The organism is Streptomyces sp. MMG1533 (assembly GCF_001279775.1).
Lineage (GTDB): Bacteria > Actinomycetota > Actinomycetes > Streptomycetales > Streptomycetaceae > Streptomyces.
Genome location: NZ_LGDG01000247.1, coordinates 1 through 57,671, shown reverse-complemented (window position 1 = coordinate 57,671; position 57,671 = coordinate 1). Strand labels below are relative to the sequence as shown.

46 protein-coding genes and 1 pseudogene (1 of these 47 running past the window's edge) are annotated in these 57,671 nt (G+C 71.0%); 21 read left to right on the top strand and 26 right to left on the bottom strand.

What is annotated here, in order from left to right; all coding sequences use genetic code 11:
• Window positions 1-257, top strand: partial view of a hypothetical protein gene (locus ADK57_RS51620; protein ID WP_053753601.1) — the 3' end only. 493 nt of this gene lie to the left of the window's left edge; the window shows 257 of its 750 coding nt (coding positions 494-750); its start codon lies off the left edge, out of view; its stop codon occupies window positions 255-257.
• A 262-nt stretch (window positions 258-519) separates the two neighbouring features.
• Here the strand turns inward: ADK57_RS51620 and ADK57_RS34480 are convergent, their stop codons facing one another.
• The 3 genes from ADK57_RS34480 to ADK57_RS34470 form a co-directional block, all read right to left on the bottom strand.
• Window positions 520-1,644 carry a hypothetical protein gene (locus ADK57_RS34480; RefSeq protein WP_053753600.1) on the bottom strand — a complete coding sequence of 375 codons (1,125 nt, stop codon included), beginning with the start codon at window positions 1,642-1,644 and terminating at the stop codon, window positions 520-522.
• Between the two features lies 1 nt (window position 1,645).
• Window positions 1,646-3,268 (bottom strand): M48 family metalloprotease, encoded by a 1,623-nt coding sequence (locus ADK57_RS34475; protein ID WP_053753599.1) that lies wholly within the window; start codon window positions 3,266-3,268, stop codon window positions 1,646-1,648.
• Window positions 3,269-3,503: 235 nt separating this feature from the next.
• Window positions 3,504-4,622, bottom strand: a complete 1,119-nt coding sequence (locus tag ADK57_RS34470) for a hypothetical protein (RefSeq protein ID WP_053753598.1) — start codon at window positions 4,620-4,622, stop codon at window positions 3,504-3,506.
• Between the two features lie 193 nt (window positions 4,623-4,815).
• On the opposite strand from ADK57_RS34470, the gene ADK57_RS34465 reads away from it, so the two are divergent.
• Window positions 4,816-5,970 carry a cystathionine gamma-synthase gene (locus ADK57_RS34465; protein ID WP_053753597.1) on the top strand — a complete coding sequence of 385 codons (1,155 nt, stop codon included), beginning with the start codon at window positions 4,816-4,818 and terminating at the stop codon, window positions 5,968-5,970.
• A gap of 171 nt (window positions 5,971-6,141) precedes the next feature.
• Here the strand turns inward: ADK57_RS34465 and ADK57_RS34460 are convergent, their stop codons facing one another.
• From ADK57_RS34460 to ADK57_RS34450, 3 genes are all read right to left on the bottom strand, one after another.
• Complete coding sequence (locus tag ADK57_RS34460; RefSeq protein WP_053753647.1) at window positions 6,142-6,390, bottom strand: hypothetical protein; 249 nt, start codon at window positions 6,388-6,390, stop codon at window positions 6,142-6,144.
• 67 nt (window positions 6,391-6,457) lie between these two features.
• Entirely contained in the window at window positions 6,458-6,961 is a 504-nt protein-coding gene (locus ADK57_RS34455) for a sigma factor-like helix-turn-helix DNA-binding protein (protein WP_053753596.1), read from the bottom strand.
• Between the two features lie 167 nt (window positions 6,962-7,128).
• Window positions 7,129-7,635, bottom strand: a complete 507-nt coding sequence (locus ADK57_RS34450; protein ID WP_199830745.1) for a MarR family winged helix-turn-helix transcriptional regulator — start codon at window positions 7,633-7,635, stop codon at window positions 7,129-7,131.
• 163 nt (window positions 7,636-7,798) lie between these two features.
• Between ADK57_RS34450 and ilvA the strand changes: the two genes are divergently transcribed.
• From ilvA to ADK57_RS34435, 3 genes are all read left to right on the top strand, one after another.
• Window positions 7,799-9,028: a threonine ammonia-lyase gene (gene ilvA, locus ADK57_RS34445; protein ID WP_053753595.1), complete on the top strand. Its 1,230-nt coding sequence runs from the start codon at window positions 7,799-7,801 to the stop codon at window positions 9,026-9,028.
• Window positions 9,029-9,216: 188 nt separating this feature from the next.
• A complete protein-coding gene (locus tag ADK57_RS34440; protein ID WP_053753594.1) occupies window positions 9,217-10,230 on the top strand; it encodes an ATP-binding cassette domain-containing protein in 1,014 nt (337 codons plus the stop codon).
• Window positions 10,227-11,072 (top strand): ABC transporter permease, encoded by an 846-nt coding sequence (locus ADK57_RS34435; protein WP_053753593.1) that lies wholly within the window; start codon window positions 10,227-10,229, stop codon window positions 11,070-11,072. Before ADK57_RS34440 ends, ADK57_RS34435 begins: the two co-directional genes overlap by 4 nt.
• An 82-nt stretch (window positions 11,073-11,154) precedes the next feature.
• On the opposite strand, the gene greA is transcribed toward ADK57_RS34435, so the two are convergent.
• Both greA and ADK57_RS34425 read right to left on the bottom strand, forming a co-directional pair.
• Entirely contained in the window at window positions 11,155-11,655 is a 501-nt protein-coding gene (greA, locus tag ADK57_RS34430; protein WP_053753592.1) for a transcription elongation factor GreA, read from the bottom strand.
• Window positions 11,656-11,832: 177 nt separating this feature from the next.
• Entirely contained in the window at window positions 11,833-12,231 is a 399-nt protein-coding gene (locus ADK57_RS34425; RefSeq protein WP_053753591.1) for a DUF4307 domain-containing protein, read from the bottom strand.
• A gap of 124 nt (window positions 12,232-12,355) precedes the next feature.
• Here ADK57_RS34425 and mca point away from each other — a divergent pair, with 124 nt between their 5' ends.
• Window positions 12,356-13,237, top strand: coding sequence for a mycothiol conjugate amidase Mca (gene mca / locus ADK57_RS34420; RefSeq protein ID WP_078973506.1), 882 nt, complete (start codon window positions 12,356-12,358; stop codon window positions 13,235-13,237).
• Window positions 13,230-13,478: a hypothetical protein gene (locus ADK57_RS34415; protein WP_078973505.1), complete on the top strand. Its 249-nt coding sequence runs from the start codon at window positions 13,230-13,232 to the stop codon at window positions 13,476-13,478. The genes mca and ADK57_RS34415 overlap by 8 nt, the downstream gene beginning before the upstream one ends.
• Before the next feature lie 24 nt (window positions 13,479-13,502).
• Here the strand turns inward: ADK57_RS34415 and ADK57_RS34410 are convergent, their stop codons facing one another.
• The 4 genes from ADK57_RS34410 to ADK57_RS34395 are packed head-to-tail and all read right to left on the bottom strand — an operon-like array spanning window position 13,503 to window position 21,590.
• Complete coding sequence (locus tag ADK57_RS34410) at window positions 13,503-14,483, bottom strand: alpha/beta hydrolase (RefSeq protein WP_053753588.1); 981 nt, start codon at window positions 14,481-14,483, stop codon at window positions 13,503-13,505.
• Entirely contained in the window at window positions 14,480-15,784 is a 1,305-nt protein-coding gene (locus ADK57_RS34405) for a CHAT domain-containing protein (protein WP_053753587.1), read from the bottom strand. The genes ADK57_RS34410 and ADK57_RS34405 overlap by 4 nt, the downstream gene beginning before the upstream one ends.
• A 4-nt stretch (window positions 15,785-15,788) precedes the next feature.
• A complete protein-coding gene (locus tag ADK57_RS34400) occupies window positions 15,789-18,344 on the bottom strand; it encodes an ATP-binding protein (protein ID WP_053753586.1) in 2,556 nt (851 codons plus the stop codon).
• Window positions 18,345-18,389: 45 nt separating this feature from the next.
• Window positions 18,390-21,590, bottom strand: a complete 3,201-nt coding sequence (locus tag ADK57_RS34395) for a tetratricopeptide repeat protein (protein ID WP_053753585.1) — start codon at window positions 21,588-21,590, stop codon at window positions 18,390-18,392.
• Window positions 21,591-21,981: 391 nt separating this feature from the next.
• Between ADK57_RS34395 and ADK57_RS34390 the strand changes: the two genes are divergently transcribed.
• From ADK57_RS34390 to ADK57_RS34370, 5 genes are all read left to right on the top strand, one after another.
• Complete coding sequence (locus ADK57_RS34390) at window positions 21,982-24,012, top strand: thioredoxin domain-containing protein (RefSeq protein ID WP_053753584.1); 2,031 nt, start codon at window positions 21,982-21,984, stop codon at window positions 24,010-24,012.
• A 201-nt stretch (window positions 24,013-24,213) separates the two neighbouring features.
• Window positions 24,214-25,482, top strand: a complete 1,269-nt coding sequence (locus tag ADK57_RS34385; RefSeq protein ID WP_053753583.1) for a glycosyltransferase — start codon at window positions 24,214-24,216, stop codon at window positions 25,480-25,482.
• A complete protein-coding gene (locus ADK57_RS34380) occupies window positions 25,479-27,137 on the top strand; it encodes an ArnT family glycosyltransferase (RefSeq protein ID WP_053753582.1) in 1,659 nt (552 codons plus the stop codon). Before ADK57_RS34385 ends, ADK57_RS34380 begins: the two co-directional genes overlap by 4 nt.
• Window positions 27,134-28,336 (top strand): glycosyltransferase, encoded by a 1,203-nt coding sequence (locus ADK57_RS34375; RefSeq protein ID WP_053753581.1) that lies wholly within the window; start codon window positions 27,134-27,136, stop codon window positions 28,334-28,336. The genes ADK57_RS34380 and ADK57_RS34375 overlap by 4 nt, the downstream gene beginning before the upstream one ends.
• Window positions 28,333-30,735 carry a galactose oxidase-like domain-containing protein gene (locus ADK57_RS34370; RefSeq protein ID WP_053753580.1) on the top strand — a complete coding sequence of 801 codons (2,403 nt, stop codon included), beginning with the start codon at window positions 28,333-28,335 and terminating at the stop codon, window positions 30,733-30,735. Before ADK57_RS34375 ends, ADK57_RS34370 begins: the two co-directional genes overlap by 4 nt.
• On the opposite strand, the gene ADK57_RS50190 is transcribed toward ADK57_RS34370, so the two are convergent.
• From ADK57_RS50190 to trhA, 5 genes and pseudogenes are all read right to left on the bottom strand, one after another.
• Window positions 30,722-31,042, bottom strand: a complete 321-nt coding sequence (locus ADK57_RS50190) for a hypothetical protein (RefSeq protein WP_053753579.1) — start codon at window positions 31,040-31,042, stop codon at window positions 30,722-30,724. The genes ADK57_RS34370 and ADK57_RS50190 overlap by 14 nt on opposite strands.
• Before the next feature lie 48 nt (window positions 31,043-31,090).
• Window positions 31,091-31,825 carry a Mut7-C RNAse domain-containing protein gene (locus ADK57_RS34360; RefSeq protein WP_053753578.1) on the bottom strand — a complete coding sequence of 245 codons (735 nt, stop codon included), beginning with the start codon at window positions 31,823-31,825 and terminating at the stop codon, window positions 31,091-31,093.
• A gap of 33 nt (window positions 31,826-31,858) precedes the next feature.
• Window positions 31,859-32,488: a TetR/AcrR family transcriptional regulator gene (locus ADK57_RS34355; RefSeq protein ID WP_063786056.1), complete on the bottom strand. Its 630-nt coding sequence runs from the start codon at window positions 32,486-32,488 to the stop codon at window positions 31,859-31,861.
• Between the two features lie 5 nt (window positions 32,489-32,493).
• Window positions 32,494-34,115, bottom strand: a pseudogene (locus ADK57_RS34350) (MFS transporter).
• A 107-nt stretch (window positions 34,116-34,222) separates the two neighbouring features.
• A complete protein-coding gene (trhA, locus tag ADK57_RS34345; RefSeq protein ID WP_053753576.1) occupies window positions 34,223-34,936 on the bottom strand; it encodes a PAQR family membrane homeostasis protein TrhA in 714 nt (237 codons plus the stop codon).
• Between the two features lie 342 nt (window positions 34,937-35,278).
• Here trhA and ADK57_RS34340 point away from each other — a divergent pair, with 342 nt between their 5' ends.
• Complete coding sequence (locus tag ADK57_RS34340) at window positions 35,279-37,138, top strand: phosphoenolpyruvate carboxykinase (GTP) (RefSeq protein WP_053753575.1); 1,860 nt, start codon at window positions 35,279-35,281, stop codon at window positions 37,136-37,138.
• A 195-nt stretch (window positions 37,139-37,333) separates the two neighbouring features.
• On the opposite strand, the gene ADK57_RS34335 is transcribed toward ADK57_RS34340, so the two are convergent.
• The 6 genes from ADK57_RS34335 to ADK57_RS34310 all read right to left on the bottom strand — a co-directional run bounded on the left by ADK57_RS34335 (window position 37,334) and on the right by ADK57_RS34310 (window position 43,698).
• Window positions 37,334-37,936 (bottom strand): hypothetical protein, encoded by a 603-nt coding sequence (locus tag ADK57_RS34335; RefSeq protein WP_053753574.1) that lies wholly within the window; start codon window positions 37,934-37,936, stop codon window positions 37,334-37,336.
• Entirely contained in the window at window positions 37,923-39,455 is a 1,533-nt protein-coding gene (locus tag ADK57_RS34330) for a substrate-binding and vWA domain-containing protein (protein WP_053753573.1), read from the bottom strand. Before ADK57_RS34330 ends, ADK57_RS34335 begins: the two co-directional genes overlap by 14 nt.
• Window positions 39,452-40,621, bottom strand: coding sequence for a toxic anion resistance protein (locus tag ADK57_RS34325; RefSeq protein WP_053753572.1), 1,170 nt, complete (start codon window positions 40,619-40,621; stop codon window positions 39,452-39,454). The genes ADK57_RS34330 and ADK57_RS34325 overlap by 4 nt, the downstream gene beginning before the upstream one ends.
• Window positions 40,622-40,633: 12 nt before the next feature.
• Window positions 40,634-41,707, bottom strand: coding sequence for a substrate-binding domain-containing protein (locus ADK57_RS34320; protein ID WP_053753571.1), 1,074 nt, complete (start codon window positions 41,705-41,707; stop codon window positions 40,634-40,636).
• A gap of 278 nt (window positions 41,708-41,985) precedes the next feature.
• The gene (locus tag ADK57_RS34315) at window positions 41,986-42,408 is read right to left on the bottom strand and encodes a hypothetical protein (RefSeq protein WP_053753570.1); all 423 of its coding nucleotides are present in this window, start codon (window positions 42,406-42,408) and stop codon (window positions 41,986-41,988) included.
• A gap of 78 nt (window positions 42,409-42,486) precedes the next feature.
• Window positions 42,487-43,698, bottom strand: coding sequence for a pyridoxal phosphate-dependent aminotransferase (locus tag ADK57_RS34310; RefSeq protein ID WP_053753569.1), 1,212 nt, complete (start codon window positions 43,696-43,698; stop codon window positions 42,487-42,489).
• Between the two features lie 126 nt (window positions 43,699-43,824).
• Between ADK57_RS34310 and ADK57_RS34305 the strand changes: the two genes are divergently transcribed.
• Together ADK57_RS34305 and ADK57_RS34300 are read left to right on the top strand one after the other, a co-directional pair.
• A complete protein-coding gene (locus ADK57_RS34305) occupies window positions 43,825-44,559 on the top strand; it encodes a hypothetical protein (RefSeq protein WP_053753568.1) in 735 nt (244 codons plus the stop codon).
• A 151-nt stretch (window positions 44,560-44,710) separates the two neighbouring features.
• Window positions 44,711-45,577: a trypsin-like serine peptidase gene (locus tag ADK57_RS34300; protein WP_053753567.1), complete on the top strand. Its 867-nt coding sequence runs from the start codon at window positions 44,711-44,713 to the stop codon at window positions 45,575-45,577.
• Window positions 45,578-45,581: 4 nt separating this feature from the next.
• Here the strand turns inward: ADK57_RS34300 and ADK57_RS34295 are convergent, their stop codons facing one another.
• Window positions 45,582-47,189 (bottom strand): N-acyl-D-amino-acid deacylase family protein, encoded by a 1,608-nt coding sequence (locus tag ADK57_RS34295; RefSeq protein ID WP_053753566.1) that lies wholly within the window; start codon window positions 47,187-47,189, stop codon window positions 45,582-45,584.
• A gap of 10 nt (window positions 47,190-47,199) precedes the next feature.
• Window positions 47,200-48,465, bottom strand: coding sequence for an amino acid deaminase (locus ADK57_RS34290; RefSeq protein WP_053753565.1), 1,266 nt, complete (start codon window positions 48,463-48,465; stop codon window positions 47,200-47,202).
• 199 nt (window positions 48,466-48,664) lie between these two features.
• On the opposite strand from ADK57_RS34290, the gene ADK57_RS34285 reads away from it, so the two are divergent.
• The 5 genes from ADK57_RS34285 to ADK57_RS34265 all read left to right on the top strand — a co-directional run bounded on the left by ADK57_RS34285 (window position 48,665) and on the right by ADK57_RS34265 (window position 53,373).
• Window positions 48,665-49,951 (top strand): sugar kinase, encoded by a 1,287-nt coding sequence (locus ADK57_RS34285; protein ID WP_234390499.1) that lies wholly within the window; start codon window positions 48,665-48,667, stop codon window positions 49,949-49,951.
• Complete coding sequence (locus ADK57_RS34280; RefSeq protein ID WP_053753563.1) at window positions 49,948-50,712, top strand: IclR family transcriptional regulator; 765 nt, start codon at window positions 49,948-49,950, stop codon at window positions 50,710-50,712. Before ADK57_RS34285 ends, ADK57_RS34280 begins: the two co-directional genes overlap by 4 nt.
• Window positions 50,709-51,119, top strand: coding sequence for a RidA family protein (locus ADK57_RS34275; protein ID WP_053753562.1), 411 nt, complete (start codon window positions 50,709-50,711; stop codon window positions 51,117-51,119). The genes ADK57_RS34280 and ADK57_RS34275 overlap by 4 nt, the downstream gene beginning before the upstream one ends.
• Window positions 51,120-51,225: 106 nt before the next feature.
• Window positions 51,226-52,704 carry a GntP family permease gene (locus ADK57_RS34270; RefSeq protein WP_053753561.1) on the top strand — a complete coding sequence of 493 codons (1,479 nt, stop codon included), beginning with the start codon at window positions 51,226-51,228 and terminating at the stop codon, window positions 52,702-52,704.
• Between the two features lie 75 nt (window positions 52,705-52,779).
• Window positions 52,780-53,373, top strand: coding sequence for a hypothetical protein (locus tag ADK57_RS34265; RefSeq protein WP_053753560.1), 594 nt, complete (start codon window positions 52,780-52,782; stop codon window positions 53,371-53,373).
• A gap of 63 nt (window positions 53,374-53,436) precedes the next feature.
• Here the strand turns inward: ADK57_RS34265 and ADK57_RS34260 are convergent, their stop codons facing one another.
• Window positions 53,437-54,786: a M14 family metallopeptidase gene (locus ADK57_RS34260; RefSeq protein ID WP_053753559.1), complete on the bottom strand. Its 1,350-nt coding sequence runs from the start codon at window positions 54,784-54,786 to the stop codon at window positions 53,437-53,439.
• 294 nt (window positions 54,787-55,080) lie between these two features.
• On the opposite strand from ADK57_RS34260, the gene ADK57_RS34255 reads away from it, so the two are divergent.
• Window positions 55,081-57,447, top strand: coding sequence for an ATP-binding protein (locus ADK57_RS34255; protein WP_053753558.1), 2,367 nt, complete (start codon window positions 55,081-55,083; stop codon window positions 57,445-57,447).
• Window positions 57,448-57,671: the final 224 nt, after the last annotated feature.

Below are 57,671 nucleotides of genomic sequence, written 5' to 3'. Positions count from 1 at the left end.
ACGTCACGGGTGGGGGGCCGACTGGCTCGACGGGCAGCGCGAGCGGATCGTCCGGTGGGTCGTCCGGCGGGTCGTCGTCGACCGGCGGCGAGGGGACGACGGCGACTGGCGGCGACGGGACGACGGCGACTGGCGGCGCCCTGGCAGACACCGGGTCCTCGGCGCTGCCGATCACGGGCATGGCTGCCGCGGCGGTGGTCACGGGTTCGGGCGTACTCGTCATCGTGCGCCGCCGCCGCGTTCAGAGCCTGAGTTGACGACCGTCCGACGCGAGCGGTGGCCCCCGCCCCGGGCCGCTGGTACGGGCCCCCGCGCTGCCTTGACCGGTCGCGCCTCCAGCGGTTCCCGGATCCGAACCGACCTGTTGAGCGGCGTCCACGAACCCCGTTGCCGGCGATGGGCCGGGGCGTACGGCCGAACAGCATGACGCGGGCTCCTTCAACCGTCGGTCATCCATCGGTTCGCGGGGCGGCAACGAGAACAACGTTTCCGTGCCGCCCCGAGTTCCGACCGGCACCGTCAGTCCGACGCCGCCCCGCCCGCGTTCGCCAGGCTGAGGTCCCGCATCCGGCAGAACTCGCCCGCCGGGTCGCCCCGGTAGCGCCACGGGAGGGCATCGACGTACCCGTCCACGAGGCGGAACTGCTCTACGGCCGCCTCGTCCCGGTCCTGGAGGCACAGGTAGTACGCCAGCAGGTGGCGGACCTCCGCCAGGCGCGGGTGGGCCGGATCGGCGGCGGCCACGTCCGCGAGGGCCGCGTCGACCAGGGCCCGCATCTCGGGCGTACGGTCGCCGTCGGCCGAGTCGGAGTCGTCGTGCTCGAAGTGCGCGATCAGGGGGAACGCCGTCATCAGGCTGCCCAGAGGGGCCCTCCCGGCGGCGCTCGCCGCGAACTCTCGGGCCAGCTTCTCCGAGCCACGCCACTTGGCGCACCAGTACTGGAGGGCGAAGTAGTGGGCCTCGTAGTGGTGCGGGGAGCGGTCGGTGAGCTCCTTCCACAGGCGGTCCATCTCGGCGTGCGGGTAGCCGAGCCCCAGGGCGGTCGGGATCTCGCCGATGTACGGGGTCGGGTCGCCCTCGACGGCCAGTGCGGCCGCACGGGCGTGCTCCTCGCGGGACCGGGCCATGACGCGGTGGAAGCCCTCGAACTGCTCGGCGGTGGTGTACTTGGCCCGCTTCGCGCCCCGGATCTTCGAGGCCAGGGCCACCGTGCTGCGGGCCCGCACCAGCGCGGCGCCGGGGTCGTCGGGGCGGGCGGTCTCCCATGCCAGCAGCCAGGTGTCGTCCTCGGCGGCGAGCGACGAGAGCCGTCCGCTGTGGAACGAGCGGTGCTCCCAGTCCCGCGCGTCGGCCGTGGCGTCGAGCAGGGCCGCGGCCGGCTGCCAGTCGCCGGCCCTGGCCGCGTCGAGCGCCGAGACGAGCGCGGCCGGGAGCGGTGCCGCGGCCTGCGTGTTCTGCCGCTCGGGCGGCAGCAGGCCGAGGGCGGCGGCAGCAGCGGGCAGTTCGTACTCGCCGCCCCCGTCCTCGTCGCCCTCCCCGCGCCAGCCTTCTACGGCGCCCTGGACGATGGCCTTCAGGAAGTACAGGCCGAGGGCGAGCAGGGGGAGTCCGATGACGGCCAGGACGATCCAGAGGATGATCACGTCAGACCTCGGTGCTTCGGTCGTGGTGGGTGAGCAGCGCCCGCAGCGGGGCGGTGTCGGGGGCGTCGGCGACCGCCGAGCCGACCACGGCGTCGAGGTCGGTCTCGGTGCCGTCGGAGGCGGGCGGCAGGTGCGGGATCGCCGACCGCTCCCAGGAGAACTCCCAGCGCAGCAGCGAGCGGGCGTTGAGCTCGGCCAGTGCCATGCTGATCAGCGACTTGTGCAGGGTGGGGCGTACGAACTCGCGGAAGACACGGCCCTCCGAGGCGGCCGCCTCTTCGGACAGTGGCAGCCGCTTCGCCAGCTGCCACAGGCGGCCGTCCTCGATCACGTCGAGCAGCGCGGGCAGCGTCGGCTGCTCCTGGGTGTACTGCCTGAGCGCCCCGTGCAACGGCGTACCGTCGGCGGCGAGCGCCTCGGCCATCGAACGGTCGAGCAGTTCCTGCCAGTCGCGGGTGCGCCCGAAGCGCCGTACCTCGTCCGTGAGGACCGCGTCCTCCAGGGCCGCCAGGGTCCGCTCGGGGGCGGACAGGAGGTCGAGGGCCGCGCCCCGGGCCTCGTCCGCGCGGCCGTCGTCGGGCAGTTCCTCGATACGGCGGACCCGGTCGGCGATGGGCGGGTGCGAGTCGTACGGCGACAAGGGCTCGGTGGGCAGGTCCGTGCGCAGTCCGGACAGTTCGAGCTGACGGGCGGTCAGCATCCGGGCGAAGCCGCCGAACACCTCGCCGTGCGGCGGCAGCAGCCCCTTGTCCGAGCCCAGGGTGGCGTAGCTGCCCATGTAGAACCCGAACGCGGCGTCCAGCACCGGGATCTCGCGCAGGGCCGACGCGGTGGCGTCGCGGCCGACGATGCGGGCGGCCGCGGCGTCGGCGGCGTACTCCTGGCGGCGGGAGACGGCGAGTGTGGCGCGGAAGTAGAGCTTGGCGTAGCCGATGTAGATCTTCGCCATCGCGCGGTACGTGACGCCCGCGTGGCCGGTGTCGACCTCCTTGGCCTGCTTGCCCTTCGCCTCGGCCTTGGCGTTCTTCTTCTCCTGCCGGGCCTGCTCGCGCGCCGCGGTCCTGTCGGCCCGCTGCTCGAAGTGCGTGATGGTGCGCAGGACCTGTGCGCGGCCGCGCACGGTGAGGGCGGCCAGGCGGGTGTCGGAGTTCGAGTAGTGGCCCAGTTCATGGGCGAGGACCGCCCGCAACTGGGCCTCGGACAGGCCCTGCAGCAGGGGTACGCCGAGGTAGAGGCGGCGTGGTCCGGGCAGCAGGCCGAGCAGACGGGCATCCTCGGACACGGCGGCGTTCACGTCGGCCGTGAGGACGATGCGGGACGGGGCGCGGGTGCCGACCTGTTCGGCCAGGTCCCGTACGGTGCGCCAGAGTTCGGGCTCGTCGGCCTCCGTGACGGGCAGGCCCGCGGTCTCCTCGTCGCGCGGTGTGCGCAGCATGAACAGGCCGCGCACCAGCGGGATCGCCAGGAGTACCGAGACGATGGTCAGCTTCACCGTGACGCTGCTGGGAGCGTGCAGGTACAGCAGGTAGTCGCCGCCGGCGAGCAGGGCCAGCAGCACAACGCCGAGCAGATAGAAGCCGGCGAGCAGCAGAAGAGCACGCAGCGCGCGCAGAGTCGTGCCCATCGGGCAGAGGTCCCCCCACAGGACGGATCCGAAGATCGGAAGAAATCGATCGTGAAACGGCCCGGTGGTCGGAGAAGCACGGGACGTGCTCATGACCAACACGGGTGTAACGGCGGAGTATGACCGACCGATCCGTCACGAGGCAAGACGAATTCGGGGCACCGCCCCATGCCTGCCTGGTGAGGGCTCCCCAGACGCACGACCTGCCCGGTGAGGGGCTACGCCGCGGACGCCCTCAGTGCGGCAGTGTCGCCGGGCTCCCGCCGTTGGCCTCGTAGCCCGCGACCGCCAGTGCCCGGTAGACCGCGAACTCCGCGGCGGGGTCGGGGGACAGGGTCCAGGGGAGGGCGCCGACATGGCCGTCGATGTGGACGAGCTGGCTCATCGCCTCCGCCCAGCGCTCGGCGCGCACCAGGAAGAAGACCAGCAGATGGCGGACGTGCGCCGACATCGGGTCGTCGGTGCGGGCCGAGTGGACGGCGTGCAGTGCGCCGTGGATCGCCTTCGTCACGACCTCGCTCTGGTAGAAGCCGCTGACCAGGTTCACCTCGGGGAGGTGCTCGAAGACCGCGAAGAGAGGCATGGCCGCCAGCAGGGACCCCCGGGGGGCTCTCGCGGCCGCCGCCTCCGCGAAGCCGTACGCCTGCTCGCGCGAGCCGTGCCACTTCTCGCACCAGTAGTGCAGGGCGGCCAGATGCGCCCCCAGGTGGTTCGGGGCACGGTCCAGGATCTTCAGCCAGAGCTGCTCGAACTCCGGCTGGGAGTACGCCAGTCCGCGGGCCACCGAGAGCTCGACGAGGTACGGGATCGGGTCGCCCGGGGCCAGCAGCGCCGCGTCGCCGACCGCCGCCTGCGCCTCCTCCATGATGATCCGGAACTCGTCCGTGCCCGGCGTCGACGTCCGCCACGCCTGCTGGACCAGGAACTCCGCGTGCACCGCCGCGCCGCCCGCGTCCTTGGGCGCCTCGGTCCGCCACACCCGCAGCCACTGCCCGCCCGGCGTCTCGCTCACCCCGCCGGGCCGCTGTCGCAGCTCCAGCGAGGCGGCGCCCGCGAAGGCCTGCACGCGCTGCCAGCGCAGCTCGCCCGCGGCCTCCGTGCCGGCGAGGAGCTGGGCCGCCGCCCGGTAGTCCTGGGTGCGCTGCACCAGATCCAGTACCTCCTCCAGGTCCTGGTCGGGACCGGGCATCCGGACGTCCAGCTCCTCCTGCTGCACGAAGCCGTAGTTCGCCGGGTCCGCGGCGTCCGGGTGGCCGGGCGGTACCTGCTCGATCATGCCGCGCCTGCGCCGCATGAAGGGGAGCAGCACGAAGCCGAGCATGACCAGTGCCATCAGGACCCAGAGAATTTCCATGTCTCAAGGGTTCCAGACGTCTCCGACAATTGGCCAACCCGGTCGGCGCCCTGTGGAAAACTCTCGACGACGGCCTGTGGAAAACATTCGGGGCCCTTGTGCCTGCGCCCTCAGGCGCCCGTGCGGCCCCGCCGTCACCCCGCCGACCTCGCCGTCCCTCATCACGCCCGCGAGCGCACTACGCTCGGTGCCCATGAGCGACAGGCACATCAGTCAGCACTTCGAGACTCTCGCGATCCACGCGGGCAACACCGCGGATCCCCTCACCGGCGCGGTCGTCCCGCCGATCTACCAGGTCTCGACCTACAAGCAGGACGGCGTCGGCGGCCTGCGCGGCGGCTACGAGTACAGCCGCAGCGCCAACCCGACCAGGACGGCCCTGGAGGAGAACCTCGCGGCCCTGGAGGGCGGCCGCCGCGGTCTCGCGTTCGCGTCCGGACTGGCGGCCGAGGACTGCCTGTTGCGTACGCTGCTCAGCCCCGGCGACCACGTGGTCATCCCCAACGACGCGTACGGCGGTACGTTCCGCCTCTTCGCGAAGGTCGTCTCGCGGTGGGGCGTGGAGTGGTCGGTCGCCGACACCAGCGACCCGGCCGCGGTACGCGCCGCCATCACCCCGAAGACCAAGGCGGTGTGGGTGGAGACCCCCTCCAACCCGCTGCTCGGCATCACCGACATCGCCACCGTCGCCCAGATCGCCCGGGACGCGGGCGCTCGGCTCGTCGTCGACAACACCTTCGCCACGCCGTACCTGCAGCAGCCGCTGTCGCTCGGTGCGGACGTCGTGGTGCACTCGCTGACCAAGTACATGGGCGGCCACTCGGACGTCGTCGGCGGCGCCCTGATCGTCAGTGACCCGGAGCTCGGCGAGGAGCTGGCGTACCACCAGAACGCGATGGGCGCGGTCGCCGGGCCCTTCGACTCGTGGCTGGTGCTGCGCGGCACGAAGACGCTGTCGGTGCGCATGGACCGGCACAGCGAGAACGCCACCAAGGTCGCCGACATGCTGACCCGGCACGCACGCGTGACGAACGTTCTGTACCCGGGTCTGCCCGAGCACCCCGGTCACGAGGTCGCCGCCAAGCAGATGCGGGCATTCGGCGGCATGGTCTCCTTCCAGGTCGCGGGCGGCGAGGAGGCGGCCGTCGAGGTCTGCAACCGCGCCAAGGTGTTCACGCTCGGCGAGTCCCTGGGCGGCGTCGAGTCCCTGATCGAGCACCCCGGACGCATGACGCACGCGTCCGCCGCCGGCTCGGCCCTGGAGGTGCCCGCCGACCTCGTACGCCTGTCCGTGGGCATCGAGAACGTCGAGGACCTCCTGGAGGACCTCAAGCAGGCGCTCGGGTAGGGCCTGTCCGGCGGATCATGCTCCTCGGTCCGCAGACTTGGGGCCCGGCATGCCGATCTGCGGCGTTGTCGTCGGTGGCCGGCTCCCCCACTCCCGACTTCGCTCGAGCCGCCGATTTCCTGCGACCCGGTCCGCCGGACAGGCCCTGGTCGCCGGACGTGCCTGGCGGGCTCACCAGTCAGTGAGCGGTGGAGTCGTCTCCGACGGCGGCTCCACCCAGGGCTGGACCATGAGCGCCCACACGACGAAGGCGACGACCACGGCGGCGAGCAGCAGCCACAGCAGACGCCGGGCGGCCCTCCTGCGCCGCAGCATGCGGCCGCCGCGCCGCACGACCTCCCCGTACAGCTCCGGCGGCACGGACGGCACGGACCGGTCCATGATCCGCCGCACGGTGGCCTCCCGCTCCGGCCGGTTCACACCCACCTCCGGCAGACGGGCCATCGTGCGCCGCCGATCCGCTCCACGGCTGCGTCATGCGGCCGCCTCATGACGGCGCCACCCTCGGCCCCGCCACCGACGGCGCAGGGCCACGCGGCGGATGCAGCAGGGTCGCCGTCGCCCGGTCGCAGAGGGTGCGGACGCGTTCCACGGGGAGGCCGAGAAGTGCCGCCGCCTGCTCCTCGGCGACGCCCTCGTACAACCTGAGGACGAGGATCAGGCGTTCCTGCGGGGTGAGCCGGGCCAGGACGCCGGCCGGGTGCCGACGGGTCCGGACCAGCCCCCCGTACTGGTGCCACGCCCCGCGCGCGAAGCGGGTGGCCAGGTATTGGCGGGCCCGGTCGTACGGGTCCTCGCCGCGCAGCCGGTCCCAGGACGCGTACGTGTGGGCGAGAGCCAGCGTCAGCAGGCGTCGCGCGCGCGGGTTGTCGTGCGGCTCCTCCGCCGTGAGGAGCGTGGCGGCGTGCAGCAGCCGCCCGGCCGCGCCCGCGACGAACGCCTCGAACTCCCGGGCCCGACGGGCGACCTGGGCCGCTTGCCGTTGCCTCACCGCGCCTCCCGCCTGAGGGCGATCCTGAGGGAACGGGTCCGGCCGCGTACGCGAGGCGAAAGGGCGCGTACGACTGGGACCCGGTCTCATATGAGGCCAGGCGCGGCCCGTTGGTCAAGAGCCGCGCACGGCCGAGGCGGCCTTGGAGGTGTGCGGGGAGCCGTCGTTCAGGAGGCCGACGGCGCGTCCGCCCCCGGAACGTCCTGGGTCGCCATCCGCGCGGAGAGGGCGGTGTTGAAGCGCGTGAGGAGCGTGCAGAACGCCTCGCGCTCCTCGGGCGCCCAGTCGTGTGTCAGCTCGGCCATCAACTGACGCCGGGACGAGCGCACTTCCTCCAGGCGCGACAGCCCGCGCGGGGACAACTGGAGCACCACCGCCCGCCCGTCCTCGGGGTGCGAGGTCCGCTTGACGAGCCCGGTGTCGACGAGCGGAGCCACCTGACGGGTGACCGTCGACGAGTCGATCCCCATGCTCGCGGCGAGCGCCTTGACGCCCATCGGGCCTTCCTTGTCGAGCCGGTTGAGCAGCAGGTACGCGGCGCGGTCCATGGAGTTGCGCACCTGCCCCACCCCGCCGAGCCGGGTCTGTTCGGCACGTCGGGCGAACACCGCCACCTCGTGCTGCAGCGTGTCGAGGAGACCGCTGTCACCGACGGTCGTCATGTCCATCGACATTTCAGGTGTTGTGGGCATGGCCGGGGGCTCACTTCGTGAAAGGGCTGCTGGATTGGGGGACAGGGTACGCGGCCCGGAGGCGGGCCGTACCGGGGCTGGGCAAACCAGTCTCGGAGGTTGGTCACACAGGAGGTCCGCGCGTGTGAACTGCGAGACTTGAGTCATGAACTACCGTGAGGCCCCCTCCGTGCCACCGGTGACGCTCGACGACGTGCGCGGTGCCCAGAAGATGCTCTCGGGCGTGTCGCGGGTGACCGCGATGGAGGGCAGCCGACACCTGACCCAGCTGGTCGGCGCGCCGGTCCACTTCAAGTGCGAGAACCTCCAGCGAACGGGATCGTTCAAGCTGCGCGGCGCCTATGTCCGGATCGCCGGACTGCTGCCCGAGGAGCGGGCCGCCGGTGTCGTCGCCGCGAGCGCGGGCAATCACGCCCAGGGCGTGGCGTTGGCGTCGTCTCTGCTCGGCGTGCGTTCCACGGTGTTCATGCCGAAGGGTGCCCCGCTGCCGAAGATCAGCGCCACGAAGGAGTACGGCGCCGAGGTGCGCCTGCACGGCCAGGTGGTCGACGAGACGCTGGCCGCCGCGCAGGAGTACGCGGAGGCGACCGGTGCGGTGTTCATCCACCCTTTCGACCACCCTGACATCATCGCAGGTCAGGGCACGGTCGGCCTGGAGATCCTGGAGCAGTGTCCCGAGGTGCGCACGATCGTCGTGGGCATCGGCGGGGGCGGGCTCGCGGCCGGCATCGCGATCGCGGTGAAGACCCTGCGGCCGGACGTGCGGATCGTGGGCGTGCAGGCGGCGGGCGCGGCGGCGTACCCGCCCTCGCTGGCGGCCGGGCGCCCGGTGTCGATCGAGAACCCGGCGACGATGGCCGACGGCATCAAGGTCGGGCGGCCCGGCGACGTGCCGTTCGGGATCATCGGCGACCTGGTGGACGAGGTGCGCACGGTGACGGAGGACGAGCTGTCCACCGGGCTGCTGCTGTGCCTGGAGCGGGCCAAGCTGGTCGTCGAGCCGGCCGGGGCGAGCCCGGTCGCCGCGCTGCTGAGCGACCCCGGTTCCTTCGAGGGGCCGGTCGTGGCGCTGTTGTCCGGCGGCAACGTCGACCCGCTGCTGATGCAGCGCGTCCTGACCCACGGCCTGGCCGCGCAGGGCCGCTACCTGGCCGTACGCCTCCGGCTGACGGACCGCCCCGGTGCCCTCGCGACGCTTCTCGGGGTGTTGTCAGTGGTGGACGCTAACGTCCTCGATGTGGGCCACGTACGGACCGATCCACGGCTCGGGCTCACGGAGGCGGAGGTCGAGCTGCACCTGGAGACGAAGGGGCCGGCGCACTGCGCCGAGGTCGGCCAGGCTCTGCGCGAAGCGGGCTACACGGTCATCGGCTGAGAGCGGACGACTCCTCGTCACCCGTTTCGTCACCCGTTCGGGAAAGTCCATTGAGAGACGCGATACATCGCGTTATGGTGTGTCGCATCCACTCGTCGATGTGTATCCATCGACGTGTCACCCGGCAAGCGGAACAAAATGCACATATCTAGGCTTTCTGAAGATTCCTCAACGACGTGGAGACTCATATGCCAGGCGCCATCTACGCCGAAGGCCTGGTCAAGACCTTCGGCGACGTAAGGGCTCTGGACGGCGTCGACCTCGATGTCCCCGAGGGCACCGTGCTGGGCCTGCTCGGGCCGAACGGCGCGGGCAAGACGACCACCGTCCGCTGTCTGACGACCCTGCTGCGCCCAGACAGCGGCAAGGCGGTCGTCGCCGGCATCGACGTACTGAAGCATCCCGACCAGGTGCGGCGCTCGATCGGCCTGTCCGGCCAGTTCGCCGCGGTCGACGAATACCTCACCGGCCGCGAGAACATCCAGATGGTCGGCCAGCTCTACCAGATGAAGGCCAAGGCCGCGAAGGCCCGGGCCGAGGAGCTGCTGGAGCAGTTCCACCTCGCGGACGCCGCGGACCGCCCCGCGAAGACCTACTCGGGCGGCATGCGCCGCCGCCTCGACCTCGCCGCGGCGCTCGTCGTGTCCCCGCCCGTGATGTTCATGGACGAGCCCACGACCGGCCTCGACCCGCGCAACCGCCAGCAGCTGTGGGAGGTCATCAAGCAGTTGGTCTCCGGGGGTACGACCCTGCTGCTGACCACCCAGTACCTCGAAGAGGCCGACCACCTCGCCCACGACATCGCCGTGGTCGACCAAGGCCGTGTCATCGCCCGCGGCACCTCCGACCAGCTCAAGGCCCGCACCGGCGGCGAGCGCGTCGAGGTCGTGGTGCACGACCGCGAGCACATCCCGACCGCCCGCGAGGTGCTGGCCGGCTTCGGCAAGGGCGACACCACCGTCGAGGAACACACCCGCAAGCTCACCGTGCCGGTCACCGGCGGCGCGAAGCTCCTCGCCGAGGTCATCCGCGAACTGGACGTCCGCGGCATCGAGATAGACGACATCGGCCTGCGCCGCCCGACCCTGGACGACGTCTTCCTCTCCCTGACGGGCCATGTGGCCGAGGCCAAGGTCGAGGAGAACGGCGCGGCCGCCAAGGAAGCCAAGGACCGCCGGCACAAGAAGGAGACCACCAAGTGAGCGCCGTCACCGACGCCGTACGGATCACGGCGCCCACCAACCCCGTCACCCAGTCGATCCGCGACTCGCTGGTCGTCGCCAAACGCAATCTGATCCGGATGTCCCGCATCCCGGAGATGGTCATCTTCGGGCTCATCCAGCCGATCATGTTCGTGGTGCTGTTCAGCTACGTCTTCGGCGGGTCGATGAACATCGGCGGCACCACCGACCCCGGCGTCTACCGCGAGTTCCTCATGGCGGGCATCTTCGCCCAGACGGTCACGTTCGCCACCGCGGGCGCCGGCGCGGGCATCGCCGACGACATGCACAAGGGGCTCATCGACCGGTTCCGCTCACTGCCCATGGCGCGGGGCGCGGTGCTGACCGGACGGACGCTCGCCGACCTGGTGCAGACCGCGCTCACCCTGTTCGTGCTGGCGATCGTCGCCCTGCTGGTCGGCTGGCGGACCCACACCAGCGTGGGCGAGGTGCTCGGTGCCTTCGGGCTGCTGCTCCTGGCGGGATACGCGTTCACCTGGATCGGCGCGGTGATCGGCCTGTCCGTGCGCACGCCCGAGGCGGCCACCTCCGGCGGACTGATCTGGCTGTTCCCGGTCACGTTCATCTCGAACGCGTTCGTGGACTCCAGCCGGATGACGCCCTGGCTGCGCCATGTCGCCGACTGGAACCCGTTCAGCGCCACGGTCCAGGCCTGCCGCGTGCTCTTCGGCAATCCCGGGGTCTCGACCTCGGAGGCCTGGCCGATGGAGCACCCGGTGTGGGCCTCGCTGCTCTACTCGATCCTGATCATCGCCATATTCAGGACCCTGGCGGTGCGGAAGTACCGGTCCGCGACGGCCTGAGCCGGCCGCCGCGTACGGCATGACGGCGCCCCCGGCGTCAGCAGGACGCCGGGGGCTCGCCAAGGACGTGCGGGGGGTCGGGTCAGCCGCTGTAGGGCTCGGCCTTGAGGATCGTCACCGAGGCCTTCTTGCCGTTCGGCAGTTCGTACTCGGCGTCCTCGCCGACCTTGTGGCCGATCACGCCGGAGCCCAGCGGGGACTGCGGGGAGTACGTCTCCACGTCGGCGCTCGCGTATTCGCGCGAGGCCAGCAGGAAGGTCATCGTGTCGTCCTCGTCACCGTCGAAGGCGATCGTCACCACCATGCCGGGCGCCACCGCACCGTCGGCGGAGGCCGGGGCCTCCCCGACCTTGGCGTTGTCCAGGAGCTGGGTCAGCTGGCGCACACGGAGCTCCTGCTTGCCCTGCTCTTCCTTGGCCGCGTGGTACCCGCCGTTCTCGCGCAGGTCGCCCTCCTCGCGCGCGGCCGCGATCTTGGCGGCGATCTCCGTGCGCGCAGGACCAGACAGGTACTCCAGCTCGGCCTTGAGCTGGTTGTACGCCTCCTGGGTCAGCCAGGTGACGTTCTCGCTGGTCTGGGTCACAGGTGCTCCTCGTAGGTACTGGGAATACAAAGCATCGCCCTACCCAGAAGAATGTTCCTTCTCGGATGGGCGAAACCACGAGCCTAACAATTCAGCGGGCCAAGGGGGAGGACATAAGCCTCAGAATCCCGTCGCCGCAGGTCAGCGCAGGTCAGCGTCTACGCATTACGGAGGACCTCAGTCGGCGTGGCAGCCGAGCAGCTCGGCCGTCGTGCCCGGCGACGTCGTGCGCAGTGTGACGACCTTGTCGATGCGGCTGGCGTCCCCGTCGAAGCGGAAGTCGGCCCGGCCCACCTCGGCGCCGTTCTCCGCCTGGGAGCGCAGGGTGCAGTAGCCGCTCGCACCGGAGTCCTTGCGGACCTCCAGATGCACCTGCACCGTGTCCTTCCCGGGCTCGAACGTGATCACCTCGGCGCTGATCTCGTTCTGGCCGACGTAGTGGTAAGCGAAGTAGCCGACGAGGGCGAGGAGCAGAGCGGCGAGGACGGCACCGGCGATCTTGAGCTTGTGGTCGGCGCGCTCGTCCGAGGAGCGACCGTAGCGGCCCTCGGGCAGTCGCGTGCTCGCCGTACTCATGATCGTCCTCCCGGCAAGGCTCCCGAAGTGTGGGCCCCGGAATTATTGGCCCCTCGATTCGGTCACTATAGAAGCGCCGATCGCACCCGCTCACACCGGGCGCCGACATTACGAGGATTGAGTCTTGACTGACCAGCTGCGACTGATGGCCGTGCACGCCCACCCCGACGACGAGTCGAGCAAGGGCGCGGCCACCATGGCGAAGTACGTGTCCGAGGGGGTGGACGTGCTGGTCGTGACCTGCACGGGCGGGGAGCGCGGCTCCATCCTCAATCCGAAGCTCCAGGGCGACAAGTACATCGAGGAGCACATCCACGAGGTACGCAAGAAGGAGATGGACGAGGCCCGCGAGATCCTCGGTGTGGGGCAGGAGTGGCTCGGTTTCGTCGACTCCGGCCTGCCCGAGGGCGACCCGCTGCCTCCGCTCCCCGAGGGCTGCTTCGCCCTGGAGGACGTCGACGAGGCAGCCGGCGAGCTGGTGAAGAAGATCCGCTCGTTCCGTCCGCAGGTCGTCACGACGTACGACGAGAACGGCGGCTACCCGCACCCCGACCACATCATGACCCACAAGATCTCGATGGTGGCGTTCGAGGGCGCGGCGGACACCGAGAAGTACCCGGAGGAGGAGTTCGGACCGGCGTACCAGCCGCTGAAGCTCTACTACAACCAGGGCTTCAACCGCCCGCGCACCGAGGCGCTGCACCACGCGCTGCTGGAGCGGGGCCTGGAGTCGCCGTACGGGGACTGGCTCAAGCGCTGGGACGAGTTCGAGCGCACCGAGCGCACGCTGACCACGCACGTCCCGTGCGCCGACTTCTTCGAGATCCGCGACAAGGCCCTGATCGCGCACGCCACGCAGATCGACCCCGACGGCGGCTGGTTCCGCGTCCCGATGGAGATCCAGAGGGAGGTCTGGCCGACGGAGGAGTACGAGCTGGCGAAGTCCCTCGTCGACACCTCCCTCCCCGAGGACGACCTCTTTGCGGGCGTCCGCGACAATGCCTGACATGAGCGCAAGCGCAAGCCTGGCAATGACGCACCTCGTGACCCTCGCCAAGGAGGTCGACGAGGACAAGGTCACCCCCGGCGTCCTCGGCTTCATCGTCTTCGCGGCGATGGCCCTGGCCGTGTGGGCCCTGATGAAGTCGATGAGCCGCCACATGGGCAAGGTCGACTTCAAGGAGAGCCCGGACCCGAAGACGGGGTCCGTGGACGCCCCCGCCGAGCCCGGGGCGAAGCAGGGCTGACGTCCGCCCACCGGGTTGCGGCCCTCACCGGCAGTGGTCGGCCAGGGACAGCAGCAGGTGGGCGGACTCCGGCCGCAGATGGTCGGAGTGGGCGCCCGCCGGACCGTTCCCGCGCACGAACACGTCGCTCGCGTCGACACTGACGAAGCGGTGGTCGAGGGCGGCGAGCGGGTACGGCTCGTCCGGCGGCAGCATCCGGATCGCGGAGACCGGGGCGGGTGCGGTGCCGATACCGGCGTACCCGATGCCCGCCCGTTTCTCCGCCCGCAGATGCCAGAAGCCGGTGGCCCGGTCGTGCTGCGAGTACGTCGCGACGACCGGTCCGTGCAGGGGCGCCTCGGCGAGTGCGGTGAAGGTTGCCGCGAAGGCGTCGCGGGGCGCCGCCATCTGCAGCAGCAGCATCGAGTCGACGCTGAAGGGCCGCCCGGCCGGCGCCGGCGTACTCCACCCCAGGGTGAGCGCCTCCTGGTCCGCCGCCCACTGCACGGCCTCGCACAGGAGCCTGCAGCCGAAGGAGTGCCCGACCAGGTGCAGATACTGGCCCTCCCGGTTGGCGAGCACGGGCGGGGCCGCCGGATCGGCACGGCGGGCGTCCAGGTAGCCGAGCAGACGGCCGATGACGCGGGCCGCGTGGCCTTCCGTACCCATGGCGTGCGCACGGTCCCGGATGCGGCGGTAGCCGCCGAGGGAGGGGAGCGAGCGGGAAGGCCAGCGGATGAGGACGGTCCAGGGGCGCCAGGGTTCGAGCCGGGGGTACCGGGTGTCGTCGTACTGGGCCGCGGTCAGCGCCAGCAGCCGCTGTACCGCCGTGAGCGCGGACTCCGGTGTGGTCTGCCAGCCGTGGACGTAGACGAGCAGGTCCGTGGCCCAGGGCGGCGGGGCGAGTTCCTCGGCGAAGCGGGTGTCGAGGCGGTGGGCCGGGACGGGGCGAGGGCCGGTGGGCGTGTCCTCGAGGAGCCATCCGTCCGGGGCGAGGTCCACGACGCGGACGTCGGTCCGGCTCATGAGGTCGCCTCTGCGGGCTCGGCCCGTTCCAGACGCGCGTCCATGCCGCAGTGCAGGGCGTAGGCGAAGCCGAGGGGGTTGTGCAGCTCGTCGGCGAAGTGCCGGGCGACGGCGTGGGCGATCGCTCCGGCGGTCTCCTCGCCGGTGAGGTAGCGGGTGAGGAACTCCAGGGCGTACTCGGCGGCGAAGACCTGCGGCATCTCTATCTGCGGGCCCAGGATGCCGCGGGCGCCGGTCTCGATGAGGGCGTGGCCGAGGTAGGCGAGGTCGGCGTCTCCGGGGAGGCCCGCGTAGCAGGCGTTGAGGAGGACGAACGGATGGAAGGGGGCGCACTCGTGGCGGGGCGGCCGGTGGGCGCGCACGGTGTAGGCGTCGACGGGCTTCTGGTCGGTCAGCTTCACCACGAGATACGGCGGCTCGGGTTCGGCCGGCTTGAAGTGACCATGGCACCAGAAGTACATCAGCTGCTCGTCGAGGGTGGCGTCCTGCAGTGCCTGTTCCAACTGCGGACGGGTCGTTCGCTCGATCAGGGCCCCGCCCCGGGCGAGCGCGGCCGCGACCTCGGTGGCCCTTGTGCCGCCTCGTCGGTCGATGCCGGTGTCGTGGTTGAGGCTCAGGGCCGGTATCGGCTTGGGCGGGTGGCCGATTCCGTCCGAGACCGCCGTGTAGAAGCCGCCGCCGGTCTGCTCGATCCGGTGGCGGTGGCCGAGGAAGCGCCGGAACACTCCCGCGAATCCGGGCTCGTCCGTCGCGTCGGGGGGAAGGCACAGCATCGGCCACGGCACGAAGAGGTCGGAGTCGAAGCGGACCCGGAGCGGTTTCTCCGCGCGCAGCGCCTCGGTGAGGAAACCGCGGAACAGCTTCACCGGCTCACTGTCCCCGCCGAGCAGGACGTCGAACAGCAACTGGGATCCGTATGCGGCGAGTTGCGATATCGCGGCCAGCAGTTCGCCCTCCGGCTCGGCCGTCAGGTCCACGAGCGTCGCGTAAGGGAAGGCCGGGCGGTCGGGCGCGGGACGCCCCGACTCGTCGAGGGACTGTACGTCGACGAACTCCTCCTTCCACATGCGCCGCAGCCGCGCCGTCACGGAGCGGACCTCCCGGGGTTTCGCCTCCAGGAAGGTCTTGTGCTCGGTGCCGCTCAGCGCGGGAACCGCGGTGCCGTGCATCCGGGCCAGGATGCGGTCCCGGCCGTACAGGTCGAAGCCCACGACCAGGTCGGGCGGCTGGACGCGGGCCGGGAGGCGAGTGAAGCCGTCGCTCGGGTCCTGGACGATGCGGACGGGCAGATCGCGGGCCACCTGGTCAGGCCCTCCGTTCGGGAGCGGGCGGCGCGGCGGCCGGGGGCACGGCTGCGGAGCGGCTGGTGACGTCGAACTCCGTCTCCACCTGCTGAAGCACCGTTCTGGACTGCGTGTGCTCGATGGTGAACCGGATGCGGTGGCGGCCCGTGCAGTGCGGGACGAAGCTGAACAGCGCGCCCATGACGAGCGGTACGGAGTACGCCGGTTCGATGTCGGAGTCGGTCAAGGGGGTTGCCCGTGCGGTCAGCTGCGACTGGAAGTCGACCGGGTCGGACCACCACGGATGCTCGGGGCCGGGCATGACGTGCAGGCTGATGTGGGCCGGCCTCCCGACGACCGGAGGCCGCCTGTTCAGGAGCGTGAGGCGGACGCGCGATGCCGTGAGCGGCAGGTCGTCGGGAAGAGAGTCATCGCTGAAGGCACCTGGTTCGGGCATGAGGTGGCGGATGGCATGGGGGAGCTTGACCCACTCGCCGTCCCAGTTGATGCCGTCGAGGACACGACGCGGATAGCACCCCGCGAGCGTCCGTATCGCCAGTTCGGGCCGGCTGCCCGGGGGCAGCCCGTCGCGCTGGAGAGCCACCCATCGCGCGCCCGCGATGTCGTCGATCGCCTCGAAGTCGAGCTGAGCCCTGTCCAGCCACGTCGAAGCGTCGGAGTGGGGCCGGCGCACATTCGCGTGGATGGCCAGTTGGAGCTCTGTCCAGGCCTGGCCGCCCCTGCATCCGGCTTCGACGAAGACGTCCAGAGCCTGGTGCAGGTGCACCGAGTCACTGCGGTACGCCGTCAGTGCGAGGTGATGCAGGGCCCAGGCCCGCCCCAGCCGGTCCGGCAGGGACTCGAAGGATTTCAGCGCCCGGTTCAGGGTCCTCGACGCCATCGCCGGCTGTCGGGCATCGGCGTACGCCACCCCCAACGCCAGCGTCGCCCAGGCCTCGCCGCGCACGTCGCTGCACCGTTGGTGCGCCCAGGGCGATTCCCTCAGCTCTCGTACCACCTCGGGTTGCGGACCCTGCAGCAGCAGTGTGACCCGACGCAGCTCGGTGGCCGCCCAGGTGGCCCCCAGCACGTCGCCCACGTCGCGGAACGTGTGCCACGCCGTTTCGAGTCGCTTGCGGGCCTCCTCCAGGTCCCAGCGCATCAGTCGCAGGCGTCCGTAGTGGAGGACGGCCCAGGCCTCGCCACGCCGGTCGCCGCGTACCTGGTGGGTCTCGATCGCCCGACGCAGCAGCGGGCCGACAGCGTGTGGCTCGCCCCGGTCGGCGTGGATCGCCCCGCGGATGTGCAGGGCCCAGCCGTCCGGCCTGTCGGCGGGGAGGGTGTCGAGCGTGGCCTCGGCCTCCCGCAGGAGGCCCATGTGGTGCTGGGTGACGGCGAGTTCACGGACGGCGTCCGCGGTGTCGACACCTGCCAGCGTGCGGGCCGCGGCCTCCGGCTGTCCGGCGTGCCGGACGGCCATGGCCAGCGGGACGGTGAGCACACTCCGGTCGCCGCCCGCACGCTCCAGCCCCGCCTTCAGCATCAGCAGGGGGAGCAGGGCCCCTTCGACGGCCAGCTGCCGCGCCAACCAGCCGGTGAATCCGCGAGGGCCCCGGGCACCGGCGCGGACAAGGCGCAGTGCGAGGTCGACCGCGGACTCGGCCGCCTCGCCCAGTTCGCAGGGCTCGTCGATCCAGGAGCGGGCCAGGTGTCTGTCCAGCTCCTGCGCGATGCGGTGGCGAGTGTGGCGAGCGTGGTTCCGGGTGAGCTGTTCGCGCACCGAGGGACGCACTTCGTACCAGCCGGGGCGGGACTGCTGCAGCAGCTGATGCTCGTGCAGCCGTTCGATCGAGCGGCGTCTCTCCGAGGGAGTGGTCCTGCGGCGGGACAAGGGCATGTCCGGCGAGAACTCGCCTCCCTGCCAGGCGACGAGGGCGTCGAGCAGGGTGGCGTCCTGGTCTGTCAGCAGCCCGTATCGCCCCGTGACCCACTGCTGCGGGGAGGACTCGTCCAGCGGGGCCACCTCGTGGCGCAGGATGCCCGGATCGTCGTCCGTAGGCACCCGGCTCGTCCTGGACGTGACGATCAGGATGTGGCGCGTGCCCCTGAGCAGTTCGGCGAGCCCCCTCAGAAGTTTGCCTTCGGGGGCGCCGAGGGCGTCGAGCACGATCAGCGACGGTATGGCCTTGGACCAGTTCCGGCTGGTGGCCCTGGCCAGCGAGGTCAGGTCTCTGGGCTTCCCCAGGAGCGCGGTGCACAGTTCGCCGGGCGGAACCTCTCCCGCACGCTGGAGCACACGCAGCAGTGGCTGCTCGGGATTGCCTTCGCGGTAGCTCATCGCGAGCCACTGGACGGGCAGATCATGTGACGCCCCGAGCTCGGCGGCCAGCCTGCGTGCCAGCGTCGACTTTCCTGCGCCCGCAGGGCCGTGGAGCACGAGGATGCGCCGCCGACCCGGGGCCGGGAAGTCCTCCAGGGCAGCCCGCAGCCGTCGCATCTCGGCGTCCGTGTGCCGTTCCGCGGCGTCCATCTGCCGTCTCTCGGCGTCACGCGCCGTACCCGGCAGCCACTCGCTCACCCGCGCCCCCTCCGTCCGACCGCCGGCTCCTCGTTCCGCACGGCCTCAAGAAGCCGCAGCCACCGCCACCCCCATGACTTCCCGGGAATGCCGGCCCGGCACCATCCCCAACCGCCAAGCCTGCCACCCCGTTTCGAGGTCCACCCCCCGTTCCAGCAGGAGCTGGTACGCCTCCACGTAGTCGTCCAGCTTCTCGTCCCGAGCCGGATGCCCGGCCCGCCCCAGCTGGGCCAGCTCCTCCTGGGCCACGGCCGTACCGATCTCCACGCCGCCCGGGGCGGCGAACGGCAGCAGCGTGCAGCGCAGGAAACGCGCCCAGTCCTCGCCGCGCCGGTCCCCGTACGACGTGAAGAGCCCCACCGCCTCGTCGCACAGCGCCAGCGCCTGCGGAGTACGGGCGTTGCCCGCGTCCACCACGGCCAGCTCCAGGCAGGTCCATGCCTCCCCGTGGGCGACGCCGATCCGCTGGAAGTCGGCGCGGGCGTCCACCAGCAGCTGACGGGCGAAGCCCGAGTTCCGCAACGACCCCGTCTGCGCGGCCCGTTGGTCGCGGGTCACCCGTGCCGAGTGGTGCCGGGCGCAGGCCAGGCCGTAGACGTCCCGCATCCGCGAGAACATCGTGCGTGAGCGTTCCAGCTCGCGGACCGCCAGGGTCAGGTTGCCGGTCTCCTCCAGGGCCTGGCCGAGGTAGTACACCGTCCACGCCTCGCCGCGCGCGTCCTCGTTGTCGCGGTGCCGGGACGCCGCCTGGCGCAGACCGTCGACCGCCGCCGACGCGTCGCCGGCGACCAGGCGGGCGCGGGCCAGCTGGGTCAGGGCCCAGGCCTCGCCGCGGGCGTCGCGGGTGCGGCCGTACAGGTCGAGGGCCGTGCGCAACTCCTGCTCCGCGCGCGGTACGTCGCCCATGCGCAACCCCAGTTGGCCGAGCTGGAAGTGGGCCCAGGCCTCGCCGTGCACCGACTCGCCCGCGCGGTGCAGCAGGAGGGACTGGGTCAGCAGTTCCCTCGCCTCGGACAAGTGGGCCCGGTCGCGTTCCACCGCTGCCAGCGCGTGCATGGTCCACGCGCGGTCCGTGGCCAGCTCGGGGGCCGCCTGGAGGTCCAGGGCCTCGCGAAGCTTCGACGCGGCCTCCGTCAGGTTCCCCTGGTGGTGGAGCGTGATGCCCAGCGAACACAGGGCGCGGGCCGCGCCCGCGTCGTGATGCGCCTCCATGTAGAGGTCCACCACCGACGTCAGCGTCGTGCGCGCCTTGTCCAGCTCGCCCAGCTGCCGCGCCGCGATGCCCGTGCGCCACTGCACCGAGCGGACGAGCAGGCCCTGGTCGACCGCCTGTGCCAACTCGCTGATCTCGCCCAGGCGGTAGAGGTCGCCGCGCAGCAGGCAGTAGTCGCACAGGGCGCCGAGGAGGTTCAGTACGGCCGCCTGGTTCACGCCCTCCGCGTGCCTGAGCGCCGCCGTGATGAAGCTCGACTCGTCGTCGAGCCAGCGCAGTGCCTCGTCGAGGGAGTGGAAGCCGTGCGGGCTGAAGCGGTCCGAGCGGGTCGACATGTTGCCGTCGACCAGGCGCAGTACCGAGTCCGCGAGGTCGGCGTAGTTCACGATCAATCGTTCCTGCGCGGCCGTACGCTCTGCCGGCTCCTCCTCGTCGAGGAGGCGGGCGTGGGCGAAGGCGCGGACCACGTCGTGCAGTCGGTAGCGGCTGCCGCGGACGTGGTCGATGAGGCCCGCCCGGGCCAGGGCGACCAGGTGGCGGGTCGCCTCGGTCTCGTCGGTGGCCAGCAGGGCGGCGGCAGCGGCGGCGCCGAGGGAGGCGCGGCCGGCCAGGGCGAGACGGCGCAGCAGCCGGCGGGCCGTGTCCGTCTGGTCGGTGTAGCGCAGCCACAGGACTCTCTCGGCGGGTTCGACCGGGCCGTACGCGGCGAGGTCCGTGGCGAGCCGGCGGGGTGAGCGGGGGCCGAGCGACGAGCCGGCGATGCTCAGGGCGAGCGGCAGGCCGCCGCACAACCGGCTGATCCGGTCGGTGGATTCGGCGTCGTAGGGACCGGTGCTGTCCTGGGCGGCCGCGCCCAGCAGTTCCTCCGCGCCGGCCGGGTCCAGCCTCTCGACGGGCAGCTCGTGCACCCGGGCGGCCACGTCGGCGGGCAGGTCGAGCGGGCCGCGAGCGGTGATCAGGACCAGGCTGTCGGAGCGCTCGGGGACGAGGGTGCGGACCTGCTCGGGGTCCGAGGCGTCGTCCAGGACGATCGTGACGGGCAGGCCGGTCAGATGCTGGTGGTACAGCTCGCTCAGCCGCTTGACCTGCTGGTCCGCGGAGGAACGCTCACGGAACAGGAGCTGTTCGCGGGGGGCGCCGAGACGATTCAGCAGATGCAGCAGCGCGTCGCGGGTGGACAGCGGCTGCTCCTCCGGGCTGTCGCCGCGCAGGTCGACCACGCACGCGCCGCGGAAGTAGTCCTTCAGATCGTGGGCGGCGCGCACCGCGAGTGTCGTGCGACCGCTGCCCGGCGCCCCGTGCAGGACGACCACCGTCGGCCGGGTCTCGGTGCTCGCGCGGGCCGCCTGCACCCACTGCCGGATGCGCGCCATCTCCTGACGGCGGCCCGCGAACGGGCCCACCGGCTCCGGCAGTTGGCCGAACGACTGCTCCAGCACGTTCCGCCCGCGGGCCGCCGCGCTCTTGTCCGTGCCCTTCAGCCGCGGACCCGTCTGCTTCGGCCCGGTGGAGGCGTTCCGTACCCGCTGCTGGTCGAGGTAGGGGCGGATGCCGCGTACTTCGAGGGCCGTCAGCCACTGCAACCGCAGCTGCTCGGGCCCGCCGGGCTGGCCGAGCGCGCCCGCGCGGTGGTGCGCGGCGGGCAGATGCGAACCGGCCACCTTCACCACCGTCGCCGCGGCGCCCACCACTCCCACGGTCACCCCGGCGCCGAACGCCGTACTCGCGCCGGTGCCCAGAGTCAGGTCGGCGACGGTGGCCGCGACCGCCGCGACGCCCGCCACCAGCAACGGAGTACCGCCGCCCTCGCGCGCGTACCTCTGGCCGAAGGTGAGCTGACCGGCCTCCGACTCCTCCAGGGCGCGTGTGTACGCCTCGTACTCCTCGGCGGCGGTCTGCGCCATCGAGTCCAACGCCCCGCGCGCCCGCGACAGCAGCACGGCCCCGTCGGTACGTCCGCCCGATCGCCGTACCTCTTCTTCCACGGCCCGTACCAGCAACCGCTCGGCCTCCGCGCGATGACTGTCCCGCATGTCACGTCCCCCTCCGGCGGCAACGGCTCTTTCTCGGTGGTTCCTTGGTCAAGTGTGCTGCGGACGGCGCATTGGTGCGAGGGGGCGACGGGCTCCGATCGCCTTGCCGGACGTGCCAGTTGATGCGGCGGGGATCGTCATCCCCCTGGTGGGAGCGCTGGTCACGGTCCTGGTGAGCCAGTCGGACGCGTCTTGCTCGTCCGAGGTGTCGGACGACAGTGCGGACGTACTCCACGGAAGTGAAGCCGGGCGACCGCTTCTGCCTGCGGACCGGCGAGGGCGGGTGTCGCCTGCCTCGACGTCCTCGCCGCACCGGTCCAGGGCACGGGAAGACTCGACGTCACGGTCTGGCAGACGCGTGACGTGCGGGGTACTGCGGCAGGATGGACCCATGCCGAACCGACTGGCCCATGAGACGTCCCCCTACCTCCTCCAGCACGCCGACAACCCCGTCGACTGGTGGCCCTGGTCGGCCGAGGCCTTCGAGGAGGCCCGGAAACGGAGCGTGCCGGTCCTGCTGAGTGTCGGCTACAGCAGCTGTCACTGGTGCCACGTCATGGCGCACGAGTCCTTCGAGGACCAGGAGACCGCCGAGTACCTCAACGCCCACTTCGTCAACATCAAGGTCGACCGCGAGGAGCGTCCCGATGTGGACGCCGTCTACATGGAGGCCGTCCAGGCCGCCACCGGGCAGGGCGGCTGGCCCATGACCGTGTTCCTGACGCCGGACGCCGAGCCCTTCTACTTCGGCACCTACTTCCCGCCCGCCCCGCGCCAGGGCATGCCTTCCTTCCAGCAGGTCCTGCAAGGCGTGCGCAGCGCCTGGGCCGACCGGCGGGACGAGGTCGCCGAGGTCGCCGGGAAGATCGTGCGGGACCTGGCGGGGCGCGAGATCTCCTACGGCGACAGCCTGGCACCCGGCGAGGAGCAGCTGGCCGCGGCCCTGCTCGGGCTCACCCGGGAGTACGACCCGCAGCGCGGCGGGTTCGGCGGGGCGCCCAAGTTCCCGCCGTCCATGGTGGTCGAGTTCCTGCTCCGGCACCACGCGCGGACCGGGGCCGAGGCTGCCCTGCAGATGGCGCAGGACACCTGTGAGCGCATGGCCCGCGGCGGCATCTACGACCAGCTCGGCGGCGGGTTCGCCCGGTACTCCGTCGACCGCGACTGGGTCGTGCCGCACTTCGAGAAGATGCTGTACGACAACGCCCTGCTGTGCCGCGTCTACGCCCACCTGTGGCGCTCCACCGGCTCCGAACTCGCCCGCCGGGTCGCCCTGGAGACCGCCGACTTCATGGTGCGGGAACTGCGCACCGACCAAGGCGGGTTCGCCTCCGCTCTCGACGCGGACAGCGACGACGGGACCGGCAGGCACGTCGAGGGCGCGTACTACGTGTGGTCGCCCGAGCAGCTGCGCGAGGTGCTCGGCGACGAGGATGCCGAGCTCGCCGTCCAGTACTTCGGCGTCACCGAGGAGGGGACCTTCGAGGAGGGCTCCTCCGTCCTCCAGCTCCCGCAGCAGGACGTGTTCTTCGACGCCGAGCGCATCGCCTCCATCCGCGAGCGCCTGCTTCACAAGCGGAATGGGCGTTCCGCGCCCGGCCGTGACGACAAGGTCGTCGCCGCCTGGAACGGGCTCGCGATCGCCGCGCTGGCCGAGACCGGCGCCTACTTCGACCGTCCTGACCTGGTGGAGGCCGCGCTCGGCGCCGCCGACCTCCTCGTACGGCTGCACCTGGACGACCACGCCCGCCTCGCCCGCACCAGCAAGGACGGGCAGGTCGGAGCGAACGCCGGGGTGTTGGAGGACTACGCCGATGTGGCGGAGGGCTTCCTGGCGCTGGCCTCCGTGACCGGCGAGGGCGTGTGGCTGGAGTTCGCCGGGTTCCTGCTCGACCACGTGCTCACGCGGTTCGCCGACGACTCCGGCAGCCTCTACGACACCGCCGCCGACGCCGAGAAGCTGATCCGCCGGCCGCAGGACCCCACCGACAACGCCTCCCCGTCCGGCTGGACCGCCGCCGCCGGCGCCCTGCTCGGCTATGCCGCCCACACCGGCGCCGAACCCCACCGCACCGCCGCCGAGAAGGCACTCGGCGTCGTCAAGGCCCTCGGCCCGCGGGTCCCCCGCTTCATCGGCTGGGGGCTCGCCGTCGCCGAGGCGCTGCTCGACGGGCCGCGCGAGGTGGCGATCGTGGGGCCGAGCCTGGATGACGAAGGGACAAAAACCTTGCATCGCACGGCACTTCTCGGCACCGCCCCCGGTGCGGTCGTCGCCGTCGGCACTCCCGGCAGCGACGAACTGCCCCTGCTCGCGGACCGGTCCCTGAGCAACGGTGAACCGACCGCGTATGTCTGCCGTAACTTCACTTGTGACACTCCGACGATCGATCCGGAACGGTTGCGCACGACGCTGAGCGGCTGAAACGGAAGGGGAGTACATCCTTCCGTTGCTCAGATGTGAGCACGTGTTCGGATAAGTCCCGGAAGTCACAACACCGTTCCGAAACACGCTATTTATCGGAACAGCTCCCAGGCTTCACAGTTCCCACCTAATCTCTGCACAGTTACGCGACGGAGGGGGCATTCCGTCGCGACAGGGGGTTGTGGGATCTGGGGGGATCTGTTGTTGACGTCCGTATTCATCGCTGCCGTCTCGCTGGCCTTGTTCTGGATGGCGGCGTTCACCTTGTGGTGGCAGATGCACGCCTGGCGTACGCCGGAAGTGCTCGCCTCCACCCGCTTCCACAGACCGGACGGCGGGGAGAGCCTGTCCTTCTCGCTGCTGCTTCCGGCACGCCATGAACAGGCCGTGCTCGACCACACCATCCAGCGACTGCTGGAGTCCAGCCACACCGACTTCGAGATCATCGTGATCGTCGGGCACGACGACCCGGAGACCACGGCGGTCGCCTGCGACGCCGCGGAGCGCGATCCGCGCGTGCGGGTCGTCGTCGACACCCACGAGAAGAAGAACAAGCCGAAGGCCATGAACACGGCGCTGCCGCACTGCCGCGGCGACGTCGTCGGGGTCTTCGACGCCGAGGACCAGGTCCACCCGGAGCTGCTCGCGCACGTCGACCACGCGTTCCGGACGACCGGCGCGGACGTCGTCCAGGGCGGTGTCCAGCTGATCAACTTCCACTCCAGCTGGTACAGCCTGCGCAACTGCCTGGAGTACTTCTTCTGGTTCCGCTCCCGGCTGCACCTGCACGCGCAGAAAGGGTTCATCCCGCTCGGTGGCAACACCGTCTTCGTCCGGACCGACGTCCTGCGGGAAGCCGACGGCTGGGACCCCGACTGCCTCGCCGAGGACTGCGACCTGGGCGTGCGCCTGTCCAGCGTCGGCAAGAAGGTCGTCGTCGCCTACGACTCCGACATGGTGACCAAGGAGGAGACGCCCGGTTCGCTGATGTCGCTGCTGAAGCAGCGCACCCGCTGGAACCAGGGCTTCCTCCAGGTGTACCGGAAGAAGGACTGGAAGCAACTGCCGGGATTCGGGCAGCGGTTGCTGGCCCGCTACACCCTGATGACGCCGTTCATGCAGGCCTTCACCGGTGTGATCATCCCGCTCAACGTGGCCATCGCGCTCTTCCTCGACGTGCCCGTGAGCATCGCGTTCATCACGTTCCTCCCGGCCGTGACCGCCCTGGTCACCTTCGTCTTCGAGCTTGTCGGACTGCACGACTTCGGCAAGCAGTACGGGCTCCGCGTCCGCTTCGTCCACTACGTCAAGCTCGTCGTGGGCGGCCCCTTCTACCAGGTGCTCCTCGCCGGGGCCGCCGTCCGCGCCGTCTGGCGTGAGCAGCGCGGCCGCAACGACTGGGAGTTGACCACTCATGTCGGCGCGCATCTCACACCGTCCGAAGTGACCCGAGAGGACGTCCCTGCGTGACCTCCACCCTTCCCGCGGTGACCACTCCTACGGTCCCCGCGCAGAGGCGACCTGCGCCTGAAGCCGGTTCGACCGGTCGAACGGCCCCGCCGAGCCGACTGCGTTCCTCCCGCCCCGACCTCCTGCTGTGCGGACTGCTCCTCGTGGCCATCCTGGTCGTGCAGGGCTGGAACATCGCCGACTACCCGACGCTCAGCGACGACGAGGGCACCTACCTCGCCCAGGCCTGGGCGGTCCAGGAGGGCAGGGGCCTCGCCCACTACACCTACTGGTACGACCACCCGCCGCTCGGCTGGATCCAGATGGCACTGCTGACCTGGATCCCCTCGATGATCAGCCCCGGGTCGATGACCGTCGGTTCGATGCGCGCGACGATGCTGGTGATCAGCGGCATCAGCGCGGTGCTGGTCTACGTCCTGGGCCGCCGGCTCTCCCTGCCCCGCTGGGCCGCCGGGCTCGGCATGGTCCTCTTCGGGCTCTCGCCGCTCTCCGTCGTCCTCCAGCGGGAGATCTTCCTCGACAACCTCGCGGTGATGTGGACGCTCGTGGCGTTCACCCTCGCCGCCTCCCCGAGCCGTCACCTCTGGCACCACTTCGGGGCGGGGATCGCCGCCGCCACGGCCGTCCTCACCAAGGAGACGATGCTCGTCATCCTGCCCGCGCTGCTGGTCACCATGTGGCGCCACAGCCATCGCGACACCCGGAAGTTCGCGGTCACCGGCGCCATCACCGCCTGCACGCTGATCGGCTTCTCGTACCCCCTCTTCGCCCTCCTCAAGGGCGAGCTGCTGCCCGGCGGCGGGCACGTCTCCCTCTGGGACGGCGTCAAGTACCAGATGACCAGGCCGGGTTCGGGCTTCATCCTGGACCAGGGCTCCGGCTCCTGGGGTGTCTTCCAGTCGTGGCTCTACTACGACCGGGTCCTGCCCCTCGGCGGCCTGGCCGGCGCCCTCCTGCTGCTGGCCACCTGGCGCTGGTCGGTCACCGCCCGCGCGCTGGCCGGACCGGCGCTGACGGTGGCGATCCTCGCCGCGCTGGCCCTGCGCCCCAACGGCTACCTGCCCGCGATGTACGTCATCCAGGCGCTGCCCTTCCTCGCCCTGGTCCTCGCCGGGGGCACCGCCTCCGTCGCCCACGGCGTGCTGCGCAGATGGCGTGCCGAGGGGGAGAAACGGTTGCTCACCGGCGGGCGGTACGCCCTCGCGGCAGTCCTCGCCGTCGCCGCCGGCGCCTACGTCGTACCCCGCTGGTACGACGGCGACCGCACCGCCGTCACCGTCGACGCCAACGCCCCCTACCAGGCCGCCTCGAAGTGGCTGAGCAGCGAGGTGGAGGATCCGCAGGACACGCGGGTACTCGTGGACGACGCGATGTGGCTGGACCTGGTGCACGCCGGGTACCGGCCCGGGCTCGGTGTCATCTGGTTCTACAAGGCCGACCTCGACCCGGCGGTGACCAAGACGATGCCGCGCGGCTGGAAGGACCTCGACTACGTCGTGGCCTCCCCGACGGTTCGGCGTGACGCGGTGGACCTGCCCAACGTCAAGGCGGCCATCCAGCACTCGACGCCGGTCGCCGTCTTCGGCACCGGTGCGGACCGGATCGAGATCCGGCAGATCCAGACCACCGGCACCGCCGCGGGAGGCGTCCGATGACCCAGGAATCCATCGTCCCCGGAGAACTCGACGATCCGGCCGTACGCGTGACGGAGGTCCCGGAACCGGGCGCCGTCACCATCGTCGTCCCGACGTTCAACGAGTCCGCCAACATCCGCGAACTGCTGCACCAGATCACCGAGTCGGTGCCGTCCCGGCTGCCCTGCGAGGTCGTCTTCGTGGACGACTCCACCGACGACACCCCCGAGGTCATCTACGAGGCCGCGAAGGACTGCCCCTTCCCGGTGACCGTCCTGCACCGGGACGAGCCGGCCGGCGGGCTCGGTGGCGCGGTCGTCGAGGGAATGAAGGCGGCCGGGTCGGACTGGATCGTCGTCATGGACGGCGACTGCCAGCATCCGCCCTCGCTGGTACCGGAGCTGGTGGCCACCGGCGAACGGGCGAACGCCGGCCTGGTCGTCGCGTCCCGCTACATCAAGGGCGGCAGCCGCGCCGGACTGGCGGGCAGCTATCGCGTCGCCGTCTCGCGCGCGGCGACCTGGCTGACCAAGTCCCTCTTCCCGCGCAGGCTGCACGGCATCAGCGACCCGATGAGCGGCTTCTTCGCCATCCGGCGCAGCGCGGTCACCGCCGACGTGCTCCAGCCGCTCGGCTACAAGATCCTCCTCGAACTCGCCGTGCGCAGTCGTCCACGCGGGGTGACCGAGGTCCCGTTCGTCTTCCAGGACCGTTTCGCCGGGGAGTCCAAGTCCAGTGCCCAGGAGGGCTTCCGCTTCCTGCGTCACCTGGTCGGCCTCCGGACCGCCTCGCCGGTCGCCCGCATGGTCGGCTTCGGTCTGATCGGCGCGACGGGATTCGTGCCGAACCTGTTCGGCCTGTGGGCGCTGACCGCGCTCGGCATGCACTACGTACCGGCGGAGATCCTCGCCAACCAGCTCGGCGTCGCCTGGAACTTCGTGCTCATCGAGCACCTGCTGTTCCGCGACCGCCGCCGGCACCGGCAGTGGTGGGACCGCGTCGGACGGTTCGCGCTGCTCGCCAACGCCGACCTGGTGCTGCGGATCCCGCTGATCGCGCTGTTCGTCCACCGGTTCGACATGAGCGCGCTTTCAGCGACCGCGCTCGCCCTGGTGACGACCTTCGTCCTGCGCTTCGTGGGGACCGAAGCGCTGGTCTATCTGCCGCGCGGGGGCCGTGGGGGCCTCGAGAGCGGTCGTACCGCAAGGAGAGCCGTGTGAACAGACACCGCAGGAGATCCGCCCTCCTGGCCGTGGCAGGCCTGACGGGGGGTCTTCTTCTCGCCTCGCCCCAGCCCGCCTCCGCCGCCAACCTCGTCAAGAACCCAGGCTTCGAGACCGCCGGCACCGACGGCATGCCGTACTGCTGGGAGAAGTCCGGCTGGGGCGACAACGACTTCACCTTCACCACGACGTCCGACGCCCACTCGGGCGGCAAGGCCATGAAGGTCGAGCTGACCCGCCGGGTCGACGGCGACCGCAAGGCGCTGATCACCGAGTCGACGGAGTGCGCGCCGGTCGTGACGGCGGGCAAGCAGTACGACCTGGGGCTCTGGTACAAGTCGACCACCCCGGACACGTCCGTCACCCTCTTCCGGCACGACGCGACGGCGGGCTGGCAGTACTGGACCGACCTCAAGACGCTGGAGATGTCCGGCAGTTGGACCCAGGCGTCGGTACGCACCCCCGAGGTCCCGGCCGGCACCGACCGCATCACCTGGGGCGTCTCCGTCTACGGCACCGGCTCGGCCACCACCGACGACTACACGATGGACCAGGTCGCCGCCCCGGTCCCGGACCCGGTGTGCACGGGCACCGCCGAGCAGTGCGCCAACGGCCGCTGGGACGTGCTGCCCACGCAGAACCCGGTGCGCTCCATGCACTCCGTCGTCCTCAACAACGGCAAGGTGCTGCTGATCGCGGGCTCCGGCAACAGCGAGGAGCAGTTCAACGCGGGCACCTTCACCTCAGCCGTGTACGACCCGGTCACCGGCACCTACAAGGTCATCCCCACGCCGAAGGACATGTTCTGCGCCGGGCACGTCCAGCTCCAGGACGGCCGGGTGCTGGTGATGAGCGGCAACAAGGCCTATCCGGTGGCGGGCGGGCATGGCTACGAGGGCTTCAAGGACTCGTACGTCTTCGACCCGGTCACCGAGACGTACACCAAGACCAACGACATGAACGACGGCCACTGGTACCCGTCGGCGACCGTCCTCGGCAACGGTGACGTCATCTCCTTCGGCGGCCTGCGCGAGGACTCCACCGGCTCGGTGACGGCCGAGCTGTGGTCGGACGCCGAGCAGCAGTGGCTGCCACTGTGGAAGGTCAACCAGACCTGGTCGTACTGGGGCCTGTACCCGTCGATGATCCTGATGCAGGACGGCCGCCTCTTCTACTCGGGCAGCCATGTCTTCGGCAACAACATCCCCGGCACGGGATCGGCGATCTACGACTACGACGCCAACACGATCACGCAGATACCGGGCCTGCAGAACAAGGACGAGCGCGACCAGTCGGCGAGCGTGCTGCTGCCCCCGGCGCAGGACCAGAAGGTCCTCACCATCGGCGGCGGCAACATCGACTCCAACCCGGACGCGGGCCGGCTGACCGACGTCATCGACCTCAAGTCCGCCAACCCGTCCTACGTCGCCGGTCCGCCGCTGCCGCAGGGCACGGTCGACCTCGGCAACGGCAAGGTGGCCGAGACGGGCAACCAGGGCAAGATGTACGTCTCCGCGGTCCTGCTGCCCGACGGCAAGGTGCTGGAGACCGGCGGCGCGCTGCACAACCGGGCCGACCCGGTCTACGAGTCGTCGATCTACGACCCGGCGTCGAACACCTTCGACCCGGTGGCGGCCGACCCCCAGGCGCGCGGCTATCACTCGTCCTCGTTCCTGCTGCCCGACGGCCGGGTGATGTCGACCGGCGACAACCCGGGCAACGGCACCTGGAACCACAACGTGTCGATCTACACGCCGCCCTATCTGCTCAAGGGCACGCGTCCGTCGATCACTTCGGTGATCGACACCGAGTGGAACTACGGCGACACCCAGCGGATCACCGTCGACCGTCCCATCGCCAAGGCCGAGCTGATCCGCCCGGCCGCGGTCACCCACTCCTCGGACCCGAACCAGCGGTTCGTGGACCTGCCGCTGTCGGTGGACGGCAACAACGTCGACCTGAACGTGACGAGCAACCCCGACATGGCCCCGCCCGGCTGGTACATGCTCTTCGCGGTCGATGCGAACGGCGTGCCGTCGGTGGCCAAGTGGGTACACCTCCAGGGCCCGTCGGCCCTGAGCGCCACCGACGCCTCGGCGCACGTGCACTCCTTCGCCGAATCCCCGGAGGGCACGGTCCAGGAGCCCGGCAAGAAGAGGACCTCTCAGAAGGTCAGCCCGACCGTCTCCGGCTGCGACCGGCACTACGGCTCGATCAACGTCTGCGTGCCGACCGTCTTCCCGGACGAGGTCAAGCAGACGACGGCCGCCCGCTGTGCCTGGCTGAAGCAGAACGACTACGGCCGCCTCAAGGTCAACGGCAAGGACGACCCGCTGAAGCTCGACCGCAACAAGGACGGCATCGCCTGCGGAAAGGCGGACCTCAGGCGCCGCTGAGGATCATGGCGCCCAGCGTGAGCTGAGCGCCCCACTGCACCACCACGGCCCCGGCCCTGGCGTACACCGCCAGGGTCCGGGGCCACGCCAGTGCCGCCACGCCGGCCGCGAGGGCCGCGCAGAACATGCCGTAGAGAAGCCCGCCCGGGATCGTCGAGCACTGCTCGCCGTAGGTCAGGCAGCGGCTGCCCCGCTCGCCGGCGAGTACGGCGAGCCACGCGAGGACGACGGTCGGCAGGAGCAGGACGAGTCCGGCGACGGACCAGCCGGTGAGGAGACGGGAGGCGGGCGGCTGCGCTGTGGTCATGCCGCCATCCCATCGCGCCGGCCCGGGCGCGGTGATCGGCCCCGGTACTCAACCCTCCTGAGTACGCATGCTCAACGCGCGCTCCACGATGGCCTCCAGCTGCTCGTGGTGCGCGCCCTTCCAGTACGCCCGTCCGCACTCCCGGCACTGCGCGAAGACGTCGTACGACCGCTGCGTACCGCCCTCCAACCGGTCCGCCACCTCCTCCTTGGTGGCCGCCTTCAGCAGGCCGTTGCAGGCGGTGCACCGGGTCCACGGCCGCAGGTCGGGGCGGAACCGGTCCAGGACGTCCGGGAGTTGCTCCTCGGGGCGGGTGCTGTAGACGTACGCGCCCGCCCACAGCTCGCGGCGGCGCAGCAGGCCCCGGTCGCGGCTGAGCATGACGCGCCGCTCGGCGGCCGAGCGGGCGGCGAGGGCCGGGTCCCCGATGTCGGTCGACTCGTACGCCGTGTCGACGCCGAGCAGCCGCAGCCGGCGCGCGAGGGTGCCGAGGTGGACGTCGAGGAGGAAGCGGAGCGGGGCACCGGGAACCTGCTGGGGGCGCTCGACGGGGCGTACGCGCACCGACTCGCCCGCCGCCGGGACGTGCGACACGGGCACCTCGCGGCCGTCCACGACCAGGGAGCCGACCTCGGTCAGCGGGACGCCGAGGGACTCCACGACATGGCCGAGGGTGGAGACGCCGTCGGTGGCGACCGGGGTGGCGCCGGACCGTCGTCCGTGGGGCACGAACAGGGTGAGTTCGGGGGCGAATTCGACGTGGATCTCCGGTGGTGCGCTCACCGGGTCAGGATGTCACGGCCGCGGGCGCCGGCCTCAGGACTTTTCCCGGGGGAGGCCGTGTTCGATGACGTCCAGGGCGCGGTCGAGGAGGTCGCGCAGGTCGTCCCGGAAGTCGTTCTCGGCCCAGTACAGGGAGATCTCCGCGAGTCCGCCGATCAGGGACATCGTGTAGACCCGCACCTCCAGGCTGTCCTCCGCGCGGCCGGTGCGGGCCGCGACGGCCGAGGCGAGCATCCTGCCGGTGACCGACATGCTCTCCATCATCCGGGAGCGCACCGCGGGCACCTCGACCATCAGCCGCGACCGCAGCCGGGTGACCTCGGGTTCCTCGTTCGCTCCGAGGCCGATGGCCTTGTGCATGACGTACCGCAGGGAGACCGGCCACGGCTCGTCCGCCGGCCGGGCCCGCAGTTCCTCCAGGAGGATCGGGTCGTACTCGTCCGTGAGGACGATGTCCTCCTTCGTGGGGAAGTAGCGGAAGACCGTGGACGGCGACACCTCGGCGCGCTCGGCGATCTGCTCGATCGTCGTGGCGTCGTACCCCTGCTCCTCGATCAGCGCGTACGTCGCGTCGCGGATCGCCGTCCGGGTCTTGATCTTCTTCCGCTCACGAAGTCCCAGCTGGGGACGGTCGGTGGGGGGAGAGGTGCGTGCGGGCGTCATGGGGGTCATTGTCGGGCATCGACCTCGGCGGCAGCCATGTCCGGGGCCTCGGAGCTCTTGGTCACGGGGGTGTTCGGCAGGAACGCCGCCGCCAGCAGCGCGGACCCGAGGGCCGCGATCCCGCACACCAGGAGCACGATGCCCATGCCGTGGACGTACGCGCTGTTCGCGGAGGTCACCAGATCGGCCGACCCGCTCTGCCGGGCGACCAGGTGCGCCGCGACCACGGAGTCCCCGGCGGTGTCCGCCGCCCGCGCGGACAGCCCCGTGACGTCGAGCCGGTCGCGGTAGGTGCCGGCGAGCAGGCTGCCGAGCAGGGCGATGCCGATCGCGGCGCCGACCTGGCGGAGCGTCATCAGCAGCCCGGAGCCTCCCCCACTGCCTCAACGGCGTGGGGGGACCCCCAGCCGGCCCGGTCGCGGGGCAGGGCGCCCAGGGCGCCGTTCATCGCCGGGATCAGCGAGCAGCCGAAGCCGAGCCCGGCGATCGAGAGCCACAGCGCGGTGAAGCCGTAGCCGGAGTCGACCGTGGTACGGCTGCCGAGGAGCCCGGCGAAGGCCAGCACCACCAGGCCGGCGCTGACCGCCGCGCGGGCGCCGAACCGGGCCACGACCGGCTGGGCGGTGCGGGAGGCGACCAGCAGGCCGCCCATCATCGGGAGCAGCCGGAGACCGGTGCCGAGGGCGTCGTGGCCGAGGACCGCCTGGAGGTAGGGCGGCAGCACGAAGAGCAGGCCGGACAGGACGAACATCACCAGGGTCGCGGCGACGGTGTTGAAGAGGAAGCCGCGCTGGGCGAGCAGCGTCATGTCGAGCATGGGCCGCTCCGTCCGCCGCTCCCGCAGCACCAGCCCGGCGAGCAGGACCACGGCCGCGCCGAACATCCCCAGCACCAGCGGGTCGCCCCAGCCGCGGGTGGGCGCCTCGATGATCGCGTAGATCAGGGCGCCGAGCCCTCCCGCGGTGAGCGCGGTGGAGACGGTGTCGACCTTGGGGGAGGCCGGGTCGCGGGTCTCGGGCAGCAGGAAGACGCAGGCGGTGATGCCGATCGCTGCCATCGGGACGTTGACGAGGAAGACCGAGCCCCACCAGAAGTGGTTGAGCAGCCAGCCGCCGATGATCGGGCCGAGCGGCAGGCCGAGCGCGGAGGCGGCGGAGATGATGCCGACGGCCTTGGTGCGCTCGTCGGGCCCGAAGAGCGAGGGCAGGACGGAGAGGGCGAGCGGCGTGACCAGCGCGCCGCCGACGCCCATCACCGCGCGGGCGACGATCACCGCGTTCACGTCCCCGGCGAGGGCGCCCACGACCGAGCCGGCCAGGAAGATCCCCAGCCCGGCGATCAGCATCAGCCGCCCTCCGAACCGGTCGCCCAGCAGACCCGCCGGGAGCATCAGCGCCGCGAAGACGACGACGTACGCGTCCGCCAACCTCCCCCAGTGCTAAACGCCTGGGGGGACCCCCAGCTGTTCGCCGGTGGTGGCGCCGAGGTCGCCGGCCATCGTCGGCAGCGCCACGTTCAGGATCGTCATGTCGAAGCCGAGGGTCAGCATGCTCGCGACGAGGGCGGCGAGGGCCCACCAGCGGCGGGGGTCGGGCTGCACCTCGGAAGGTTGAGTGACAGTAGCCATGAAATGAGAGTAACTCTCAAAATCCAGTGACTATCAATCGGTGGTGCCTTTCGGGCATGCAAAAAAGGGCCACGACTCGAAGTCGTGGCCCTCGGGGAAGGGGGGTGCTACGTGTGCTGGTACGCCACCAGCGAGATCCCGATGTAGTGCGCGATGAACGCCGCCAGGGTCAGGGAGTGGAACACCTCGTGGAAGCCGAACCAGCGCGGTGACGGGTTCGGGCGCTTGAGGCCGTAGATCACTCCGCCCGCGCTGTAGAGCAGGCCGCCCACGATCACCAGCACGAGGACGGCGATGCCGCCGGAGCGCATGAAGTCGGGCAGGAAGAAGACGGCCGCCCAGCCCATCGCGATGTAGCAGGGCGTGTAGAGCCAGCGCGGGGCGCCGACCCAGAAGACGCGGAAGATGATGCCCGCCGCGGCCGCCGCCCAGATGCTCCACAGCAGCCACTGCCCCTTGGCGCCCGGCAGGAGCAGCATTGTCAGCGGGGTGTAGGTGCCGGCGATGATCAGGAAGATGTTGGCATGATCCAGTCGCCGTAGGACCCCGTCCATGCGGGGGCTCCAGTTGCCCCGGTGGTACAGCGCGCTGACGCCGAAGAGCAGGCAGGCCGTCAGGGCGAAGATCCCGCAGGCGAGGCGGCCTCTGGGGGAGTCGGCGAGGGCGGTGAGCACCAGGCCCGCGATGAGTGCGGCCGGAAACATGCCCAGGTGCAGCCAGCCGCGGAGCCTGGGCTTGACCGGATGTGGCAGAGAGGTCGCGACGGGACCGCGGCCTGCGGCCGAGGTGTCCTTGGTCGCGTCGGGGACGGACGCAGTCATACGCGACATCGTACCTACGGAACCGTAAGTTGCGGGTCAGGGCGACCCGTTGGCCGGCGAAGAGTGGCCATCGTCTCACGGGGGTTCGGCGGGAGTGCCGTGGATGCCGTTTCAAAGAACCTTCAGCTGAAACCCATGTGGACGCAAAGTGGCGTTTTTACACGTGGCGATCCTCACTCCGCTCATCTGTACGTCCCTATGGACAGATGGGCGTACTCGTCGGATGATCAAATGAGTGCGGTCGGCACCGGATGAGCGCCAGAGGGAACAGACGCTGCGAAGCATCCGGGTCGCGGCCCCCACGGGGCAAACAAGGACAAAATCCCTCACTTAGGAGCAATCGTGGCGCGCGACATCGCGGCTCCCCCCGTCATTCCCACCACCCACAAGGAACTGCTCTCGTGGGTGAACGAGATCGCAGAACTGACGCAGCCGGACAACGTGGTCTGGTGTGACGGATCAGAGGCCGAGTACGAGCGCCTGTGCGAGGAGCTCGTGGCGAAGGGCACCTTCAAGAAACTCGACCCGATCAAGCGCCCCAATTCGTACTACGCGGCCTCCGACCCGACCGATGTCGCCCGGGTCGAGGACCGGACCTTCATCTGCTCCGAGAAGGAAGAGGACGCGGGCCCGACCAACCACTGGAAGGCTCCCGCCGAGATGCGGGCCATCTTTACCGGAGAAGGAGACAGTTTCGCCGGTGAGAAGGGCGTCTTCCGCGGCTCGATGAAGGGCCGGACGATGTACGTCGTCCCGTTCTGCATGGGCCCCCTCGGCTCGGACCTCTCCGCGATCGGCGTGGAGATCACCGACTCCGCCTACGTCGCCGTGTCCATGCGCACCATGACCCGCATGGGGCAGCCGGTCTTGGACGAGCTCGGCTCCGACGGTTTCTTCGTGCGTGCCGTGCACACGCTCGGGGCGCCGCTGGCCGAGGGCGAGGCGGACGTGCCGTGGCCGTGCAACTCCACGAAGTACATCTCGCACTTCCCGGAGACCCGCGAGATCTGGTCCTACGGCTCCGGCTACGGCGGCAACGCGCTGCTCGGCAAGAAGTGCTACGCCCTGCGCATCGCCTCCGTCATGGCCCGCGACGAGGGCTGGCTGGCCGAGCACATGCTGATCCTCAAGCTGACCCCGCCCCCCTCTGCTTCCAGCCGGGTCGAGTCCAAGTACGTCGCCGCCGCCTTCCCGAGCGCCTGCGGCAAGACCAACCTCGCCATGCTGGAGCCGACCACCCGCGGCTGGACGGTCGAGACCATCGGCGACGACATCGCCTGGATGCGCTTCGGCGAGGACGGCCGCCTGTACGCCATCAACCCCGAGGCCGGCTTCTTCGGCGTCGCGCCCGGCACCGGTGAGCACACCAACGCCAACGCGATGAAGACGCTGTGGGGCAACTCCGTCTTCACCAACGTGGCGTTGACCGACGACAACGACATCTGGTGGGAGGGCATGACGCAGGAGACTCCGGCCCACCTGACGGACTGGAAGGGCAACGACTGGACGCCGGCGTCCGAGACCCCGGCCGCCCACCCCAACGCCCGCTTCACCGTGCCCGCCTCGCAGTGCCCGATCATCGCGCCCGAGTGGGAGGACCCCAAGGGCGTGCCGATCTCGGCGATCCTCTTCGGCGGGCGCCGCGCCACCGCCGTACCGCTGGTGACGGAGTCCTTCGACTGGAACCACGGCGTCTTCCTCGGCGCCAACGTGGCCTCCGAGAAGACCGCCGCCGCCGAGGGCAAGGTCGGCGAGCTGCGCCGCGACCCCTTCGCCATGCTGCCGTTCTGCGGCTACAACATGGGCGACTACATGGGCCACTGGGTCGACGTCGCCAAGGGCAAGGACCAGGCGAAGCTCCCGAAGATCTACTACGTCAACTGGTTCCGCAAGAACGACGAGGGCAAGTTCGTCTGGCCCGGCTTCGGCGAGAACAGCCGCGTCCTGAAGTGGATCGTGGAGCGCCTGGAGGGCAAGGCCGAGGGCGTCGAGACCCCGATCGGCATCCTGCCGGCCAAGGGGGCGCTGGACACGAACGGTCTGGAGCTTTCGGAGTCCGACCTCGACTTCCTCCTCACGGTCGACAAGGAGGTCTGGCGCGAGGAGGCCGCCCTGGTCCCCGAGCACCTCAACACCTTCGGCGAGCACACGCCCAAGGAACTGTGGGACGAGTACCGCGCCCTGGTGCAGCGCCTGGGCTGATGGGCCCTCCCAAGACGCCGCGGCCGGCTCCGATCGTGCCCTGACCAGCAGTATCGTCACGGCCGGCCGCGGTGACAGCACCCTGCTCGACCCCCGTACCGGCGAGGTTCCGCACAACGGCGTGCAGAGCCCTGGGCCTGTCGTCGTCCTCCCCGTCCGCCTCGACTGGGAGGATGGCGACAGGCCTTCGCCCTTTCACCGGGAACGGTCCTCCAGATACCGCGTGTGCGACTCCTGCCGCCGCGCCTCCGTCTCCCGCACACTCGCGGCCAGCCGCTCCGCCTCCTCGTGCAGCAGCGTGAGCTGCCGCTCCAGATGGCGTTCCGGCGGCTCCTGGCCCGGCGCGAGCCGCGTCCACCACCGGGTCCGTACGAACGTGTCGACGGCCTCGGGAACGTCCTGCCGTACGGCCCGCGACAGCGTGTGCACGCCCTCCGGGTCCTGGGCCAGCACCTCGGTGACCCAGCCGGGATCCAGCAACGCGGCCAGCAGCCCGGTCAGTTCGGTGAGCCGGCCCGCGGCGGCGGGCGGCAGTTCGACGCCCGCGAGATAGGCCTGGAGCCGGTCGAAGTCGGCCCGGATCTCGTCGAGCTGGGCCGACGGGTCCGGGAAGTCCGGCAGCGCCGGCCGCTCCGGCGGTGCGACGAGCGCGCCCGCGCCGTACAGCCCCGCCACGACCACGGGCCAGTACGGTCCCGCGACCCCCACGAACGTCAACGCCAGTCCGGCCAGCCCGCACGCGCTCCCGGCGATGTTCTTGCGGGACTCGAGATAACCGAGCAGGTCACTGGTAGCCACGGATCTCCTCGAAGGCGCCGTCCAGCGAGCCCTGCCGGGCGTCGAAGAGGCGGCCGCCGGTCAGCTCGGCGATGTGCTCCAGTTCGGAGCGGTCGGAGTCGCCGAAGAGAATGGGGAAGACGGGGATGTGCTTGTACGTGCTCTTGAGCCCCGTGTCGTAGAACTCGTCGAACTCCTCCGCCTTCGCGCCCGCCGTGTTCTCGCCGTCCGTCATCAGCACGATGGACGTGAAGGTGTCCCGGTCGGCGTCGAGATGTTCGTACGCCTTCTCCAGCGAGGTGTAGATCGCGGTGTCGCCCTCGGCGGTGAGCGCCTCGGTGTCCTCGCGGATGGCGTCGAGGCCCGTCTGCGGATCGGCCGGGTCCACCACATGGGTCCGTACGCTCTTCACCTGAGACCCGAACGGCATCAGCGTGACCTCTTCACGGTCCCGGAAGTCCCCGGTGAGGTCGGCGAGCGCGTCCTTGAGGCCCGCCAGCCGGTCACCTTCCATCGAGCCCGAGGTGTCGAGGACGTAGACGGTCCTCGACGGGCGGCGCAGCTCGTTCTCGTACGAGTCCAGCAGGCCGTCGGCGACGGAACGGCTGCCCGGGAAGGGCAGTTCGCGTCGGCGGGTCGTGTCGAGCCCGGACGCGGGCCGTACCGAGGCGACGACGGGGCGGCGGTGGGTGCGCTCGGTGATCTCGCGCTGGATCTCCGGCGTGCGCAGGGCCTCGGTCAGCCGGCGGACGTCCTCGCGGGTGGTGGCGTCGGTGGCCGTGAGCGAGGAGAGCGGGTAGTCGGCGGTGACGACGCCGTCGCGGGGGCGGATCACGGTGAGACCCGGGATGCCCTCGAGGACGGACTCGTAGTTGAGGAGCGCGTCGACGTCCTCGCGCCGCTCGTACGCCGCCGCCAGCCAGCCCGACGACCCCGACGTCAGCTGCTGCCCCTGGAAGAACTCCTTCAGCCGGGGTGTGGCCTTCTTGACGTCGGCGTCCGTGAGCGCGGACTGGGCGCCGGAGAGGGCGGAGGCCACGGAGACCAGCGTGGAGAAACCGGAGTTGGAGCGGGCCGGGTCGGTCATGCCGTACGTCAGCTTCCCGTCCTGGACGGCCTGCTCGACCCGGGCCCAGGTGACGTCGTCCGGCTTCCAGTCGAGCGCCTCGACGGTCGCCGGCTTCACTCCCACGGCGACGGGGCTCGACATGACCGGCGTCTCGGACACGACCTTCCTCGCCGCGTCGGGACGCAGGCGCAGATAGTCGTTGGACGACAGCCACAGGGCGTCGTACCGCCCGTCCGCCGTGCCCTTCGCCAGCAGTTCCACGGCGTCCAGGGTGCCCAGGTAGGTGGGCCGGACCTTGATGCCGGTGTCCTTCTCGACCCGGTCGAGGACCGGCGTCATGTCACTGAGCTCGCTGGAGGCGAGGACGCGGAGGGTGCCGGGTTCGGGGGCGCCCGTGTCGGCCTGCTCCTCGGCCGCGGTGCAGCCCGTCAGGAGGGCGAGGGCGAGGAAGGCCGTGAGTCGTCGTCTCATGCGAGCCCACCCTCCAGCGCGCCCTGCGACCGGCTGCGCTCCAAGTACGCGCTCGCGTGCTGGAGTTCGGAGGTCAGCGACTCCACGGTCGCCGCCATCGCCTCGGTCGCCTGGACCTTGTAGGTGTCGATGGCGTCCAGGGTGCGGTAGATCTGCTGGAAGGCGGTCCGCAGGGTCTCGGCCCCCACGGCCGGGTCCGCGGCGATCCGCTGGATCTCCCCGCTCTGGGTGGCGAGCATCTCCGCGTTGCCCCGGATGAGGTCCTCGGTCGTCCCGCGCAGGGCGTTGACCTGGTCGACGACCTTCTTCTGGTTGTCGAGGGCGGAGGCCAGCATCACGGAGATGCGCAGCGCCGACACCGTGGTCGTGGCCGCCCGGTCGACGCCCTTGATCAGCTCCTCGTTGTTGCGCCGTACGACGTCCATGGCGAGGTAGCCCTGTGCGCACACCGCGAGCTGAGTCAGCAGGTCCTGGTGCTTCTGCCGGACGGGGAAGAGGACGTCGGCACGGAGCGAGTCGGCCTGCTGCGGGTCCGTCGCCGCCACGCCGTCGACGTGCTGCTCGACGGCCGTGTCCAGGGCCTCGGTCAGCACGACGTACTCCTGGAGCTTGCCCATGGACTCCCACAGGCGGACCCGCTCGGTCTGCAACGCGGCGTTGTCACGCCGGAGTTCGTCCTGGCCGCCGCGCAGCGAGCCCACGATCTTGTTCAGCGTGCCTTGCGCCGAGGCGTACTTGGCCACGTGGTCGCGCAGCTTGTTGCCGCCGGGCAGCCGGGACAGGAACTTCCGGCCCTTGGCGGCGGGAAGGTCCCGCGGGTCCAGGTCCTCGACGACCCGCCGGAGTTCGACGAGCGAGCCCGCGACCTGCGACTGGGCGTCCCCGCCCTTGGCGGGCAGACTCCGTACGGTCCGCTCCAGCATGCGGTTGGACTGTGCGGCGGCGCTGCGCATCTCGCCGGCGCCGAGCGCGGTGATCTCCCCGACCTTGCCGGCGAACTCGGGGGAGCGGGCGTCGAGGGAGGCGAGGCCCTCGATGTACGTGGCGGCCTTCTTGGCCATGTCGGTCCGGACGGTGTCGTCGACGGGGACGAGCCCGCCGGCCTTCTCCCGCGGCACGGGCGCGACGGCCTCGGGCGGCGTGAGGACGAAAGTGTCGTCGGTCATGAGCTGTTCCCCCTATCCCCGCGCCCGGCGCGCCATCGCGTGCAGCACCTCGGAGGTGGGCACGGGCGCCTGCCGGATGCCGGTCAGCTTCTGGTTGAGGTAGTCGGCGTGGGCCGCCGTGGCCTTGGTGAACTCGGCGGTCGCGCCCTGCGGCCGGAACCCGTGCCGGACGGCCAGCTCGCGCAACTCCGGGTCGCTGCCGAGGAGTTCGCCGAACGCGCGGCCGTTCTCCGTGAGCGGGACGACGGTGTGGTCGCTGTTGGCGGTGGTGTCCGGGTAGAGGACGGTCAGGTCGTCGACGCCTTCCCCCTCGCCCAGCAGCGCGGCGACCTGCGACTCGTACACCAGCACCAGCGGATTCCCGGCGCCGCTGACGAAGTCCCGGAAGGCCGCGTCCGTGCTCGACTGCTGGGCGCCCTGCACGCTGACCAGCTTGTGCATCAGGGGCGCGGTCCGGTCGACGTCGGCGTCGCTCGCGGCCACCTTGCCACCGGCGGCGACGTAGGAGGCGGCGGCGAGGTAGAGGGCACCGGAGTTGGACGTCTCGGGGTCGGTGGTGGCGACGTAGAGCGTGCCGGTCAACTCCCCGTACTTCTCGGCACCCTTGAGCTGCTGCCAGGTCCGGTCCCGCTCGGCGGCGTCGAGATGGGCGGCCATCTTCAGGGTGCCGCGGTTCTTGTCGAGGGCGGCGAGTCCATTGGCGGCCAGCACCTCGGCGGCGCCGCGATGGGCCACGACGACGAGCGGCGAGTAGAAGGGCACCGGCAGCGGCTGCCTGACCTTGTACTTCGCGGCGAGCTCGGCGGCCGGCGCCTGACTGGACGGGAAGGCGAGGTCGTAGCCCTTGAGGTCCAGTCCCTCCATGGCCCAGGACCCGGAGGTCTCGGCCTTGACGGTGTAGCCCTTGGCGGCGAGGGCCTTCACCACGTCGGGATCGGCGAAGAACTCCGCCTTCTCCGATCCGATCACTGCGTGCACGGTCTTCGTTGCCGTGCTCTTGTCCCCGGTGTCCCGGCCCGCTACGACGGCTGCCACCACTCCGCCGACCAGCAGGACCGCGAGGACGATTCCTGCGATTCTTCTCACAGGGGGAGAGTGCTCGCGGAACCCAACATTCCCCGGCGGGAAGCATGAACGGGGGGTGACGTACCGGTCCCGGTACTGCAGCGCCCCGAAAGGGGCGCGGGGCGGTGTCGATGTGCGGCTCCGCCGCGTGGGCGCGAGCAACCGCAGGCAACCCGCACCCGCCGACCACAAGGCGCCCTACGGCGATGAACGGCTCAAGCGAACGCAGTGCTGTGGCGCCCGGTCCGCGCGTCGCTGCGGGTGCACGCGGACCGGGGCCGTTCAGGGAGCCGTACGGCTCAGTGGGACGCGAGCTCCCGCGGCTCCAGGGCCGCCGCGTGCGCGTCCATGCGCTCGGCGGAGAGGATCGCCGCCGCGGTGTCCGCGCGGGACGCGGCCACCACGAGCGCGCGGCCCGCGAGGGCGTGCGCCCGCCGGTGCACGGATGCGAGGCTGGTCCGGCCGGTGACGGCCGTGAGCGGTGCTCGGGCCGGCGTACGGCCGGCCCGCAGCCGGGTCACCTGGTCGGCGAGCCGGTCGGCCGCGGTGTCCAGGTCGGCGGACGGCGCCAGCGCGCGCAGCTCGTCCGTGACGGTGAGCAGCGCGGCGAGATGGCCCGCGAGCTGGATGTCCAGCTCTTCCTCGCGGGAACGGTGGGGGAAGTCGGAGGTGGTGCCGGCCATCGTGCTGTGGACCGACTTGGCGCGGATCGGCTCGTACATGGGATGGCCTCCTGTGCTGTCAGGAAACCATCCTAGCTTAGATCTCGTCTAAAGTTGAGCGACCTCATGAAGTGCCTGTCACGGCTGGCCGTAACCGTCCAGGAAGTTCCCGATCCGCGTGATCGCCGACCGCAGGTCCCCCGCCGTCGGCAGGGTCACCACCCGGAAGTGGTCCGGCTCGGGCCAGTTGAAGCCGGTGCCCTGGACGACCATGATCTTCTCCTGCCGGAGCAGGTCGAGGACCATCTGCCGGTCGTCCTTGATCTTGAAGACCTTGGGGTCCAGGCGCGGGAACAGATACAGCGCCCCCTTCGGCTTCACGCAGCTCACGCCCGGGATCTGGGTCAGCAGCTCGTACGCCACGTCCCGCTGCTCCCGCAGCCGCCCGCCCGGCAGCACCAGGTCGTTGATGGTCTGCCGCCCGCTGAGCGCGGCGACGACCCCGTGCTGGCCCGGCATGTTCGCGCACAGGCGCATGTTCGCCAGGATCGTCAGGCCCTCGATGTAGGAGTCGGCGTGCGCGCGCGGCCCGGAGATCGACATCCAGCCCACCCGGTAGCCGGCGACCCGGTACGCCTTCGACATCCCGTTGAAGGTGAGGGTGAGGAGGTCGGGGGCGACCTTGGCGGTCGGGGTGTGCGTGGCGTCGTCGTACAGGATCTTGTCGTAGATCTCGTCGGAGCAGACCAGCAGGTTGTGGCGGCGGGCGATGTCGGTCAGTCCCCGCAGCATCGCCTCGTCGTACACCGCGCCCGTCGGGTTGTTCGGGTTGATGATGACGATCGCCTTGGTGCGGTCGGTGACCCTCCGCTCCACGTCCGCCAGGTCCGGCATCCAGTCGGACTGCTCGTCGCAGCGGTAGTGCACGGCCGTACCGCCCGAGAGGGAGACCGCCGCGGTCCACAGCGGATAGTCGGGCGCCGGGATGAGGACCTCGTCCCCGTCGTCCAGCAGTCCCTGCATCGCCATCACGATCAGCTCGGAGGCGCCGTTGCCGATGAAGACGTGCTCGACGTCCGTCTCGATGCCGAGGGTCTGGTTGTGCATGACGACGGCCCGGCGTGCGGCCAGCAGGCCCTTCGCGTCGCCGTAGCCGTGCGCCGACGAGACGTTGCGGAGGATGTCCTCCAGGATCTCGGGCGGGCACTCGAAGCCGAACGCGGCCGGATTGCCGGTGTTCAGCTTGAGGATGCGGTGCCCTGCCGCTTCCAGGCGCATCGCCTCCTCGAGAACCGGGCCCCGGATCTCGTAACAGACATTGGCGAGCTTGGTCGACTGGATCACCTGCATGTCTGGGAGCTTACGGCCCGGTAACGCTCCTTGGGTCGTGTTTTCCGCCACGTGAGACGCGGCGGTTTGGGTGGATATCGCCGACGACTGTCCCAGTGGCCCCTCTCGTCTCTACAATGCGCGGCCATGTCCAGGCCACCTCAGTTCGAAAACGGGCCGTACGGCGCCGACGGCGCGACCGGCGCCCACGGCACGGGTGCGCGCGGCGAGCCGCAGGAGGTGCCGAACGTGTACCTCCCGCCGGCCCCGTCGACGCCCGCGTACGAGGCGTACGTCGACCCGGCGGCCGCGCACGGCTGGCAGAACGCCTACGACGAGACGTGCGAGCTGCCCCCGGTGCTCGACGGCGGGCCGGTGGCGGTCGGCGGGCCGGTGGTCGGCGCCGAACTGGTGCCGGTCCGCGGCGTCGGCCATGGGCGGCGGGGGTCGCGGCGGAAGCCGAGCCGGTGGCGCTCGCACCGTGTGGTGGTCGCCGCCGGTGCGGCGTGCGCGGTGTCCGCGGCGGCGCTGATCGCCGGATTCTCGTTGTCGGGGTCCTCCTCGGACGGACCGCAGGGCAAGGAGGGCACGAGGTCGGCGCCGGACGAGTCGACGGGCTCGGCGGGCTCGTCCTCCTCGGACGGCTCGGCGTCTTCCGGTTCCCCGGACGCCTCGGGGCCGGGCGGTTCGGCGTCCGCCGGCACGGACGCCTCGAAGGGCGCCTCGCCGGAGGAGAAGAAGTCCGGCGAGCCCTCGGCCACGTCGTCCACGGATCCGTCCCCCACCCCCGCGGCCACCTCCACCGCGTCCTCGGGCGACTCGGCTCCGGGTAACTCCAACGGCAAGGGGCGAGGGTCGGGAGGCACGAAAGGGCCCAAGTAGCGGCGAAGCCGAGGAGGTGTTTTCGGCCCCGTCCCCAGGCCGAAAACACCTCCTTGCCCCCACGCGCCCCTCCATTCACAATGCGCATGACAAAAACTGCGGGTGGCCGGAAGATCTCCGGTCACCCTCGTCATGTAGAGGGGACCCCCACATGAGAAAGCCTCTCGTCGCCGCACTCTTCGCCCTGGTGATCGCCGGGGCGGGCGCGGCGCCCGCGGTCGCGGCACCCACGCCCACCGCGCCCGCGGCCCAGGCGGACACCAAGGCCGCGTCGCCCAAGATCCAGGCCGTCACGCTCGCCGGGACCGTCGCGCTGAGCAACTGTTCCGGCTCGGTGGTCCGCTTCCCGAACTCCCTGGACACCGCCCCCGCGCTGGTGCTCACCAACGGCCACTGCCTGGAGAGCGGCTTCCCGGAGCCCGGCGAGGTGATCGTCAACCAGGCGTCCAGCCGCACCTTCGGGCTGCTCAACTCCGCCGGCACCCGCGTCGCGACGCTGCGCGCCAGCAAGATCGCCTACTCGACGATGACCGACACGGACGCCACGATCTACCAGCTCACCAGCACCTACGCGGCGATCCGGAACTCGTACGGCATCAGCGCGCTCACCGTGCAGGACACGCACCCCACCGCCGGCACCGCGATCACCGTCGCCTCCGGCTACTGGAAGCGGCTCTACAGCTGCTCCATCGACGGGTTCGTGCACACCATGAAGGAGGGCGACTGGACCTGGAAGGACTCGGTCCGCTACACCTCCGCGTGCAACACCATCGGCGGCACCTCGGGCTCGCCGGTCGTCGACCAGTCCACCGGCAAGGTCGTCGCCGTCAACAACACCGGCAACGAGGACGGCGAGAGCTGCACGGTGAACAACCCCTGCGAGGTCGACGCGAGCGGTAACGTCACCGTCCGCCAGGGCATCAACTACGCCCAGGAGACCTACCAGTTCCCGGCCTGCTTCACGACCGGCAACCAGCTCAGCCTGAGCGCAAGCGGCTGCGTCCTGCCCAAGCCGTAAGGGCTCAGGGAGTCCTTCTCACCGCCCGCCCCGCCAGTACGTCCGTCCGCCGGCCGTCCTCGATCACGAACCGGCCGTCGATCAGCACGTACGGGATGCCTGTCGGCAGCACGCGCGGGTTCTCGAAGGTCGAACCCGCCGCGACCGTGGCCGGGTCGAACAGCACGAGGTCCGCCTTGTAACCCTCGCGGACCAGCCCGCGGTCCGGCAGTCGCAGCCGGGCCGCGGGGCGTGCGGTGAGACGGGCGACGCACTCCTCCAGGGACAGCACCCCCAACTCCCTTACGTACTTGCCGAGATACTGCGGGAACGTGCCGTATGCGCGCGGGTGCGGCTTGCTGCCCTGGAGGACGCCGTCCGAGCCGCCGGTGTGCACACGGTGCCGCATGATCGCCCGCACGTTCTCCTCGTGGCCGACGTGCTGGAGGATCGTCGAGCCGAGGCCGTCGTCGAGGAGGAGACGGCGCGCGGTGACCCAGGGTGCCTCGCCGCGCAGCTCGGCGGACTCCTGGACGGTACGGCCGACGAAGTCCCCCAACGCGGCGTTCGCCACGCCGGAGATCTCGATCGTGTCCCACTCGACGGGCACGCCGTGGCAGCCGTCCGCGCCGACGACCTCCAGATGGTGCCGGATGCGTTCCGCGCTCTCCTCGTCGGCCAGCCGCTTGAGGATCTCCTCCGGGCCGCCCTCGCTCGCCCAGCTGGGCAGCAGCGCGACCAGGGTGGTGCAGCCGGGCGTGTAGGGATAGGTGTCGAGGCTGATGTCGGCCCCGGCGTCGAGCGCGTCGTCGAGCAGGGCAAGCAGCTCGGGCGCGCGGCCCTTGTTCACGCCGAAGTTCATGGTGGCGTGCGCGAGATGGAGCGGGCAGCCGGCCTCTCGCGTCAGAGCCACCATCTCCTCGTACGCCTGCAACGCCCCGGCCCCGTACGAGCGGTGATGCGGGCAGTAGTAACCGCCGTACGACGCCACCACCCGGCACAGTTCGGTGAGTTCGGCGTCCTTGGCGTACATGCCGGGGGTGTACGTGAGGCCCGACGACATGCCGACGGCGCCCTGCTCCATGCCCTCCGCGACCAACCGCCGCATCCGGTCCAGCTCCTGGGGCGTCGCCTCGCGGTCCTCCCAGCCGACGGCGAGCGCGCGGACCGTGCCCTGGGGGACGAGGTAGGCGGCGTTGACCGCGACGCCCTCGTCGAGCCGGTCGAGGTACTCGCCGACCGACCGCCAGTCGAAGTCGAGGTCGTCGCCGGGTCCGTTCCAGCCCGTGATCGCGCGGCGGACCTCGGCGAGCGTACGGTCGTCGACCGGCGCGTACGACAGCCCGTCCTGGCCGAGGACTTCGAGGGTGACGCCCTGCGCGGCCTTGGCGCTGTGGTCGGGGTCGCCGAGAAGGGCCAGGTCGCTGTGGGCGTGCATGTCGATGAAGCCGGGGGAGAGGACGAGGCCCTCGGCGTCCAGCTCCCGGCGCGCCTTGGGACGTTGACAGCCGGCCGCCGCGGCCTCCTGGACGATCGACATGATCCGGCCGTGGTCGATCACCACATCGGCGCGGTACGACGGACCGCCGGAGCCGTCCACGACGTCCGCGTCCCGGAAGACGAGCTCTTCCACGCCGGGCCCCCTAGAAGAACGTACGGATGTAGTCGACGACCGTGCCGTCCGCCTCCGCGACCGGGATCAGCGGCCACTTGTCGAAGGACGTGCACGGGTGGGACAGACCGAGGCCCAGCCAGTCGCCGACCTCCAGATCCGCCTCGGGGGCGGTGCGCAGCCAGGCGTGCTGGTCGGACAGGGCCGTCACCTCGATGCCGGCGGCCGGACGCTCCACGCCGTCCCGCCGGACGACCTGGGCGAAGGGCAGATCGAGGTCGTACGCCGCGTCCCGCTTGCCGGCGTTCACGAAGGCCTGCTCGGCGGACGGCCGGGACACCACCTGCGTCCAGAGCCGGAAGGCGGGCTCCAGGGCGCCCTCCTCCGGGACGCGGTTGAAGGGGGTGATCTTGCGGTAGTGGCCGTCGTCGTGCGAGACGTAGGCGCCCGAGCGGAGCAACTTCAGTACGGGGGCCGACAGTTCGGGGATCTCGGCGAAGGCATCGGCGACCGCGTCGAACCAGGCGCTGCCGCCGGCGCTGACCACGATCTCGTCCACGCCCTTGAACCGCCCCGCCTCGTCGAAGCCGACGGCGAGCGCGATCAGCCGCCCCAGCCACGCGTGCACCCGCTCCGGGGTGGCCTGCGGGACCTCGCCCTCATAACCCGCGACGCCGACGAGCCGCAGGGTCCGCGTCCCGGCCACCGCGTCCGCGACCGCCGCGCACTCCGCCTCCGTGCGGACGCCGGTGCGGGCGCCCTCGCCGGCGGCGAGCTCGACGACGACGTCCAGGGGGCGGCGGGCGCCGCGTAGAGCCGCGTCCATCAGCTCGACGCCGCGTACGGAGTCGACGTAGCAGATGACGCGGAAGTCGTCGTCGGCGTCGAGTTCGGCGGAGATCCAGCGCAGGGCCGCCGGGTCGACCAGCTCATTGGCAAGGAAGATCCTCTGGATGCCGAAGGCCCGGGCCACCCGCACCTGGTGCGGCACCGCGAGCGTGATGCCCCACGCCCCGTGCTCGATCTGGCGCTGGAAGAGCCGGGGAGCCATGGAGGTCTTGCCGTGCGGGGCGAAGGCGAGGCCGTGGCGGGTCGCGTACGTCTCCATCAGCCTCAGGTTGTGCTCCAGGCGCTCGGCGGAGAGGGCGAGCACGGGGGTCGCGAAGCCGTCGGTGAAGAGGTTGCGGCGCTGGGCGGCCAGCTCACCGACGGTGCGGCCGTCGGCGTCCGGGGGGAGGCCCTTGAAACGGTGGTCGACGCGTTCCTCTGCCAGGCGGGCGAGCGCTTCGCTGGCCATGGAGCCTCCCTGATCAGGTGTGTTGCGATCCTTGCAACGATCATTGCGTATATCGCTTACTGCTGTCTAACATCTCGGCCAACGCGGGGTCAACGGAGCCGCCGCCCCCGCACAAGGTTCAGGAGCTACGACGATCGTGACCATCAGCGGACCCCGCAATGCCCCCGACGTCGTGGACGTCGTCGCGCTCGGCGAGTCCATGGTCACGTTCCTGCCCTCCCGGCCGGGCCGCCTCGCCGATGTTCCGTCCTTCGAGCGGGGGATCGGGGGTGCGGAGTCGAACGTGGCGTGCGTGCTGGCCGCCGCCGGGCACACCGTGCGCTGGGCCGGCCGGGTCGGCGCGGACGGCTTCGGTGACCACCTGGTCGAGACGATCGGGGGATACGGCGTCGACGTCTTCGCCGTGCACCGGGACCCGGCGCGTCCGACGGGCGTCTACTTCCGCACGGCGGGCGACCGGTCCACCGACGCCCATGAGGTGGCGTACTACCGGGCGGGCTCGGCGGCCTCCGCGATGGCGGTGGACAACATGGACCTGGAGGCGGTGCGGGCGGGACGGATCCTCCATCTCTCCGGGATCACGGCGGCACTGTCCGACGGCTGCCTGGCGCTGCTGCGCGAGCTCACCGCCCGCCGCCCCGGCCGCCCGCTGGTCTCCTTCGACGTCAACCACCGCGCCGGCCTGTGGCCCGACACCGACGGCCCACGAGTACTGCTGGACCTGGCACGCGGAGCCGACATCGTGTTCGTGGGTGAGGACGAGGCGGAGGAGGCCTGGGGCGTCACAGGCGGCCCGAAAGCAATCCGGGAGGCGCTGCCGGAGCCGGGGGTGCTGGTGGTGAAGGAGGGGGCGCGAGGAGCGACGGTGTTCGAGCGCGCGGGCGCGCACGTCGCCCAGCCACTCCACCCCTCCGCGGGCGCGCACGGCGCCGAGCCACTCCGTCCCTCCGCGGGCGCGGACGGCGCCGAGCCACTCCGGCCCTCCGCGGGCGCGGACGTCGCCGAGCCACTCCGGCCCTCCGCGGGCGCGGACGGGACCCAGCCACTCCGCCCCTCCGCGGGCGCGCACGGCGCTCGACCAGGCCGTCATCCCGCGGGCAGTCGTGCCGCTGGGGCGGCACGGGTGGGCGCGGACGGCACCCCGTCAGCGCCGGGCTGCGCGACCAACCCCCCGGCAGCAACCCCGGTCACCTTCGTCCCGGCCCTCAACGTCGGCGTCGTCGCAACGATCGGCGCCGGTGACGCCTTCGCCGCCGGGTTCCTCTCCGCCACCCTGCGCGGACTGCCCGTGAGGGACCGCCTCCGCCACGGCCACCTCTGGGCCGCCGCCGCCCTCACCGCCCCCGGCGACCTCGCACCGCCCCCCACCCGCGACCACGCCGACCGCCTGGCCGCCCTGGACGACGACGCGTGGGGGAGACTTCGACTCGGCCCCGGCTGGACACAGGCCGAACAGCGGGCCGAGGAGGAGGTACGTACGCCATGAGCCAGACCGTCGACCGCGCGCTGAGCATCCTGCCGCTGCTCGCCGAGGGCCCCGCCGACCTGGGACAGGTCGCCGACCGCCTCGGCGTGCACAAGTCCACCGCCCTGCGCCTCCTCCGCACCCTGCACGAGCACGGCATGGTCTACCGCCAGTCCGACCAGCGCTACCGCCTCGGCGCCCGCCTCATCGCCCTCGCCCAGGAGGCGATGGAGAACCTCGACATCCGCGAGATCGCCCACCCCCACCTCGTACGCCTCAACGAACAGTGCGGACACACCGTCCACCTCGCCGTCTACGAGGAGCAGGAGGTCCTCTACATCGACAAGGTGGAGAGCCGGTACCCGGTGCGGATGTACTCCCGGATCGGCAAGCCCGTCGCCATCACCGTCGCCGCCGTGGCGAAGCTCCTCCTCGCCGACCTGCCCGAACCCGAGCGCCGCGCCCTCGCCGACAAGCTCGACTACCCCATGTACACGGCCCGTTCGACCCCCAACGCCCCCGCGTTCCTACGGGAGTTGGACAAGGTGCGCGAACAGGGCTGGGCCACCGACCTCGGCGGCCACGAGGAGTCCATCAACTGCGTCGCCGCGCCGATCCGCGGAGCCGACGGCCGGGTCGTCGCCGCGATGTCGGTCTCCGCGCCGAACGTCGTCGTCACCGCGGACGAACTCCTCACCCTGCTGCCCCTGGTCCGCCGCGTCGCGGACGCGATCAGCGGCGAGTACTCCGGCAGAACCCCCGTCAAGGAAGCCACCTCATGACCGAGAAGATCGCGCTCACCCCGAAGACCCACACCACCCCGCCCGCGAAGTTCTCCCACGGCGTGAAGAAGGGCAACATCCTTCAGGTCGCCGGCCAGGTCGGCTTCCTCCCCGCCGAGGAGGGCAAGCCGCCGACGCCCGCCGGGCCGACCCTGCGCGAACAGACCCTCCAGACCCTCGCCAACGTCAAGGCGATCCTGGAGGAGGGCGGTGCGAGCTGGGACGACGTGATGATGATCCGCGTCTACCTGACGGACGTGGACCACTTCGCCGAGATGAACGCCATCTACAACACGTACTTCGAGGAGCAGGCCCTCACCGCTCCGCCCGCGGCCCGCACGACGGTCTACGTCGGCCTCCCCGCCGGGCTCCTGATCGAGATCGACGCGCTCGCCGTACTCGGCTGACACACCCTCGACTCCCGCACGCCGTAAACGGTTCGGCGCCCCTCGGGGTGCCGTGCCGCGATCCCCCCTGCCCGAAAGCAGCATGCACTCAAGCAGAGGACCCCCAATGTCCTATCCGCTCGCGGCGTCCCCCACCCCCGAAACCCCGCCCCACACCGGAGGCCTGCTCCTCTGGATCGACGGCACCGCAGGTCTCCTGACCGTCGCCGCCATCGGCATAGCCCTCCTCCTCTTCCTGATCATCAAGGCCCGCCTCCAGCCCTTCGTCGCCCTGCTCGCGGTCTCCATAGCCGTCGGCCTGCTCGCCGGTCTGTCGGTCACCGAACTCTTCGGCACGGTCCAGCGGTCGGACGCCGTCTCCACCGTCGAGTCCGGCATGGGCGGCATCCTCGGCCATGTCGCGATCATCATCGGCCTGGGCACGATGCTCGGCGCGATCCTCGAAGTCAGCGGCGGCGCGGAGGTGTTGGCGTCCCGGCTCCTGAACCTCTTCGGCGAGCAGCGGGCCCCGCTCGCCATGGGCCTGACCGGCCTGATCTTCGGCATCCCGGTCTTCTTCGACGTGGGCATCTTCGTCCTGGCACCGATCGTGTACGCCGCTGCCAAGCGCTCCGGCAAATCGATCCTGCTCTACTGCCTGCCACTGCTCGCGGGCCTGTCGATGACCCACGCCTTCCTGCCCCCGCACCCCGGCCCGGTCGCCGCCGCCGGTCTCCTGCACGTCGACCTCGGCTGGGTCATCCTCATGGGCATCGTCTGCGGCATTCCGGCCGTGCTCGCCGCCTGGGTGTTCTCGGCGTGGATCGGCCGGCGGATCTTCGTCGCCGTACCGCAGGACATGGTGGAGGCGGCGGCGGAAGCCAAGCTCGCCGTCGTCAACGAGCAGCGCGAGGCGGGTGTCGAGCCGCAGGAGACGCCGGTGCCGCTGGGCACGGTCCTCGGCATCATCGGTACGCCGCTGGTGCTGATCCTCGCGGCCACCTTCTCCTCGATCGCCCTGGACCCCTCCACCGGCCGCTCCGTCATCGAGTTCTTCGGCAGCCCGTTCGTGGCGCTGACGATCGCCCTGCTCCTGGCCTACTACCTGCTGGGCATCCGCCGGGGCTGGTCCCGCAGGTCCCTGGAGACGGTGTCGACGGCGTCGTTGAAGCCCGTCGGCAACATCCTGCTGGTCGTCGGCGCCGGCGGCATCTTCGGCGCCGTCCTCAAGGCCAGCGGCGTCGCCCAGGCCCTCTCCGACACCTTCAACGACGTCGGCCTCCCGGTGATCGCCCTCTCCTACCTGATCTCGGTCGTGCTGAGGGTGGCCCAGGGCTCGGCGACGGTCGCCATCGTCACCACGGCCGGCATCGTGGCCCCCCTCCTCGCCGGGAGCGACCACTCCCAGGCCTTCGTCGCCCTCGTCATCATGGCCATCTCGGCGGGGTCGATCTTCGCCTCGCACGTCAACGACGGCGGCTTCTGGATGGTGGCGAAGTACTTCGGCATCAGCGAGCGGGACACCCTCAAGACCTGGACCGTGCTGGAGACGGTGCTGTCGGTGGCGGGGTTCGTGGTGGCGGCGGTGCTCAGCCTGGTCGTGTAGGCGCCGTGTAGGCGTCTGATAACGAAGTTGGGGTCGGCTGTGTCCGACACAGGATCTTCGACCATACTGCCCGCTGTGGAGCAGCGCATAGGTTCGAGCAGCCAGCCCCTGGAAGGCGCCGGATTCGACCCGGCTTTCATCCCCGGGCTCACCTCACCCGTGTCCGGCGAGCCGGCGGACGCCAAGCCGCAGGAGGCCGAGGAGGCCGAGGTGGCCGAGGAGGCGACGCCGGCCGAGTCGGAGGCGTCGGAGTCGGAGGAGCCCGCGGTCGAGGAACCCGCGGTCAAGGAGCCTGCAGGCAAGGAGCCCTCCGCCGAGGAGCCCGAGGAGGCCGACGAGGAGGAGACCCCCGACGGCCCCGTCTTCGAGGCGTCCGACCGCCGCGCGAAGATCGTCGCCGACCACAAGGGCGTCCGACTGACCCTCGACGACCAGCAGTGCGAGTTCCGCTGGGACGAGATCGGCGCGGTCGAGACGGAGGCCCCCCGCTTCGGCAAGCGTTTCACCATCACGGTGCACACTCCTGACCGCCGCTGGTACCCGATCGAGATCGAGGCGACGGCCAGGGCGCGCTTCCAGGAGTGGGACGAGCAGCTGGACGCCGTACTGGACGCGTACTTCGAAGACGGCGACGAGGACAACGAGGGCGACGGGGACGACGCCGCCTAGCGGCGCGGGGAGCTGCGCGACCGGCCACGACGGCCACGCGGCTCCCCGGCACCCGGCTGACCCCTAGCTGCAGTACTGGCTTTCCTTCCCGATGGACCGGTACATGCAGTCCGCGTTCTCCAGCAGCTGCAGCACCGCGTCCCGGTTGTTCGCGGTCTCCCGCTCGATCACCTCGTCGGGCGGGTAGAACCCACCCCCGGAGCTGGACGACGGATACATCTCGAAGGTGTACGCGAAGATCTTCTGGTTGCCCCACAGCCAGTCGTCGATCGACCCGTCGGTGATGTACAGGTCGCTCGACTGCTCCGGCGTGTAGCCGTTGCTCGCGGCCATCTTCTGCCCGATCGTCGCGAACGCGTTGCGGTCGTCCGCCGTCATCCCGGTCGTCGTGTCGGCGGTGGTGTACCCGAACGGCCACAGCACCAGCTCGCTGTACGTGTGGAAGTCGATGGCCGCCGTGATCTGCTGCGTGCCCCCGACCACCCGGCTGCGCACGAAGTCGGCGACGACCTTGACCTCCGGCGCCGACTCGGCGGCGGCGCCCCGGTACGTCTCGGAGGACGTCGAGCCCGACGACCCGCCGCAGCAGCCCCACCGGTAGTTCCAGTTGCGGTTCATGTCCGTGCCGACGTACGAGGAACCGCTGTTGGGCTGCCGGTTCTTGCGCCACGACCGGTACGACCCGGTCGCGATGTCGTACTCGCCGCCGTCCGGGTTGAGGTCGGGCACGATCCAGATCTCGCGGTTGTTCACCATGCTGGTGACCCGGGAGTCGGAGCCGTAGCCCGCGCCGAGCTCACGCATCAGGTAGAGCGCCATCTCCACCGTCAGGTGCTCACGGGCGTGCTGGTGGTGGGTGAACAGGACCTCGGGCTCGGACTCGTCCGTCGCCACGTTGTCGCTGATCTTGATGGCGACGATGTCCCGGCCCTGGTACGACTTCCCGATCACGCGCTTGCTCATGATGTTCGGGTACGCCGCGAGGCGGGTGTCGATCTCCGCGTTCATCTCGGTGTAGTTGTGGTAGCGCGAGTCGGCCGAGGGGAAGTCGAGGAGCCGTACGTCGTCCTCGCCGCTCGACCGGTCCGGCACCGCGCCCGACAGGGTGACGTCGTAGCCGAGTTGCTTCAGCTTCTTGACCTGGTCCGCGCGGCCGGAGATGTAGACCGAGTGGTCGTCGGCGTCGTCCACGGTCACGCCGGACCGCTGAAGTGCAGTACGGGACTCGGAGTCCGAGGGCATGTGCACCTCGTACTGGCGGATGTCGTCGGCCGACGGGGCCGCCTTCTGGGCACTGTCGGCGTTCGCGGAGAGCGGGGCCGCGAGGGCGAGGGCCATGAGGGAGGCGACGGCGGCGACGGCGGCGCGCCGTCTGCCGGGGCGGGCGCCCGAGCCTCGTATGTGAAGTCGCATGAAGTCTCCTGGTTTCTCCGGGAATTCCGGGATCTCCGGAAGTGGGGAGTGGAGCGGGGGGTGGTTCAGCGACGAACTGGTGCGGGTGTGCCGCTCATCGTCTGCTTGTGGCATGAGCAGGTCAAGAGTGAATAAAGACGCGATGGCGTGAACCGTTCGGTGGTGGCCGCGCAGTGTACGCGGGCCCACTCCCGGGAGAGCGCCCTCGGGAAAAGTGCACCCGTGGGTGTGACCGTCGCGTGCACATGTGCCGGACTCCGGAGAAAGTGAGGGTTCGGCAACGGGAGGCTGATCATGGGCGGATCAGCGCCAAGACGGGACTGTCACCTGCCGGTCGAGACGACCAGCTTCGTCGACCGGCGCCGCGAACAGGCCGACGGCCGCGAGCTGTTGGCCCGGGCGCGGCTGGTCACGCTGACCGGACCCGGCGGCGTCGGCAAGACACGCCTGGCCGTGCGCATCGCGGCCCGCGTCGAGCGCGCCTTCCCGGACGGCGTGCGCTTCGTGCACCTGGCCGGCCTGCACGACCCGGCGCTCGTCCCGCTCGCCGCCGCCGACGCCCTCGGCCTGCACGACCACTCCGAACGACCGCCGCTGGACGCCCTCGTCGAACACGCACGGGACCGGCGCCTCCTCCTCGTCGTCGACAACTGCGAACACCTGCTGCCCGCCTGCGCCGACCTCGCCGCCGCCCTGCTCCGCGGCACCGTCGGCATCCGTGTCCTCGCCACCAGCAGGCACCGCCTCGGCCTCACCGAGGAACACCTCCTGGACGTACGCCCGTTGCCGGTCCCCGACCCCGACGGCGACCTCTCCGCCGCCGACGGCTATCCGGCCCTCGCCCTCTTCGCCGAGCGCGCCGCCGCCGTCACCCCCGGCTTCAAGCTCACCGCCGCCAACCGGGCCGCCGTGGCCCGCCTGTGCCGCCACCTCGACGGCCTCCCGCTCGCCATCGAACTCGCCGCCGTCCGCATGCGCGTCCTCGGCGTCGAACAGCTCCTGGAACGCCTCGACGACCGCTACCGCCTGCTGTCCGCCGGCAGCCCCGCCGTCCTGCCCCGGCACCGGACGCTGCGCGCCGCGGTCGACTGGAGCCACGAACTGTGCACCGAGCGGGAGCAGTTGGTGTGGGCCCGGCTGGCGGTCTGCGCCGGCGGCTTCGACCTGGAGACGGCCGAGGTGGTCTGCGCCGACGGCGAGCGGATCCGGTCGTACGACGTCCTGGAGGCTGTGGCCGGGCTGGTCGACAAGTCCGTACTGTGCCGAGAACCCGGCCCGGAGGCATCGGGGAGGCCGCGCGGGGATGCCACCCCCGACGGCGTGCGCTACCGCCTCCTGGACACCCTGCGCCAATACGGCCTGGACAGATTACGACAGCTGCCGGGCGAGGAACCCGCCACCCGCCGCCGCCACCGTGACCGCATGCAGGCCCTCGCCACGGCCTGCGAACGGGCGTGGTTCGGCCCCGGCCAACGGGAGATCGTCGCCCGGCTGCGGGCCGACCAGGACAACCTGCGGGCGGCGCTGGACTTCGGCCTCACGGCGCCGGGGGAGGCCCTTGCGGGACTCCGTCTCGCCGGCACCCTCTGGTTCTACTGGCACGCCTGCGGAGCCCCCCGCGAGGGCCGCCACTGGCTCGACCGTGCCCTCGAAGCCAACCCCGAGCCGACGCGCGAGCGGGCCCGCGGCCTGTGGGCCTCCGGACTGCTCGCCGGGTGCCCCGAGGACCTCACCCGGGGCCGCCGCAGAGCCGAGGACGCCCGCGCCCTGGCCCAGAGCCTGGGCGACGCGGCCGAGGCCGCCCACGCCGACTACGCCATCGGCGTCATCCGGCTCTTCTCCGGCGAACTCCCCGCCGCGCTGGCCCACTTCGAGGCCGGCGTCGCCCGAGGCCGGGTCCCCGGTCAGCACCTCAGCCTCGTCGCCATGGACCACGTCGAACTCGCCTGCGCCCTCGGCTATTTGGGACAGGCGGACCGAGCGGTCGAGGTCTGTGGGCGGGCCCTGCGGCTCTGCGAGGAACACGGCGAGGAATGGGTGCGCTCCTACGCCCTGCGGATGCTCGCCCTCGCCCACAGCGTCAAGCAGGACTGGCCGCGCGCCGAACGGCACGCCCGCGAAGCCCTCCGCCTCAAACTCGCCGTCCACGACGTCACCGGCATCGCCCTCACCCTCGACCTGGCCGCCCTCATCGCCGCGCAGGGCGGCGGCCACGAACGCGCGGCCGTCCTGCTCGGCGGCGCCGACCGGGTCTGGACCGCCGTCGACCGCAACCGCTGGGGCTCGCAGGCCCTGACCACCACCCGTCTCGACGGCGAACGCCGCGCCCTCGAAGCGGTCGGCCGGTCCGTCTTCCGGCAGGCATACGACCGCGGCGCCGGCCTCGGCCTCGCCGAGATCGTCGGCTACGCCCTCCAGGAACCCGGCCCCTCCGAACACCCGCCCGCCGCAACACCGTTGAACGACCCTCCCGAAATCCGCCTCACCCGCCGAGAGGCCCAGGTCGCCGAACTCGTCGCCGAAGGCCTCGCCAACCAGCAGATCGCCGACCGCCTGGTGATCGCCCGCCGCACCGCCGAAGGCCATGTGGAACGCATCCTCAGCAAACTCGGCTTCAACAACCGCAGCCAGATCGCCGCCTGGGTAACCGCCCAACGCTGACGCACCACGCCGCCGACCCGCACAGCCGCGTGCACTCGACGCCGCGTAGCTGCGGGCAGTCGTGCCGCTGGGGCGGCACGGGTGGGCGCAGCGGCACCCGGTAAGCGCCGGGCTGCGCAACCCCCCCGCACCTCAGCCCGTACCCCGCGCACCGATACGCCAACCGTACGAACAGGCGCAGCAGCACCCCGTAGCGCCGGGCTCCCGCACCGCGCCCCCGACCC

Excerpts from the sequence above, each read along its gene's own strand:
- ADK57_RS34475 (WP_053753599.1), bottom strand. The coding sequence starts at position 3,268 with ATGGGCACGACTCTGCGCGCGCTGCGTGCTCTTCTGCTGCTCGCCGGC.
- ADK57_RS34470 (WP_053753598.1), bottom strand. The coding sequence starts at position 4,622 with ATGGAAATTCTCTGGGTCCTGATGGCACTGGTCATGCTCGGCTTCGTG.
- ADK57_RS34465 (WP_053753597.1), top strand. The coding sequence starts at position 4,816 with ATGAGCGACAGGCACATCAGTCAGCACTTCGAGACTCTCGCGATCCAC.
- ADK57_RS34450 (WP_199830745.1), bottom strand. The coding sequence starts at position 7,635 with ATGTCGATGGACATGACGACCGTCGGTGACAGCGGTCTCCTCGACACG.
- ilvA (WP_053753595.1), top strand. The coding sequence starts at position 7,799 with ATGAACTACCGTGAGGCCCCCTCCGTGCCACCGGTGACGCTCGACGAC.
- ADK57_RS34440 (WP_053753594.1), top strand. The coding sequence starts at position 9,217 with ATGCCAGGCGCCATCTACGCCGAAGGCCTGGTCAAGACCTTCGGCGAC.
- ADK57_RS34425 (WP_053753591.1), bottom strand. The coding sequence starts at position 12,231 with ATGAGTACGGCGAGCACGCGACTGCCCGAGGGCCGCTACGGTCGCTCC.
- ADK57_RS34415 (WP_078973505.1), top strand. The coding sequence starts at position 13,230 with ATGCCTGACATGAGCGCAAGCGCAAGCCTGGCAATGACGCACCTCGTG.
- ADK57_RS34410 (WP_053753588.1), bottom strand. The coding sequence starts at position 14,483 with ATGAGCCGGACCGACGTCCGCGTCGTGGACCTCGCCCCGGACGGATGG.
- ADK57_RS34395 (WP_053753585.1), bottom strand. The coding sequence starts at position 21,590 with ATGCGGGACAGTCATCGCGCGGAGGCCGAGCGGTTGCTGGTACGGGCC.
- ADK57_RS34390 (WP_053753584.1), top strand. The coding sequence starts at position 21,982 with ATGCCGAACCGACTGGCCCATGAGACGTCCCCCTACCTCCTCCAGCAC.
- ADK57_RS34375 (WP_053753581.1), top strand. The coding sequence starts at position 27,134 with ATGACCCAGGAATCCATCGTCCCCGGAGAACTCGACGATCCGGCCGTA.
- ADK57_RS50190 (WP_053753579.1), bottom strand. The coding sequence starts at position 31,042 with ATGACCACAGCGCAGCCGCCCGCCTCCCGTCTCCTCACCGGCTGGTCC.
- ADK57_RS34355 (WP_063786056.1), bottom strand. The coding sequence starts at position 32,488 with ATGACGCCCGCACGCACCTCTCCCCCCACCGACCGTCCCCAGCTGGGA.
- trhA (WP_053753576.1), bottom strand. The coding sequence starts at position 34,936 with ATGACTGCGTCCGTCCCCGACGCGACCAAGGACACCTCGGCCGCAGGC.
- ADK57_RS34330 (WP_053753573.1), bottom strand. The coding sequence starts at position 39,455 with ATGAGACGACGACTCACGGCCTTCCTCGCCCTCGCCCTCCTGACGGGC.
- ADK57_RS34325 (WP_053753572.1), bottom strand. The coding sequence starts at position 40,621 with ATGACCGACGACACTTTCGTCCTCACGCCGCCCGAGGCCGTCGCGCCC.
- ADK57_RS34315 (WP_053753570.1), bottom strand. The coding sequence starts at position 42,408 with ATGTACGAGCCGATCCGCGCCAAGTCGGTCCACAGCACGATGGCCGGC.
- ADK57_RS34310 (WP_053753569.1), bottom strand. The coding sequence starts at position 43,698 with ATGCAGGTGATCCAGTCGACCAAGCTCGCCAATGTCTGTTACGAGATC.
- ADK57_RS34305 (WP_053753568.1), top strand. The coding sequence starts at position 43,825 with ATGTCCAGGCCACCTCAGTTCGAAAACGGGCCGTACGGCGCCGACGGC.
- ADK57_RS34300 (WP_053753567.1), top strand. The coding sequence starts at position 44,711 with ATGAGAAAGCCTCTCGTCGCCGCACTCTTCGCCCTGGTGATCGCCGGG.
- ADK57_RS34290 (WP_053753565.1), bottom strand. The coding sequence starts at position 48,465 with ATGGCCAGCGAAGCGCTCGCCCGCCTGGCAGAGGAACGCGTCGACCAC.
- ADK57_RS34285 (WP_234390499.1), top strand. The coding sequence starts at position 48,665 with ATGGTCACGTTCCTGCCCTCCCGGCCGGGCCGCCTCGCCGATGTTCCG.
- ADK57_RS34280 (WP_053753563.1), top strand. The coding sequence starts at position 49,948 with ATGAGCCAGACCGTCGACCGCGCGCTGAGCATCCTGCCGCTGCTCGCC.
- ADK57_RS34275 (WP_053753562.1), top strand. The coding sequence starts at position 50,709 with ATGACCGAGAAGATCGCGCTCACCCCGAAGACCCACACCACCCCGCCC.
- ADK57_RS34270 (WP_053753561.1), top strand. The coding sequence starts at position 51,226 with ATGTCCTATCCGCTCGCGGCGTCCCCCACCCCCGAAACCCCGCCCCAC.
- ADK57_RS34260 (WP_053753559.1), bottom strand. The coding sequence starts at position 54,786 with ATGCGACTTCACATACGAGGCTCGGGCGCCCGCCCCGGCAGACGGCGC.
- ADK57_RS34255 (WP_053753558.1), top strand. The coding sequence starts at position 55,081 with ATGGGCGGATCAGCGCCAAGACGGGACTGTCACCTGCCGGTCGAGACG.